52 protein-coding genes, 3 rRNA genes and 1 riboswitch (1 of these 56 running past the window's edge) are annotated in these 57671 nt (G+C 50.4%); of the genes, 51 read left to right on the forward strand and 4 right to left on the reverse strand.

Annotated features, from left to right (window positions below):
* The 6 genes from dnaA to gyrB all read left to right on the forward strand — a co-directional run bounded on the left by dnaA (position 1) and on the right by gyrB (position 6327).
* Entirely contained in the window at positions 1-1347 is a 1347-nt protein-coding gene (dnaA, locus tag QU597_RS00005) for a chromosomal replication initiator protein DnaA (RefSeq protein ID WP_054942653.1), read from the forward strand.
* Positions 1348-1544: 197 nt separating this feature from the next.
* Positions 1545-2687 carry a DNA polymerase III subunit beta gene (dnaN, locus tag QU597_RS00010; RefSeq protein ID WP_054942654.1) on the forward strand — a complete coding sequence of 381 codons (1143 nt, stop codon included), beginning with the start codon at positions 1545-1547 and terminating at the stop codon, positions 2685-2687.
* A gap of 48 nt (positions 2688-2735) precedes the next feature.
* A complete protein-coding gene (gene yaaA, locus QU597_RS00015; protein ID WP_310830860.1) occupies positions 2736-2963 on the forward strand; it encodes a S4 domain-containing protein YaaA in 228 nt (75 codons plus the stop codon).
* Between the two features lie 23 nt (positions 2964-2986).
* Positions 2987-4105, forward strand: a complete 1119-nt coding sequence (gene recF / locus QU597_RS00020; protein ID WP_310830861.1) for a DNA replication/repair protein RecF — start codon at positions 2987-2989, stop codon at positions 4103-4105.
* 16 nt (positions 4106-4121) lie between these two features.
* A complete protein-coding gene (gene remB / locus QU597_RS00025) occupies positions 4122-4370 on the forward strand; it encodes an extracellular matrix regulator RemB (protein WP_206102617.1) in 249 nt (82 codons plus the stop codon).
* Between the two features lie 46 nt (positions 4371-4416).
* The gene (gyrB, locus tag QU597_RS00030) at positions 4417-6327 is read left to right on the forward strand and encodes a DNA topoisomerase (ATP-hydrolyzing) subunit B (RefSeq protein WP_310830862.1); all 1911 of its coding nucleotides are present in this window, start codon (positions 4417-4419) and stop codon (positions 6325-6327) included.
* 74 nt (positions 6328-6401) lie between these two features.
* Here the strand turns inward: gyrB and QU597_RS00035 are convergent, their stop codons facing one another.
* On the reverse strand, positions 6402-7277 hold the full coding sequence (locus tag QU597_RS00035; RefSeq protein WP_310830863.1) for a YheC/YheD family protein: 876 nt from the start codon (positions 7275-7277) through the stop codon (positions 6402-6404).
* A gap of 309 nt (positions 7278-7586) precedes the next feature.
* Between QU597_RS00035 and gyrA the strand changes: the two genes are divergently transcribed.
* The 6 genes from gyrA to QU597_RS00065 all read left to right on the forward strand — a co-directional run bounded on the left by gyrA (position 7587) and on the right by QU597_RS00065 (position 17450).
* The gene (gene gyrA, locus QU597_RS00040) at positions 7587-10133 is read left to right on the forward strand and encodes a DNA gyrase subunit A (RefSeq protein WP_310830864.1); all 2547 of its coding nucleotides are present in this window, start codon (positions 7587-7589) and stop codon (positions 10131-10133) included.
* Positions 10134-10368: 235 nt separating this feature from the next.
* Complete coding sequence (locus tag QU597_RS00045) at positions 10369-11469, forward strand: HD-GYP domain-containing protein (protein ID WP_310830865.1); 1101 nt, start codon at positions 10369-10371, stop codon at positions 11467-11469.
* 383 nt (positions 11470-11852) lie between these two features.
* Positions 11853-13400 (forward strand): 16S ribosomal RNA (locus QU597_RS00050).
* A 244-nt stretch (positions 13401-13644) separates the two neighbouring features.
* Positions 13645-16572, forward strand: a 23S ribosomal RNA gene (locus tag QU597_RS00055).
* A gap of 81 nt (positions 16573-16653) precedes the next feature.
* A 5S ribosomal RNA gene (gene rrf / locus QU597_RS00060) occupies positions 16654-16770 on the forward strand.
* The 16S, 23S and 5S rRNA genes sit together here, the layout of an rRNA operon.
* 263 nt (positions 16771-17033) lie before the next feature.
* Positions 17034-17450 (forward strand): hypothetical protein, encoded by a 417-nt coding sequence (locus tag QU597_RS00065; RefSeq protein WP_206102622.1) that lies wholly within the window; start codon positions 17034-17036, stop codon positions 17448-17450.
* Positions 17451-17558: 108 nt separating this feature from the next.
* Here QU597_RS00065 and QU597_RS00070 read toward each other — a convergent pair whose 3' ends face one another.
* The gene (locus tag QU597_RS00070) at positions 17559-18083 is read right to left on the reverse strand and encodes a hypothetical protein (RefSeq protein ID WP_310830866.1); all 525 of its coding nucleotides are present in this window, start codon (positions 18081-18083) and stop codon (positions 17559-17561) included.
* Positions 18084-18291: 208 nt separating this feature from the next.
* On the opposite strand from QU597_RS00070, the gene QU597_RS00075 reads away from it, so the two are divergent.
* The 10 genes from QU597_RS00075 to rsmI all read left to right on the forward strand — a co-directional run bounded on the left by QU597_RS00075 (position 18292) and on the right by rsmI (position 25928).
* Entirely contained in the window at positions 18292-18477 is a 186-nt protein-coding gene (locus QU597_RS00075) for a sigma factor G inhibitor Gin (protein WP_054944052.1), read from the forward strand.
* Positions 18478-18689: 212 nt separating this feature from the next.
* Positions 18690-20315 (forward strand): aminotransferase class I/II-fold pyridoxal phosphate-dependent enzyme, encoded by a 1626-nt coding sequence (locus QU597_RS00080; protein ID WP_310830867.1) that lies wholly within the window; start codon positions 18690-18692, stop codon positions 20313-20315.
* Positions 20316-20957: a dTMP kinase gene (gene tmk, locus QU597_RS00085; protein ID WP_310830868.1), complete on the forward strand. Its 642-nt coding sequence runs from the start codon at positions 20316-20318 to the stop codon at positions 20955-20957.
* Positions 20958-21035: 78 nt separating this feature from the next.
* On the forward strand, positions 21036-21365 hold the full coding sequence (gene darA, locus QU597_RS00090; RefSeq protein WP_054944049.1) for a cyclic di-AMP receptor DarA: 330 nt from the start codon (positions 21036-21038) through the stop codon (positions 21363-21365).
* Between the two features lie 36 nt (positions 21366-21401).
* Complete coding sequence (locus tag QU597_RS00095; RefSeq protein ID WP_054944048.1) at positions 21402-21845, forward strand: YaaR family protein; 444 nt, start codon at positions 21402-21404, stop codon at positions 21843-21845.
* Positions 21846-21863: 18 nt separating this feature from the next.
* Positions 21864-22838, forward strand: a complete 975-nt coding sequence (gene holB, locus QU597_RS00100; protein WP_310830869.1) for a DNA polymerase III subunit delta' — start codon at positions 21864-21866, stop codon at positions 22836-22838.
* Between the two features lie 142 nt (positions 22839-22980).
* Complete coding sequence (locus QU597_RS00105) at positions 22981-23781, forward strand: PSP1 domain-containing protein (protein WP_054944046.1); 801 nt, start codon at positions 22981-22983, stop codon at positions 23779-23781.
* Between the two features lie 30 nt (positions 23782-23811).
* Positions 23812-24177, forward strand: a complete 366-nt coding sequence (gene yabA / locus QU597_RS00110) for a DNA replication initiation control protein YabA (protein WP_054944045.1) — start codon at positions 23812-23814, stop codon at positions 24175-24177.
* Positions 24178-24248: 71 nt separating this feature from the next.
* Complete coding sequence (locus QU597_RS00115) at positions 24249-25016, forward strand: tRNA1(Val) (adenine(37)-N6)-methyltransferase (protein WP_310830870.1); 768 nt, start codon at positions 24249-24251, stop codon at positions 25014-25016.
* 6 nt (positions 25017-25022) lie between these two features.
* Complete coding sequence (gene rsmI / locus QU597_RS00120; RefSeq protein WP_310830871.1) at positions 25023-25928, forward strand: 16S rRNA (cytidine(1402)-2'-O)-methyltransferase; 906 nt, start codon at positions 25023-25025, stop codon at positions 25926-25928.
* 589 nt (positions 25929-26517) lie between these two features.
* On the opposite strand, the gene QU597_RS00125 is transcribed toward rsmI, so the two are convergent.
* Entirely contained in the window at positions 26518-26772 is a 255-nt protein-coding gene (locus tag QU597_RS00125; protein ID WP_019914502.1) for an AbrB/MazE/SpoVT family DNA-binding domain-containing protein, read from the reverse strand.
* Between the two features lie 306 nt (positions 26773-27078).
* On the opposite strand from QU597_RS00125, the gene QU597_RS00130 reads away from it, so the two are divergent.
* The 13 genes from QU597_RS00130 to QU597_RS00190 all read left to right on the forward strand — a co-directional run bounded on the left by QU597_RS00130 (position 27079) and on the right by QU597_RS00190 (position 39652).
* The gene (locus QU597_RS00130) at positions 27079-28362 is read left to right on the forward strand and encodes an HD domain-containing protein (RefSeq protein WP_310830872.1); all 1284 of its coding nucleotides are present in this window, start codon (positions 27079-27081) and stop codon (positions 28360-28362) included.
* A gap of 54 nt (positions 28363-28416) precedes the next feature.
* Positions 28417-29187, forward strand: coding sequence for a TatD family hydrolase (locus tag QU597_RS00135; protein WP_310830873.1), 771 nt, complete (start codon positions 28417-28419; stop codon positions 29185-29187).
* A gap of 198 nt (positions 29188-29385) precedes the next feature.
* A riboswitch (cyclic di-AMP (ydaO/yuaA leader) is annotated at positions 29386-29613 on the forward strand.
* A 292-nt stretch (positions 29614-29905) separates the two neighbouring features.
* Entirely contained in the window at positions 29906-31060 is a 1155-nt protein-coding gene (locus QU597_RS00140; protein WP_310830874.1) for a resuscitation-promoting factor, read from the forward strand.
* A 149-nt stretch (positions 31061-31209) separates the two neighbouring features.
* Entirely contained in the window at positions 31210-31761 is a 552-nt protein-coding gene (gene rnmV, locus QU597_RS00145; RefSeq protein WP_310830875.1) for a ribonuclease M5, read from the forward strand.
* Positions 31758-32642: a 16S rRNA (adenine(1518)-N(6)/adenine(1519)-N(6))-dimethyltransferase RsmA gene (gene rsmA, locus QU597_RS00150; RefSeq protein ID WP_310830876.1), complete on the forward strand. Its 885-nt coding sequence runs from the start codon at positions 31758-31760 to the stop codon at positions 32640-32642. Before rnmV ends, rsmA begins: the two co-directional genes overlap by 4 nt.
* Positions 32643-32740: 98 nt before the next feature.
* Positions 32741-33640, forward strand: coding sequence for a sporulation peptidase YabG (yabG, locus tag QU597_RS00155; RefSeq protein WP_054944037.1), 900 nt, complete (start codon positions 32741-32743; stop codon positions 33638-33640).
* Between the two features lie 268 nt (positions 33641-33908).
* A complete protein-coding gene (veg, locus tag QU597_RS00160; protein ID WP_019914493.1) occupies positions 33909-34184 on the forward strand; it encodes a biofilm formation stimulator Veg in 276 nt (91 codons plus the stop codon).
* A gap of 152 nt (positions 34185-34336) precedes the next feature.
* Entirely contained in the window at positions 34337-34519 is a 183-nt protein-coding gene (locus QU597_RS00165; protein WP_236337522.1) for a small, acid-soluble spore protein, alpha/beta type, read from the forward strand.
* Between the two features lie 197 nt (positions 34520-34716).
* Positions 34717-35571, forward strand: a complete 855-nt coding sequence (ispE, locus tag QU597_RS00170) for a 4-(cytidine 5'-diphospho)-2-C-methyl-D-erythritol kinase (RefSeq protein ID WP_236337521.1) — start codon at positions 34717-34719, stop codon at positions 35569-35571.
* Positions 35572-35711: 140 nt separating this feature from the next.
* Positions 35712-36539 carry a pur operon repressor gene (purR, locus tag QU597_RS00175; RefSeq protein ID WP_054944033.1) on the forward strand — a complete coding sequence of 276 codons (828 nt, stop codon included), beginning with the start codon at positions 35712-35714 and terminating at the stop codon, positions 36537-36539.
* A gap of 210 nt (positions 36540-36749) precedes the next feature.
* A complete protein-coding gene (gene spoVG / locus QU597_RS00180) occupies positions 36750-37037 on the forward strand; it encodes a septation regulator SpoVG (protein ID WP_020425826.1) in 288 nt (95 codons plus the stop codon).
* Between the two features lie 170 nt (positions 37038-37207).
* Entirely contained in the window at positions 37208-38599 is a 1392-nt protein-coding gene (gene glmU, locus QU597_RS00185) for a bifunctional UDP-N-acetylglucosamine diphosphorylase/glucosamine-1-phosphate N-acetyltransferase GlmU (RefSeq protein WP_310830877.1), read from the forward strand.
* Positions 38600-38698: 99 nt separating this feature from the next.
* On the forward strand, positions 38699-39652 hold the full coding sequence (locus QU597_RS00190) for a ribose-phosphate diphosphokinase (RefSeq protein WP_206102638.1): 954 nt from the start codon (positions 38699-38701) through the stop codon (positions 39650-39652).
* 113 nt (positions 39653-39765) lie between these two features.
* Here QU597_RS00190 and QU597_RS00195 read toward each other — a convergent pair whose 3' ends face one another.
* Complete coding sequence (locus QU597_RS00195) at positions 39766-39966, reverse strand: hypothetical protein (RefSeq protein ID WP_054944030.1); 201 nt, start codon at positions 39964-39966, stop codon at positions 39766-39768.
* 92 nt (positions 39967-40058) lie between these two features.
* Here QU597_RS00195 and pth point away from each other — a divergent pair, with 92 nt between their 5' ends.
* From pth to QU597_RS00275, 16 genes are all read left to right on the forward strand, one after another.
* Entirely contained in the window at positions 40059-40619 is a 561-nt protein-coding gene (pth, locus tag QU597_RS00200; protein ID WP_236337520.1) for an aminoacyl-tRNA hydrolase, read from the forward strand.
* A 91-nt stretch (positions 40620-40710) separates the two neighbouring features.
* Entirely contained in the window at positions 40711-40941 is a 231-nt protein-coding gene (gene fin, locus QU597_RS00205) for an anti-sigma-F factor Fin (RefSeq protein WP_054944028.1), read from the forward strand.
* A gap of 134 nt (positions 40942-41075) precedes the next feature.
* Positions 41076-44600 carry a transcription-repair coupling factor gene (mfd, locus tag QU597_RS00210; RefSeq protein WP_206102641.1) on the forward strand — a complete coding sequence of 1175 codons (3525 nt, stop codon included), beginning with the start codon at positions 41076-41078 and terminating at the stop codon, positions 44598-44600.
* On the forward strand, positions 44587-45651 hold the full coding sequence (locus tag QU597_RS00215; protein ID WP_310830878.1) for a peptidylprolyl isomerase: 1065 nt from the start codon (positions 44587-44589) through the stop codon (positions 45649-45651). The genes mfd and QU597_RS00215 overlap by 14 nt, the downstream gene beginning before the upstream one ends.
* A 284-nt stretch (positions 45652-45935) precedes the next feature.
* Positions 45936-46478, forward strand: coding sequence for a stage V sporulation protein T (spoVT, locus tag QU597_RS00220; RefSeq protein WP_054944026.1), 543 nt, complete (start codon positions 45936-45938; stop codon positions 46476-46478).
* Between the two features lie 137 nt (positions 46479-46615).
* Positions 46616-48307, forward strand: a complete 1692-nt coding sequence (locus QU597_RS00225; protein WP_310830879.1) for a putative polysaccharide biosynthesis protein — start codon at positions 46616-46618, stop codon at positions 48305-48307.
* A 62-nt stretch (positions 48308-48369) separates the two neighbouring features.
* On the forward strand, positions 48370-49866 hold the full coding sequence (gene yabN / locus QU597_RS00230) for a bifunctional methyltransferase/pyrophosphohydrolase YabN (RefSeq protein WP_310830880.1): 1497 nt from the start codon (positions 48370-48372) through the stop codon (positions 49864-49866).
* Between the two features lie 334 nt (positions 49867-50200).
* Positions 50201-50473: an HU family DNA-binding protein gene (locus tag QU597_RS00235; RefSeq protein ID WP_054944024.1), complete on the forward strand. Its 273-nt coding sequence runs from the start codon at positions 50201-50203 to the stop codon at positions 50471-50473.
* Entirely contained in the window at positions 50473-50751 is a 279-nt protein-coding gene (locus QU597_RS00240) for an RNA-binding S4 domain-containing protein (RefSeq protein ID WP_038584395.1), read from the forward strand. The genes QU597_RS00235 and QU597_RS00240 overlap by 1 nt, the downstream gene beginning before the upstream one ends.
* A 188-nt stretch (positions 50752-50939) precedes the next feature.
* On the forward strand, positions 50940-51224 hold the full coding sequence (yabP, locus tag QU597_RS00245) for a sporulation protein YabP (protein WP_054944023.1): 285 nt from the start codon (positions 50940-50942) through the stop codon (positions 51222-51224).
* Positions 51221-51784: a spore cortex biosynthesis protein YabQ gene (gene yabQ / locus QU597_RS00250; RefSeq protein WP_310830881.1), complete on the forward strand. Its 564-nt coding sequence runs from the start codon at positions 51221-51223 to the stop codon at positions 51782-51784. The genes yabP and yabQ overlap by 4 nt, the downstream gene beginning before the upstream one ends.
* 21 nt (positions 51785-51805) lie before the next feature.
* Positions 51806-52141 carry an FtsB family cell division protein gene (locus QU597_RS00255; protein ID WP_054944021.1) on the forward strand — a complete coding sequence of 112 codons (336 nt, stop codon included), beginning with the start codon at positions 51806-51808 and terminating at the stop codon, positions 52139-52141.
* A gap of 124 nt (positions 52142-52265) precedes the next feature.
* The gene (locus QU597_RS00260; protein ID WP_236337506.1) at positions 52266-52769 is read left to right on the forward strand and encodes a S1 domain-containing RNA-binding protein; all 504 of its coding nucleotides are present in this window, start codon (positions 52266-52268) and stop codon (positions 52767-52769) included.
* A 345-nt stretch (positions 52770-53114) separates the two neighbouring features.
* Entirely contained in the window at positions 53115-55625 is a 2511-nt protein-coding gene (gene spoIIE / locus QU597_RS00265; protein WP_369698835.1) for a stage II sporulation protein E, read from the forward strand.
* Positions 55626-56342: 717 nt separating this feature from the next.
* Complete coding sequence (locus tag QU597_RS00270) at positions 56343-57089, forward strand: vWA domain-containing protein (RefSeq protein ID WP_310830882.1); 747 nt, start codon at positions 56343-56345, stop codon at positions 57087-57089.
* Positions 57079-57671, forward strand: partial view of a protein kinase domain-containing protein gene (locus tag QU597_RS00275; RefSeq protein ID WP_370656224.1) — the 5' portion only. It continues 346 nt past the right edge of the window; the window shows 593 of its 939 coding nt (coding positions 1-593); the start codon lies at positions 57079-57081; the stop codon falls past the right edge of the window. The genes QU597_RS00270 and QU597_RS00275 overlap by 11 nt, the downstream gene beginning before the upstream one ends.

The following is a 57671-nucleotide window of genomic DNA, read 5'->3' on the forward strand; positions in this document are numbered from 1 at the left end:
GTGGACAGCCATACTTCCGAATTATGGCAGCAAATTTTATCGATTATTCAAACTAAACTAAGCAAACCGAGTTTTGATACGTGGTTTAAAGCGACGAAAGCATTATCGTTTAGCTCTCAGGCCCTTATCATCTCGGCACCTACAACTTTTGCCGTAGAATGGCTGGAAAGTCGATACACAAAGCTGGTAGGAGCTACAGTTTATGAGGTTACCGGACAACAGGTGGACGTCAAATTTGTGATTGAGGAGAACAAACCCTCAGAGCCTGTAATTCAACAGATGGCGCCTTCGCCAGCAGTATCGCGTGAAGAAGCGCAGACCCATCTGCTTAATCCGAAATATACGTTCGATACGTTCGTAATCGGTTCCGGCAACCGTTTTGCGCATGCAGCCTCGCTGGCTGTGGCCGAAGCGCCGGCCAAAGCTTATAACCCCCTCTTCTTGTACGGCGGCGTGGGACTGGGAAAAACCCACTTAATGCATGCCATCGGGCACTATGTGCTGGAACATAACCCTAACAACAAGGTTATCTACATCTCGTCCGAGAAATTTACGAATGAGTTCATCAATTCCATCCGTGACAACCGCGGCGAAAGCTTCCGCAACAAATACCGCAATGTTGACATTCTGCTAATTGACGATATTCAATTCCTGGCCGGCAAAGAGTCTACGCAGGAGGAATTTTTCCATACGTTTAATGCTCTGCACGAAGAACGCAAGCAAATCATCATCTCCAGTGACCGTCCGCCAAAGGAAATTCCAACACTGGAAGAACGGCTGCGCTCCCGGTTTGAATGGGGACTTATTACCGATATTCAGCCGCCGGATCTGGAGACACGCATAGCCATTCTGCGCAAAAAGGCCAAAGCGGAGAACCTTGACATCCCCAATGAGGCAATGATGTATATCGCTAACCAGATTGATACGAATATCCGTGAGCTGGAAGGCGCGCTAATCCGGGTTGTGGCTTACTCCTCGCTAACCAACCAGGACGTAACCACACATCTGGCAGCCGAGGCACTGAAGGATATTATCCCGTCCAGCCGGCCAAAAATGATCACCATCGGTGATATTCAGCAAAAGGTCGGAGAATACTACAATTTGCGCATGGAAGATTTCAAAGCGCGCAAACGCACCAAAGCCGTCGCTTTTCCGCGGCAAATTGCGATGTATCTCTCGCGTGAACTAACGGATTATTCGCTGCCTAAGATTGGTGAAGCCTTCGGAGGACGCGATCATACAACTGTAATTCATGCCCATGAGAAGATTACACAGTCATTAAAGGTCGATCAGGAGTTGTACAAAGTGGTCAATAATCTTGCGGAGAAAATTAAAAATCCTTCCTAAGAGGAACAAAGAGCCTATACACAATCTATACACATGTGGGTAGGCTTAATTTTATGCTGTTTACGGGAGTTATCCACATAAACGGAGCCCCTACTACTAATACTATTAAAGATCTATAATAATTCATCTTCTAAGAGCAGGTTTCAAAGAGGATAAACGTAAGCCCATTTCCCAACTTTTCAGCTAGGAGTGAAATCATGAAAATAAGCATTCTTAAAAATGAACTCAACGAATCCATCGGGCATGTATCCAAAGCTATCTCCAGCAGAACGACTATTCCGATTCTGACCGGCATTAAGTTTGAAGTCAGCCATCAGGGAGTTACACTAACTGCAAGCGACACGGATATTTCGATTCAATCCTTCATTCCGGCTGAAAATGACAGCCATACGATCGTAAAAGTCGAACAACCCGGTAGCGTAGTGCTTCCTGCCAAATTCTTCGTTGAGATTATCAAGAAGCTTCCCTCCAAAGAAATTCACATGGAAGTCAAGGAAGGCTTCCAAACCTATATCTCCTCCGGATCCACCGAGATTCAAATCGTCGGTCTTGATCCTGAAGAATTTCCTGTTCTGCCGAGCATTGAAGAGAATGAAACGATCTCTCTGCCAGGCGACCTGCTGAAGAATATGATTAAACAGACCGCTTTCTCCATCTCTACCCAAGAAACAACACCGATCCTCACCGGGATCCTGTGGAATTTAAGCGATAATGAATTTAAATTCACGGCGACTGACCGTCACCGCCTGGCTACAAGAGCAGCGCACCTGGAAGGCACAGAAAGTGTACAATTTGCGAATGTCGTAATCGCGGGCAAAACGCTGAATGAACTGAGCAAAATTATTCCGGACCAGAATATGCTGGTAGATATTGTCGTAGCCGATAATCAGGTTCTGTTCAAAATCGATAAAGTGCTGTTCTATTCGCGCATCCTGGACGGCATTTATCCGGATACTTCTAGAATTATTCCGACCAACTACAAAACAGAACTAACGCTCGACACAAAAAAATTAAGCGAATCCATCGACCGTGCTTATTTGCTGTCCCGTGAGGAAAAAACGAATATTGTGCGCATGCAGACTTTGGATAACGGTGATGTTGAGATTTCCTCCAGCTCATCAGAGCTGGGTAAAGTCCGTGAAGAACTGGAAGTCATTGATTTCAAAGGTGAACCGCTAAAAATCTCCTTCAACTCGAAATATATGCTGGATGTGCTGAAGGTTGTCGAAAGCGAACAGCTGGTTATTGCTTTTACGGGCATGATGAGTCCGATCATCTTACGGCCGCTAGATGAGAGCCGCAGCCTGTATGTGATTCTGCCTTACCGCACAACTAACTAACGCCGCTGTTCACGGACCTGTGGATAAGTGGTAGAAAGGATAAAAAACATGAAAAAAATACTTATCCACAGTGGATATATTAAGCTCGACCAATTTCTGAAGCTCTCCGATTGTGTATCCACAGGAGGAATGGCTAAGGCTTTGCTGCAGGAAGGCCATGTGCTCGTTAACGGAGAAAAAGAAGAACGGCGTGGAAGAAAGCTTTACCCGGGTGATAGAATAGAGGTACAGGACAACGGCGTTTTTGAGGTTGAAGGCGGCGGAATAAAAGAGTAGTACTTCGGGGAGGCTTAAGCTTCGTGTTTGTCAAAAATATCGGTCTGCAGCATTATCGCAACTACGGGCTGCTGCGTCTGGAAAACCTGGGCGATGTAAACCTGATTCTTGGCCAGAACGCCCAGGGCAAAACCAACCTTATGGAGGCTCTGTTTGTTCTGGCGATGACGAAAAGCCACCGCACATCCAAGGACAAGGAGCTCATTTCGTTTGATGCTCCAGGAGGATCTGCTCAGATTGTTGCCGAAGTAGAGCGCAAGTACGGGGATTTGAAGCTGGAGCTGACGTTGTCCGCCCAGGGCAAAAAAGCCAGGATCAACGGACTGGAGCAGCGCCGGCTGAGCGAATTTGTCGGCTCACTTAATGTGGTCATGTTTGCTCCGGAAGATTTAGAAATTGTCAAAGGTACGCCGGGTATCCGCCGCCGTTTTCTCGATATGGAGATCGGGCAGGTGCAGCCCAGCTACCTTTTTCACTTACAGCAGTATCAGAAAGTCCTCCTCCAGAGAGGCAATTTGCTGAAGCAGCTATGGGGCAAGGAAGCTGCCGGCAAAGAGCTTTTAGAAATATGGGATGCCCAACTTGTAGAGCATGGTGTTAAAATCGTCAAAAAAAGGAAACAATTCATAAAGAAGCTGCAAATATGGGCAGAAAGCATTCACCGGGGCATTACGAACGGCGGAGAAGAGCTTAAACTGCTGTATGTTCCTTCCTTCGGAGAGCGTGAAGAGGAAGATGAAGCTGTCTTATTGGACAAATTTATGTTAAAGTTATCACAAACGAGAGAACAGGAAATCAGGCGCGGCATGACGCTGACGGGTCCCCATAGGGATGACCTGTCCTTTTTTATCAACGGAAGAGAAGCTCAGGTCTACGGTTCCCAGGGACAGCAGCGTACGACAGCTTTATCGCTCAAGCTGGCGGAAATTGAACTGATCCATGAGGAAATCGGGGAGTATCCTGTGCTGCTTCTTGATGACGTTTTGTCCGAACTTGATCCCTATCGTCAGACCCAGCTTATCGAAACTTTCCAGAGCAAGGTGCAGACCTTCATCACCGCCACTGGTGTGGAGAGTTTAAATGCAGATAAGCTTAAGGACGCAACCCTGTTTCATGTTCATGATGGAAAAGTGGAGAATTAAAGAGCGGAGGCAGAGCATGTATATTCATTTGGGCGGGGAGAAGATTATCAGGTCTTCAGAATTGATTGCTATATTTGATATATCGATTGAGAAATCCTCCAAGGTGTCGAAGCAGTTCATCGTTCATTCGGGCCAGGACAAAAGATTGGAACGAATCGGTGAAGAGGAAGCGAAATCTATCGTCGTCACCAAAAATACGGTATACTACTCCCCCATATCCTCCTCCACTCTCAAAAAAAGAGCCAAAATCTTGTTAGAGATATAGTTTAATCTGGGTTACAAGAGATAATCTGAAAGAAGTAGGTGAAGGCATGTCAATGAATCAACCGACATATGATGAGAGCCAGATTCAGGTGCTTGAGGGGCTGGAAGCTGTTCGGAAACGTCCCGGCATGTACATCGGCTCTACTAGTGCCAAAGGTCTGCATCATTTGGTCTGGGAGGTTGTCGATAATAGTATCGATGAGGCGCTGGCAGGTTTTTGCGACCGGATTCAAGTGATTATACATGAAGATAACAGTGTTACCGTTATTGATAACGGGCGGGGGATTCCTGTCGGCGAGAATGTGAAGCTGAAGAAATCGACGCTTGAAGTTGTAATGACTGTCTTGCATGCAGGCGGTAAGTTCGGCGGCGGAGGATACAAGGTATCAGGCGGTCTGCATGGCGTAGGTATTTCAGTCGTGAATGCCTTGTCCGAGAAGGTAGTTGTAACCGTTAAGCGTGACGGCCATGTCTACCAGCAGGAATACAGACGCGGTGCACCGCAGTATGATATCAAAATCATCGGCGATTCCGAGGAAACCGGCACAACTACAACTTTTCTTCCCGACCCGGAGATTTTTACCGAAACGACTGTTTTTGAATATTCGACATTGCTTACGCGTATTCGTGAGCTGGCTTTTCTTAACAAGGGGATTGAGCTTTCACTGCTGGATGAACGGACGGGAGCTTCTAACTCGTTTAAATATGATGGCGGTATCGTTGAGTATGTGAAATATTTGAACGAGAAAAAAGAAGCACTGCACGAGGAACCGATCTACGTGGAAGGCTCACGGGATATGATTGCAGTTGAAGTGGCTCTGCAGTACAACGATTCTTATACAGAGAACATTTACTCTTTTGCTAATAATATTAATACGCATGAAGGCGGAACGCATGAATCCGGCTTTAAGAGCGCCTTGACAAGAATAATCAATGACTATGCCCGCAAGACCGGGGTTATTAAGGATAGCAGCGGCAACCTGACCGGGGATGATGTGCGCGAAGGGTTAACGGCGATTATTTCCGTTAAAATTCCTGAGCCGCAGTTCGAAGGCCAAACGAAGACTAAGCTTGGCAACAGTGAAGTACGCGGAATTGTAGAGTCGCTGTTCGGGGAGAAACTCCAGGAGTTTCTGGAAGAGAACCCTGCGGTTTCCCGGCGTGTGCTGGAGAAATCCCTGCAAGCTTCCCGTGCCCGTGAAGCGGCCCGTAAAGCCCGTGAGCTGACCCGGCGTAAGAGTGCGCTTGAAGTCAGCGCTCTTCCCGGCAAGCTGGCTGACTGTTCGTCTAAGGATGCCTCGATCAGTGAGCTGTACATCGTCGAAGGGGACTCTGCCGGCGGATCCGCCAAACAGGGGCGTGACCGTCATTTCCAGGCGATTCTGCCGCTGCGCGGGAAAATCCTGAACGTCGAGAAGGCACGGCTTGACCGTATTTTGTCCAATGCCGAAATCCGTGCGATTATTACCGCTCTCGGAACAGGCATCAGCGATGATTTCGATCTGTCCAAAGCCCGTTACCACAAAATTGTTATCATGACCGATGCAGACGTCGACGGTGCTCATATCCGTACCTTGCTGCTGACCTTCTTCTACCGCTACATGCGGAAGATTATCGAAGCGGGATATATCTATATCGCACAGCCGCCGCTGTTCAAGATTGAGCGCAACAAGGTAATTCGCTACGCTCAAACCGAGAGAGAACGCGATGAAATTATCGCTACCTTTGGTGAGAATGTTAAGGTCAATGTTCAGCGCTATAAAGGTCTCGGAGAGATGAATGCCACTCAGCTGTGGGATACTACCATGGATCCTGAGAGCCGTATGATGCTGCAGGTAACGATTGAGGATGCTATTTTGGCTGACGGTATTTTCGATACACTGATGGGTGACAATGTTGAACCGCGCCGTGAGTTTATTCAGGAGCATGCGCAATCGGTTCGTAACCTTGATATCTGATAATACCCTCTGATAGATAACAGACACAGACCCCCGGCTTCTATTCGTAATTGGATAGCAGGCCGGGGGTTTTATTATAGTTTGGAGGGAAATCTGCGGCGGGGACGAGTTGCCGGCCGGGTTCTTTTTAAACGTCCATAGGCTACAGCATAGCGGTGAATTCTGCGGTAAATGGATTTATCGGGAAACATTTTGAATACCATAATGGCTGGGAGCGTGTTAACCTCCAGCAGCCACAGGTCATGATGCTGATCAATTGCCACATCCAGTCCGATTTCTTTAAGTCCGGGGTAGGTCGTTTCAAGTTGTGCGCCAATTTTGACTCCCAGCGATTTAAGCTGCTGAATCGTTTTTGCCATTTCCCCTGGATTCATGTGTTCTTTAAACAATGCCTCCACGGAGATTATGCTGCCCCCATTATGATAGTTCGTGACCACCTTTTGCGGTGCGGCTACTCTCCCGAGCATACCTGTGGTCTCCCAGGCGCCAGCCGGATTTTTTTGAGTGAGCACGCGCAGATCAAACGGCCTTCCCTGGTGGCACAGCAGATCGATTCCCTGCTGCACCAGATATGGACGTCCTTTGATTTTGGAAATTAATGCAGCATGGAGTTCTTCTACCGAGTTATATACCTCTGCATCCTTGGCATATCGTAAAATGTACATGACCTGCTCCCGTGTCCCGGGTACACCACCGTCTGCTGCCGTGTCCTCAAGATCCGGTTGCTGTACGCTGGGGCTTAAGTGTACTGTGCGCCGTTCGGCCCGCATAACTCCGGTACCATAGGTACCGCGGTCAGGCTTAATATATACCGTGCCATAGACTTCAAGCAGCTCAGACAAATGCTCCATTTTATATTTTCGCGTTTCCGGAATGAAGATCGCCAGCAGACGGTTTTGCAGGATGACTGCTGTTTTAGCCCATTTACTGGACACCCGTTGAATCCTCATTATCTTCCTCCTAGCCTATTCTTAATAGAATTTTGCATGCTTAATTGTCAGGACAAGCTAGCTAAATAATGTTATAATATAAGGATATGAGGTTATGCCTCTATGAGCGAAAATAGGGCGATAAAGCCACTCCTCTTGTCTGTATAGTCTATGTACTGAAGGCATTGGCGGAAAGGGCATATACCCCTACATGTGCTAAAAGAAATGAATAATAGCAGATATAAGGCTACCCGTGTTTAATTGTGCTGTTTTTGTGAAAGTAATATAATAAAGGGTAGCGGTTTTTAACTGAAGGAGGTCCAGCAACTCATGGCTGAACAAAATAACCCGCAAATCAAAGACCGGGACATTGGTGAGGAAATGCGCGAATCCTTTATGGATTACGCGATGAGCATCATTGTAAGCCGGGCTTTGCCGGATGTGCGGGACGGACTTAAGCCTGTTCACCGGCGCATTTTGTTTGCGATGTCGGAACTCGGAATGTCTCCGGATAAACCTCACAAGAAGTCAGCGAGAATCGTCGGCGAGGTTATCGGTAAGTACCACCCTCACGGAGACTCTGCCGTATATGAGACGATGGTACGTATGGCCCAGGATTTCTCGATGCGGTATATGCTCGTAGACGGTCACGGAAACTTCGGTTCGATCGATGGAGACATGGCTGCAGCGATGCGTTACACAGAAGCACGCCTCTCCAAAATCGCAGGCGAAATGCTTCGTGATCTCAACAAGGAAACTGTTGATTTCGCACCTAACTATGACGGCGAAGAGAATGAGCCTGTAGTTCTGCCTGCCCGTTATCCCAACCTGCTTGTAAACGGGGTATCAGGGATAGCTGTAGGTATGGCTACCAATATTCCTCCGCATAATTTGGGTGAGGTCATTGATGGCGTACAGGCAATGATCAAGAATCCGGACATTACACCTATGGAACTCATGGAATATATTCAAGGACCGGATTTCCCGACGGCTGGATACATTTTAGGCCGCGAGGGTATTCGCCAGGCCTATCGCACAGGCCGCGGGTCGGTTACGATGCGTGCCAAAGCGACCATTGAGGAGAACAATGGTAAAGCCCGGATCATCGTGCATGAACTGCCTTATCAGGTCAACAAAGCGAGACTGGTTGAGAAGATTGCAGAGCTTGTACGCGAGAAGCGGATTGAGGGCATAACAGATCTGCGGGATGAATCCGACCGTACCGGTATGCGTGTAGTTGTCGAGATGAGACGCGACGTTAATCCGAGTGTTGTACTGAATAACCTGTACAAGCATACGGCAATGCAATCTACATTCGGCATTAATATGCTGGCGATCGTGAACAATCAGCCGGAAATTCTCAATCTTCGTGATGTGCTGTATCACTATTTGCAGCACCAAATTGAAGTTATCCGCCGCCGGACAGTCTTTGATCTGAAGAAGGCAGAGGCACGGGCACATATTCTGGAAGGTCTGCGCATTGCGCTGGATCATCTGGATGAGGTAATCGCCCTGATCAGAGCATCACGGACAACAGATATCGCCCGTGAAGGCCTGATGGAGACCTTCAGCCTTAGTATCGAGCAGGCACAAGCGATCCTTGATATGCGGATGCAGCGTCTGACCGGTCTGGAACGTGAGAAGATCGAGAATGAATATAACGAGCTGCTGGCCAAGATTGCTGAGTACCGCGAGATTTTGGCTAATGAGCATCTTGTACTGGAGATTATCAGTAATGAGCTTCAGGAAATTCGCGATAAATTTTCCGATGACCGCCGTACTGAAATCACCGTTGGGGAAGAGAGCATTCTCGATGAGGATCTGATTCCGCGTGAAGAAGTGGTCATTACCATTACGCATACCGGTTACATTAAGCGCCTGCCGGTTAGCACCTACCGCAGCCAGAAGCGCGGCGGACGCGGCGTCATTGGCATGGACACGAAGGATGAGGATTTCGTGGAGCATCTCTTCGTGAGCAATTCTCATAATTATCTGATGTTCTTTACCGATAAGGGTAAAGTATACCGGATTAAAGCCTATGAGATTCCAGAGCTTGGACGTACTGCACGGGGAACACCAATTATCAACCTGATTCAGATCGAGCAGGGTGAGAAGATCAGTGCAGTAATTCAGGTTGAGGAAGCTGACAGCGACAAGTATCTGTTCTTTGCAACCCGTGAGGGGATCGTGAAGAAGACGCCTCTGGAAGATTACAATAACATCCGCAAAGGCGGACTGATTGCGATCAATCTCCGTGAAGAGGATTCCTTGATCGAAGTGAAGCTGACTGATGGCCAACAGAACCTGATTATTGGTACTGCGCGCGGTATGTCGATTACCTTCTCCGAGAACGATGTACGTTCCATGGGCCGCAGTGCAACCGGCGTTAAGGGAATCACCCTTGATGACAATGACCATGTCATCGGTATGGATTGTGTGGACAAGGAGCTTGAAGTGCTGATCGTAACGACTAAAGGTTATGGTAAACGGACACCTGCCGGTGATTACCGTTCCCAGACCCGTGGCGGTAAAGGGATTAAGACGATCAATCTTACGGATAAGAATGGTCCGGTAGTCGGTCTGAAGGTTGTTAAGAATGATGAAGACCTGATGATTATTACGACAAGCGGAACATTAATCCGTACAAGCATGGATGGTATTTCTACTATGGGCCGTTATGCGCAGGGCGTTAAGCTGATCAACATCCGTGAGGATGACGCTGTAGCTACCCTTTGCAGAGCGGACAAAGAAGAAGAAGATCTGTCTGAGCACGAGGATGGCGAAGAAATCCAAGGTACAATAGTAGAGCAAGTAGAACCGGTAACTGATTCAGAGCCTGAAGCGGATGTTGAAGGTGAAGAGGATAGTCTCGAGTAGAATGAACTAATGAAGCATGAGTTTCTGACCCCAGGAACTCATGCTTTTTTATGTACAACAATAAATTTTAGGAATTTACTGCACACTATCTAGTCGCTTGCCGATATCCATAATATAATTAGAGAGTTAAGCGGTTAGTTGCCGCAAGGTACCATTGGTGGCCGGTAATGTTCAGTCTCTCCAGCAGAGCAGCATTCCTGAGCGTAAGTTTCACAGAAACAGAGGGGCTGAGTTTATGCCAAACATATCCGTTGCAGAAGTAAAACCGGGTTCGAAAATTATTAAAGACGTCGTTACTCCCTTGGGGAGCGTGCTGTTTTCTAAGGGGAAGGTCATATTACCCCGCGATATTGAGATTTTGCAGGCTTTCCTGGTTCAACAGGTGGAGATAGAGGGAGCCCAGGGTGAGAACAAGCCTTCTGAGCCGGCTAAAGCCGGTACGAAGCCTGTTTCAGTTAAAACAGGATCTACCATCAATGAGTCGTTGCTTGCCAAGAGCAATTCTCCCCTTCATGATGAGTATGAAAAAATGCTGGCCCTGGTTAAGCAGAGCTACCGTTCTGTTGCCGCAGCTCCGCTGCCTATTTATGAATTGCGGAGTCAATTAGAGGCACTGATCAACGAGCTCAAGGATTATCATGTCTTAAAATTTACTCCGCGTGTCATTAATGATCAGGACTACAATTATCATAACGCTGTACTTTCGGCTCTAACCTCTTATAAATTAGCCCAATGGTGCGGATATCCGCAGAAGGATTGGATGCAGGCTGCTTTTGCCGGCTTGCTGCATGATATAGGAAATGTGAAGGTTGATGTCTCACTGCTGCAGAAGCCGACACCGCTGAGCGGTGCTGAGTTAGAAGAGGTCCGCAGACATACAACCTATGGTTACCAACTGCTCCGTAATGTTACGGCAATTAATGAGGGAGTCAGACTCGCTGCACTTCAGCATCATGAGAAAATAGACGGTTCGGGTTATCCGTTGCATCTGGAGGGTACCCAGATTCATTTTTACGCTAAGATTGTTGCAGTGGCCGATATCTTCCACGCAATGACGCTGGAGAAAGCCTACAGGAAGGCACAGTCGCCTTACAAGGTGCTGGAGCAGATTCTGACAGAGAGCTTCGGCAAGCTTGATCCGGTGATTGTTCAGACCTTTATTCAAAAAACAACCGACTTATACAATGGAACCAGAATCAAACTGAGCGATGGACGTCATGGTGAAATCATTTTCACTGACCGCAGCAATCCTACCCGTCCGATGGTTAAAGTTGAGGGGAAAATTGTGAATCTGATGCTTGAGCGTGAATTATACATTCAAGAGATCATCGCCTAGTCTGGTTCCATGCATTGTATAAAGCTGTGTTACCTTCTGGTTCTGTTGTTTTGGGGCTGCGAGGAGACACAGCTTTTAATTTGAAATCAAATTTTAAATAATGCTTGCAATCTAATACTATACATGATATATTCTATTTCTGGCCGCGAAACATCAACGCCGAGCTCGAAAAAGAAGTTGAAAAAAAGAGCTTGCATTGAACGGCTGGATGTGATATATTATAAGAGTTGCTGGTGACGAGATGATCGGCACTGACAACGAGCTTGATCTTTGAAAACTGAACAACGAGTGAGTATCGGAAATCACTTCGGTGAGATCCAAAATTAGAGAATGCAAATTCTCGTCAGATGTTTCAAAATGAGCAATCGCTCTTTCTAAATACCAATTTGGAGAGTTTGATCCTGGCTCAGGACGAACGCTGGCGGCGTGCCTAATACATGCAAGTCGAGCGGAGCTTATCCTTCGGGGTAAGCTTAGCGGCGGACGGGTGAGTAACACGTAGGCAACCTACCCCTCAGACTGGGATAACTACCGGAAACGGTAGCTAATACCGGATAATTCCTTTTCTCTCATGAGGAAAGGATGAAAGGCGGAGCAATCTGCTACTAAGGGATGGGCCTGCGGCGCATTAGCTAGTTGGTGAGGTAACGGCTCACCAAGGCGACGATGCGTAGCCGACCTGAGAGGGTGAACGGCCACACTGGGACTGAGACACGGCCCAGACTCCTACGGGAGGCAGCAGTAGGGAATCTTCCGCAATGGGCGAAAGCCTGACGGAGCAACGCCGCGTGAGTGATGAAGGTTTTCGGATCGTAAAGCTCTGTTGCCAGGGAAGAACGTCCGGTAGAGTAACTGCTACCGGAGTGACGGTACCTGAGAAGAAAGCCCCGGCTAACTACGTGCCAGCAGCCGCGGTAATACGTAGGGGGCAAGCGTTGTCCGGAATTATTGGGCGTAAAGCGCGCGCAGGCGGCTATTTAAGTCTGGTGTTTAAACCTTGGGCTCAACCTGGGGTCGCACTGGAAACTGGATGGCTTGAGTACAGAAGAGGAAAGTGGAATTCCACGTGTAGCGGTGAAATGCGTAGATATGTGGAGGAACACCAGTGGCGAAGGCGACTTTCTGGGCTGTAACTGACGCTGAGGCGCGAAAGCGTGGGGAGCAAACAGGATTAGATACCCTGGTAGTCCACGCCGTAAACGATGAGTGCTAGGTGTTAGGGGTTTCGATACCCTTGGTGCCGAAGTTAACACAGTAAGCACTCCGCCTGGGGAGTACGGTCGCAAGACTGAAACTCAAAGGAATTGACGGGGACCCGCACAAGCAGTGGAGTATGTGGTTTAATTCGAAGCAACGCGAAGAACCTTACCAGGTCTTGACATCCCTCTGAATCCTCTAGAGATAGAGGCGGCCTTCGGGACAGAGGAGACAGGTGGTGCATGGTTGTCGTCAGCTCGTGTCGTGAGATGTTGGGTTAAGTCCCGCAACGAGCGCAACCCTTGACTTTAGTTGCCAGCAGGTAGTGCTGGGCACTCTAGAGTGACTGCCGGTGACAAACCGGAGGAAGGTGGGGATGACGTCAAATCATCATGCCCCTTATGACCTGGGCTACACACGTACTACAATGGCCGGTACAACGGGAAGCGAAGCCGCGAGGTGGAGCCAATCCCAGCAAAGCCGGTCTCAGTTCGGATTGCAGGCTGCAACTCGCCTGCATGAAGTCGGAATTGCTAGTAATCGCGGATCAGCATGCCGCGGTGAATACGTTCCCGGGTCTTGTACACACCGCCCGTCACACCACGAGAGTTTACAACACCCGAAGTCGGTGGGGTAACCCGCAAGGGAGCCAGCCGCCGAAGGTGGGGTAGATGATTGGGGTGAAGTCGTAACAAGGTAGCCGTATCGGAAGGTGCGGCTGGATCACCTCCTTTCTATGGAGAATCGTCACCTGCAACGGTGACATTCAAATCGGAAGTATAACTTCCAAAACTCAGGTTTAGGCCTGTTACTCACTCGTTGGTCAGTTTTGAGAGTTTAAGCTCTCAGCAGTACCTTGATCCTTGAAAACTGGATACCGAAACGAATTTGCGTTTTAGAATATTCCTTTAAGCTGAACTTGTGTAAACAAGTTTCAATTATAGCGATGCTGGCGATTTTCCTTCGGGAGAACGCATTGGTTAAGCTAATAAGAGCACACGGAGGATGCCTAGGCGCCAGGAGCCGACGAAGGACGTGGCGAACAACGAAACTGCCTCGGGGAGCTGTAAGCAAGCTTTGATCCGGGGGTGTCCGAATGGGGAAACCCAGCTGTGGTAATTCGCAGTTACTCACATCTGAATACATAGGGTGTGTAGAGGCAGACCAGGGGAACTGAAACATCTAAGTACCCTGAGGAAGAGAAAACAATAGTGATTCCGTCAGTAGCGGCGAGCGAACGCGGAACAGCCTAAACCAAGGGGCTTGCCCCTTGGGGTTGTGGGACGTCTCACATGGAGTTACAAAGGAATATGGTAGGTGAAGAGGTCTGGAAAGGCCCGCGATAGAGGTAAAAGCCCTGTAACCTAAACTGTATTCTCTCCGAGACGGATCCCGAGTAGTGCGGGGCACGTGAAACCCCGTATGAATCCAGCAGGACCATCTGCTAAGGCTAAATACTACCTGGCGACCGATAGTGAAACAGTACCGTGAGGGAAAGGTGAAAAGCACCCCGGAAGGGGAGTGAAATAGAACCTGAAACCGTGTGCTTACAAAAAGTCAGAGCCCGTTTTAGGGGTGATGGCGTGCCTTTTGTAGAATGAACCGGCGAGTTACGTTTAACATGCAAGGTTAAGGTGAGAAGCCGGAGCCGCAGCGAAAGCGAGTCTGAATAGGGCGATTTAGTATGTGGACGTAGACCCGAAACCGTGTGATCTACCCCTGTCCAGGGTGAAGGTGCGGTAACACGCACTGGAGGCCCGAACCCACGTATGTTGAAAAATACGGGGATGAGGTGGGGGTAGCGGAGAAATTCCAATCGAACTCGGAGATAGCTGGTTCTCCCCGAAATAGCTTTAGGGCTAGCCTCGGTGAATGGAGTGGTGGAGGTAGAGCACTGATTGGGTGCGGGGCCCGCAAGGGTTACCAAGCTCAGTCAAACTCCGAATGCCATTAACTTCTTGCCGGGAGTCAGACAGTGAGTGCTAAGATCCATTGTCAAAAGGGAAACAGCCCAGACCATCAGCTAAGGTCCCCAAGTGTGTGTTAAGTGGGAAAGGATGTGGAGTTGCACAGACAACCAGGATGTTGGCTTAGAAGCAGCCACCATTGAAAGAGTGCGTAATAGCTCACTGGTCGAGTGACTCTGCGCCGAAAATGTAACGGGGCTAAACACACCACCGAAGCTATGGCTAGATACGTATGTATCTGGGGTAGGGGAGCGTTGTATGTGGGTTGAAGGTGTACCGTAAGGAGCGCTGGACAGCATACAAGTGAGAATGCCGGTATGAGTAACGAAAAGATCAGTGAGAATCTGATCCGCCGAAAGCCCAAGGTTTCCTGAGGAAGGCTCGTCCGCTCAGGGTAAGTCGGGACCTAAGGCGAGGCCGAAAGGCGTAGTCGAAGGACAACAGTTTGAAATTACTGTACCACCGTAATCCGCTATGAGCGATGGGGTGACGCAGGAGGGTAGTGACGCGGACTGATGGATGTCCGTCTAAGCAGTGAGGCTGGTGTGTAGGCAAATCCGCACATCGTTAAGGCTGGGCTGTGATGGGGAGCGAAAATTATAGTAGCGAAGGTCATGATCTCACACTGCCAAGAAAAGCCTCTAGCCAGGAGAAGGTGCCCGTACCGCAAACCGACACAGGTAGGCGAGAAGAGAATTCTAAGGCGCGCGGAAGAACTCTCGTTAAGGAACTCGGCAAAATGACCCCGTAACTTCGGGAGAAGGGGTGCCTCGGTAGGGTGAATAGCCCGAGGGGGCCGCAGTGAAAAGGCCCAAGCGACTGTTTAGCAAAAACACAGGTCTGTGCGAAGCCGCAAGGCGAAGTATACGGGCTGACGCCTGCCCGGTGCTGGAAGGTTAAGGGGAGTGGTTAGGGGCAACCCGAAGCTATGAACCGAAGCCCCAGTAAACGGCGGCCGTAACTATAACGGTCCTAAGGTAGCGAAATTCCTTGTCAGGTAAATTCTGACCCGCACGAATGGCGTAACGACTTGGGCGCTGTCTCAACGAGAGATCCGGTGAAATTTTAATACCTGTGAAGATGCAGGTTACCCGCGACAAGACGGAAAGACCCCATGGAGCTTTACTGCAGCTTGATATTGAATTTGGGTACGATCTGTACAGGATAGGTGGGAGCCGTAGAGGCAGGAGCGCAAGCTTCTGCGGAGGCGCCGTTGGGATACCACCCTGATCGTATCTAGGTTCTAACCTGGTACCCTAAGCGGGTACGGGGACCGTGTCAGGCGGGCAGTTTGACTGGGGCGGTCGCCTCCTAAAGAGTAACGGAGGCGTTCAAAGGTTCCCTCAGAATGGTTGGAAATCATTCGAAGAGTGCAAAGGCATAAGGGAGCTTGACTGCGAGACCTACAAGTCGAGCAGGGACGAAAGTCGGACTTAGTGATCCGGTGGTACCGCATGGAAGGGCCATCGCTCAACGGATAAAAGCTACCCTGGGGATAACAGGCTTATCTCCCCCAAGAGTCCACATCGACGGGGAGGTTTGGCACCTCGATGTCGGCTCATCGCATCCTGGGGCTGAAGTAGGTCCCAAGGGTTGGGCTGTTCGCCCATTAAAGCGGTACGCGAGCTGGGTTCAGAACGTCGTGAGACAGTTCGGTCCCTATCTGTCGTGGGCGCAGGAAATTTGAGAGGAGCTGTCCTTAGTACGAGAGGACCGGGATGGACGTACCGCTGGTGCACCAGTTGTTTCGCCAGAAGCATGGCTGGGTAGCTACGTACGGACGGGATAAGCGCTGAAAGCATCTAAGCGTGAAGCCCCCCTCAAGATGAGATTTCCCAATTAGTAAGACCCCTTGAAGACGACGAGGTAGATAGGTTGGAGGTGGAAGTGCAGTAATGCATGGAGCTGACCAATACTAATCGGTCGAGGGCTTATCCAAAAATTTCGAAGAACGCAGATTTGTTTCGGATTCAGTTTTCAGGAATCAAGATTCCTGAAGCATTTACGCTGTAAATGCCCGTTTGGTGGCGATAGCGGAAGGGTTCCACGCGTACCCATCCCGAACACGACCGTTAAGCCTTCCAGCGCCGATGGTACTTGGACCGAAGGGTCCTGGGAGAGTAGGACGCCGCCAAGCACATGAAGCCATTGTTGAGTCATCGACAATGGCTTTTTTTGTTGTTTGCACCTGGATGGGAAGACTGCTTTTAGAGATTAATTGATTATAAAAGCGTTTTCAATTGAGTGACATTTTTGTTACCGACGGCATGGTATATCCAAGTATAATAGAAAAGTGCAAATATTAAGCAGCACCTTAATACGAATGAACTACTGATAAATTCTAAATTTGAATTTTCTTGTGTCTTTTGATGCATGGTAGAGGTAAGGAGGATTTAAGGTATGAAGCTAACCCGACCCTTATGGATATTATTTATTGTTTGTATAGTGAGTGTAATGTTTACTGGTTGCGGAGCAAAAGAGCCCAACTGGGATACTTTTGAGGGGGCACTTAATGAAAAAAGCTTTCCTGTTCCCAAGGAAGCCAGTTCTCCTGACCGGGCTACTACAAATGTTGCTATGGACTATGTCCGTTACTCCTTGTCCGGAATTAAGGAAAAAGAGGGTGTACCCGAGCCTTACCTGAAAGCGATCAAAGCTTGGGGGTGGGAGGAACAAAAGGGGGATGAGGATGCGGGAAGCTCCCGTGTTTTTCAAAAAGACGGACTAATTGTACATTTAACCGTACATGACGGCTATTTCACAGTAATGATTCCGAAGGAAAAGAAAGCCTCCATAAAAGGGCTGAAGAGTAAATAAATAAACGCCGTCCAAGTTGGACGGCGTTTATTATTGTATCATGTATCAATCCTGCACATGGGACTGCTGTTGTCTGTAGGTGATGACCGTATGTATGCGGTTCTGCAATTATTGAGCGTAATAGGAAACGTCTGCAGGGTTGAATTTTAGCATCCCGCTTTCATCATCTCGGCGCAGTCTCAGCAAGGTATACAGCCGGGGCAAGAGCAGCCAGAGATGGCAGATTGCCAAGGAGGTTGTGAACGCCGGAGGAGCCCATACAATAAAAAGTGCAGCAATGCATAGGCCGATCCAGAAATTATGCAGCTGCACCTTACGAAAGATGCCGTAGCTGATATATTGATCCGGCATATAGCCGAGCCAAGGCAGGCGCAGAGACACCTTCCACCGTTTAGCGATGGGATGCCCGGTGATAAGGAGTACGGATCGTGAGATGACATACTGGACCCATAATACAACGGGAGCTGCAACAACCATATACAACAGGCTCCACCAGGAGAGGAATATGGTCTCCAGTACTACGAATAATAAAGGAAGCGCAATGTAGATTCGCAGCTTGGCAGTAGTCAGATTTATTTTTTTGATAAGCTTGTATTGATAGAATGTAGCTGCACCTTTGGTGTTGGGTTCCATAAAGAAAGTTCTGACCTCCTCGTGTGTTCTCATGTTAATAATATCGGCTGTCTGCGGCGTTTTATTAAACTTCAGCGGGAGAATCACCAGCCTGGGGATCACAGAATATATATATTTTAAGTAACCCGGATAGGAAAAAACTATGAAAAGGTTTAAAATGATAGAAGGTGTAACATACTGTTCTTAAAAGAGTCAAGGTGGGATGGATATGGAACAGCAAACCGGACAGTCCTGCATTATTTGCGGGCAGATGAAAGAAGAAGGTATTGTTATTGTCTCGCATTTCATTTGTGAAGATTGCGAGAGCGAAATGGTGCGTACGGATGCTGAGGACATTAAGTACCGTTTTTTCATTGGCCGGATGAAGAAAATCGGACTCCAAAAGAACGCCTGATCCGAATGAAGGCATTAGTAACAACAGTGTAAAGAGAGCGGGCGGTGGATCTGTGTCGCAATGGCTGCAGCATAAGCAATTAATTTAACGGCTTCCCCGTGTTGTGGCGGGAGGGGCCGTTTTGTTGTGCAGATGATGCTTTTAAGCGGAATAATAGGCGTTTAGGCATATTTGCGTTAAAATAGAGGTAACCCCCAGGGAAGGATAAGAACATGAACATTTTAGAGCCTGGCAGGGCACCGATATATGAGATGCTGGAACAATATAGACTTAAGGGTAATATATCTTATCACGTGCCCGGCCACAAGAACGGTGAGGCCTATAGCGGAGCTGAAGGGGCAGGATATCTGGATGAGATCATGAGGTACGACGTGACGGAAATTACCGGAACGGATGATCTCCACCACCCGGAAGGGGTCATTAGGGAAGCGCAGGAGCTTGCTGCGGATTGCTTTGGGGCGGAGGAAAGCTTTTTGCTGGTTGGCGGAAGTACCGCCGGCAATCTGGCACTTATCTTGACCGTCTGTCCCGAGCCCGGGATGACGCTGATTCTGCAGCGTAATGTCCATAAGTCGGTGATTCACGGCTTAATGCTGGCTGGCGTGCGCGCAGTCTTCCTTGAGCCGCAGCTGGATGCGGACAGCTGCCTCGCTGTCGCTCCGGCGGCTGAAGCGGTGCAGGCTGCACTTGCAGCCTACCCGGAAGCCGCCGCCGTGCTGGTCACCATGCCGAATTACTACGGCATGGGCATAGATCTGGCGCCCCTCGCGCGCATCTGTCACGACAGCGGCGTTCCGCTTCTGGTCGACGAGGCGCACGGGGCGCATTACGGGCTGCACCCGGCGCTGCCAGCCGGGGCGCTTGCCTGCGGCGCGGACGGCGTGGTGCAGTCCACGCACAAGATGCTGCCGGCGCTGACAATGGGCGCCATGCTGCATGTGCAGGGGACGCGCCTTGACCGCGCCTTGCTGCGGCAGCGGCTGGCCATGGTGCAGAGCTCCAGCCCATCCTACCCGGTGATGGCTTCGCTCGACCTGGCCCGGCGGCTGGTGCACCTGGGCGGCGCCGGCGCCTTCACGGCGGGGCTCGCCGCCGTGGACGTGCTGAAGCGCGGCTTAGCTTCGCTGCCGCGCTTCGGGCTGCTGCAGCCGGCTCAGCCGCTGCAGCCTCACGGCGGCGCTGGCACAGCCGCCGGAATGGACACGCCGCCGGCAGAAGCGGCGTCGTACACCACCCAGGACCCCTTCAAGGCGGTCATTTATGACGCCGCCGGGGTCCTGGGGGGCTTCGAGCTGCAGCGCAGGCTCGAAGAGAAGGGCATTGTGCCGGAGATGAGCGACGACCGGCACGTAGTGCTTGCCTTCAGCCTCGGCTCGAAGGCTGAGGATACATTCACGCTGCTGGCCGCGCTGCGAGAAATAGACGCCGAAATGGCGGCGGTTGGCCTTTCTAATCTGAGCGCGGCGATTGCACCGTTCTCCAGTGCCTCCTCCTTCAATGAGGCCGAGGACAATCGATCTCCATCCGCAGAAGTTTCCACGTGGAACAATTCTGTTCAATCGCTTATTTCACAGCCGGTGACATTTTCCCTGAAGCCGGTGACAGCAAGCGAAACCGAAAGCATACCCCTCGAATACAGTGTAGGGAGAGTAGCGGCAGAGATGGTAATCCCTTATCCGCCTGGCATTCCGCTCTTGTATCCGGGAGAAGTCATAAGTGAAGCAGCATGCAGAAGGCTGGCAGCACTCCGTCAGGGAGGGGCTAAGTTTCAGGCCTGCGCAGACCCCGCCTTACGGCGTATAGTGGTTTACAACAATATGAAGGGCGGAGAAGTATAAGTGGGACGTGAAGGTTTTTTCATTACTTTGGAGGGAGGCGATGGCTCAGGGAAAACAACTGTGCTGGGCAGGGTAGCCGCTTATCTGCAGAATCACTCCATGCCTTATATCATTACCCGCGAACCGGGGGGCATTGAAATCGCCGAGAAGATCCGCTCCATTATTCTGGACCCTGCCCATACCGCGATGGATGCGCGGACCGAAGCGCTGCTGTATGCGGCTGCAAGAAGCCAGCATCTGGCGGAGGTCGTTGAGCCGGCACTAAAAGAAGGCCTTACAGTGCTTTGCGACCGTTTTGTCGACAGCAGCCTTGTCTATCAGGGTTTTGCACGAGGCCTTGGAATCGAAAAAGTGCGGAGCATTAATGACTTTGCAACCGGCGGCCGCACACCGGATCTTACGTTTTATCTGGATGTAGAGCCGGAGGTAGGCTTGTCTAGAATTGCTGCCAATCAGGACCGCGAGGTTAACCGCCTTGATCTGGAGAGTCTCGCCTTCCATCAAAAGGTTCGTGAAGGCTATCAGTTGGTTACTCAGTCTGATCCTGGCCGTATTGTCATTCTGGATGCCAATCGCCCGATCCATATGGTCGAGCAGGACATCGTGCATACGCTGAAAGAGCGGATATTAAAGGGTTTTTAAGGCATATTGTCTAATATATCTTAAGTGGGCAGCGTTATAGGTGAATTATCTAACCAAACTTTTAGGAGGAATGCGAAGATGAAGCTAATCATTGCTATTATCCAGGACAAAGATAGTAACCGGTTGTCTAGTGAACTCGTCAAAGCCAATTTCCGTGCCACCAAACTGGCCAGTACAGGCGGATTCCTGCGGGCAGGCAATACAACATTTCTGATTGGTGTAGATGATAGCCAGGTTGAACCCGTGCTGAGTGTTATCCGTAATAGCTGCAAGGTGCGTGAGCAGCTGGTTACCCCGGTTACTCCGATGAGCGGAACGACGGATTCCTATTTGCCGCTTCCTGTAGAGGTACAGGTGGGCGGAGCTACAGTATTTGTACTGCCTGTCGATCGTTTTGAGCATTATTGAGCATACTAGAGTAAACGATAAGGGCGGTAGATACCATTGAAGATTAACCCGGGCTACAGGCCCTTAAAAAGTGAACTCCCGAACGCTGATGCTGAACGCAGGCCTATCCAGCAGAAGACGTTTAGCGATGTTTTTCAGCAGCAGGGACAGCAGAAAACCATTGATGAATTGAACCGCCAGATTAAAGATATTCAGCAGCAGGGCGACCGGCTGGCCAAATCCATGACCGTCCGTGAGCTTGCGATATATAGAAATCTTATCAAACGTTTTCTGGAAGAAACAGCGCGGCGCGGCGTTATTCTCAAGGAGACAAAGGGCTGGGACCGCCGCGGCCGTGGCAAACGCTACAAGCTGCTGGAGGAGATTGACGCCGCACTCTTGAATTTGGCTGATGAGCTGCTGGAGAGCGAGCAGGGCCGGATTGATCTGCTGGGGCGGGTTGGAGAAATCCGCGGGATGCTGATTAACCTTTCTTTCTAAAAGAAGTTGGAGGAATTTATGCCTTTTCATGATATATTAGGCCAGGAGGATGCCAAACGCCTGCTGCAGAATGCACTGCGCAAGGATGCAGTCAGTCATGCGTATTTGTTCACCGGCCCAGCCGGAAGCGGACAGATGTCAACTGCACTCATGTTTGCCCAGGCGATATTTTGCACAAAGCTTAAGGATGATGCCTGCGGGGAGTGCCTGGAATGCCGCAAAGTAGAGCATGGCAACCATCCGGATCTGACATTACTGAAGCCTGACGGGGCAAGCATTAAGATCGATCAGATCCGTGAGCTGCAGCGTGTTTTTTCCTACCGGTCCGAAGGAGTTAACCCTAAGGTTTACATTATAGAGGGAGCGGACAAAATGACGGTGCAAGCCGCCAACAGTCTGCTTAAATTTTTGGAGGAGCCGCCTGCTCCGGCAGTCGGTATTCTGATCTCCGACAACAGCAGTTCCCTGCTTCCAACCATCCAGTCGAGAACCCAGCGCATCCCTTTCAGCCCGCTGCATCCTGATATTATGCTTCAGGCTTTGTCGGGGGAGGGGGTTCCGGTGCCGCTGGCACGGTGTGCGGTATCACTGACTTCAGGGCTCGATGGCTGCAGGGAACTTTTGGCACAGAATTGGTTTGCAGAAATGAGAAATCTAGTGTTACAATTAGCAAAGGAGTCTATGGGCAAAGGCAGCTCTGCAGTGGCAACTGTTGGGCAGAAGCTGTTCAAGACCGGGCTCGGTGAACATTTGGATACTCTTTTCAGCATGTTCCATCTTTGGTTTAAAGATATGCTCTACTTCCTGTACCGAAGACACGAAAGCATCGTTTTCATAGATCAGTTAGACTTTATTTCCAGACATGCCCGTCAGCGGAGTACGGAGCAATGGGTGGCTTATATGGAATTCGCAGCGGAGAGTAGTCGCAGGCTCCGTTCTAATGCTAACGCCCAATTGTGTCTGGAGCAGTTTTTAATCCGATTGGAAAGTTAAAGACTTAGTTGTGATATCATCCTCCGGATCAACGCTTCAGCCTGGAAGTATGGGTTTAACGGATAAGGAAGGACAAGCATCGATCACCAGGGAGCGGATTTGCTTAAGGGTTCCTTTTACCGGCAAACAAGGGGGTTAATTTTTGTACAGCGTAGTAGGCGTCCGCTTTAAAAAAGCGGGTAAAATATATTATTTCGATCCACTTGATTTCCCGATTGAACGTGATCAATGCGTTATTGTGGAGACGGCAAGAGGGGTAGAATACGGTAGAGTTGTCGTTGGCAAAAAAGAGGTGCAGGAAGCCGATGTTGTATTACCTCTCAAGAAAGTCATGCGGATCGCCGGGGAAACCGACGCACGTGTGGTGGAGGAGAACAAAGGTGCAGCAAAGGACGCTTTCACCACCTGTTTAAATAAAATCCGCGATCATGGCCTCAAAATGAAGCTGGTGGATGTAGAATTCACGTTTGATCGCAATAAGATCATATTTTATTTCACCGCCGAGGGCCGCGTCGATTTCCGCGAATTGGTCAAGGACCTGGCGAGTATATTCCGTACCCGTATCGAGCTGCGTCAGATCGGTGTACGCGATGAAGCCAAGATGCTGGGTGGACTTGGACCTTGCGGGCGGGTGCTGTGCTGCTCCTCCTGGCTTGGGGACTTCGAGCCGGTATCGATTAAAATGGCTAAAGATCAGAATCTTTCGCTCAATCCGACCAAAATCTCCGGTTTGTGCGGACGGCTCATGTGCTGCCTGAAGTTTGAGCATGATAATTACGAAAGTACAAAAGAAGAAATGCCGGCGGTAGGCAAGATCGTCGTAACCTCACTGGGCGACGGTAAGGTTGTAGGAATTAATGCCGGAAACCGCACGGTCCATGTGCAGTTGTTCGAAGTGGGCAAAGTTAAGGAACTTCCAATGGATGATGTTGTCGTCAAGTAAACCATATAAGGTTACTTTCGGGGTGGAAACTTGGAGAAGATAAATATATTTGCACACATGCAGGAGATGGAAGCGCAGATGGAAACGATGCGCGCAAGTCTCGGAGATTGGAAACAGACCGTTAAGGAATTAATGGAGGCCAATCAAAGGCTCAGTCTGGAAAATGAACAACTCCGTAAAATATTGAAAAGGGACACACCTTTGGATCCTGCCGTGGATACGGCTGAGGCGGAAGCACTTTTGGCTGCCAGTGAAGGAACAGAGGAGGTTGTCGGGGAAGGTTATGATAACCTGGCCCGGCTGTATCACGAAGGCTTTCACATCTGTAATGTCTATTTCGGGCATTTGCGTACAGAGGGTGATTGTCTGTTCTGTCTTTCTTTTCTTAATAAATAAGGATATCCAGCCGTAGGAGATTTACGCCTACGGTTTTTTTTGAATTTCTAACAAACGTTTAGGAGATTACAATGACGAATTCTTATAATGAAATGCCTGTGCCGCTGCTTCCCTCGGAGCGGGTTGATGACTTATTGACTCATGATTTGCGGATAATTCAGAGTGATGAGGTATTTAGCTTCTCAATGGATGCCGTATTGCTTGCCCGCTTCGCCAGTATCCCGCCACGGGGCAGAGTGCTGGATTTGTGTACCGGGAATGGGGTAATCCCGATACTGCTCACTACACGCACTAAAGCTTCTATAGAAGGGATTGAACTCCAGCCCCGTCTGGCTGATATGGCCCGGCGCAGTGTTGCTATGAACGGACTGGAGGAGCGGGTAACTATTCATGAGGGGGATTTGCGCGAGCTGCATACGGTCGCAGGGTACGGCGTATATGATGCAATCACGGTTAATCCGCCTTATATGCCGCTTAACGGAAGTGATCTTAAGCTGAACACACATCAGGCTATGGCCCGCCACGAAATTGGCTGTACCCTGGAAGAGGTGATTCAGGCCTGTGTCCGGCTGGTGCGTACCGGAGGCAAGGTAAGTATGGTTCATAAACCCCAGCGTTTAGTGGATATTATAAGTCTGATGAGACAATATCGGCTGGAGCCGAAGCTGATCCGTTTTGTCCACCCGCGGGCACATCTGGAGGCGAATATGGTATTGATTGAAGCTGCACGTGACGGGAAACCGGAGGTGCGTTTACAACCTCCGCTCATCGTATATAATGATGACAATCAATACTGTTCAGAAATAATGGATATTTACTATGGAAACAAAGAAGGGTAAACACCAATGACGATAACATGCCAAAGCAGCTTTCAAAGAAACCATGAAGCAGATAAACCGGAAGGAAGCGGGTGTCTGTACCTGGTTGCTACACCGATCGGCAATCTGGAAGACATGACTTATCGCGCGGTGCGGACTTTACAGGAATGCGAGATTATTGCAGCTGAGGATACGAGACAGACACGAAAACTGCTGAGCCATTTTGAAATAACACCTTCGATGCTGTTCAGTTATCATGAGCATAATAAGGCGGCCAGCGGCCCTGAGCTAATACGTTATATAATAGAAGGAAAAAATCTGGCCCTAGTCAGCGATGCAGGTCTTCCGGCCATTTCGGACCCTGGTGCAGACCTGGTTGCCCTCGCCGTCAGCCATGGAATTCCGGTCATTCCGATCCCGGGGGCTAACGCAGCACTGTCAGCTTTGATAGCGTCCGGACTGCCGACTGCCAGCTTCACCTTTATTGGTTTCCTGCCGAGAGAACGTAAGGATATCCGCGCGGTATTAGCCGGTCTTCGTGCTGTACAAGGAACTCTGTTGTTCTATGAATCCCCGCACAGGGTAGCTAAGACATTAGGTCACCTGCAGGAGGCATTCGGTAACCGTAGGGTGGTCCTGGCCCGTGAGCTGACTAAAAGATATGAGGAGTTTCTGCGCGGAACCATTGAGGAATGTATAGCCTGGCTGTCGGAGCATCCGCCGCTTGGTGAATATGTTGTAGTGGTTGAGGGGGAGAGCAAGGAAGAGGCAGAAATTGCTGAATCCTCCTGGTGGCGTGAGCTAAGTATAGAGCAGCATGTGCAGCACTATGAAAATTCGGGGCTCGCTCGTAAGGAAGCTATGAAAAAAGCGGCTTCCGACCGCGGACTGGCCAAACGGGATATTTATAACGCATTGCTGGAGCGGGAATAAGAGGTTAGACAATCCATAGCAATACAGCTCACGTCATGACTTGCAGTCATTAATGAGCTCTTAATAATCAGCATGAATTTAGAAAATAACTGTATTTCATACATTTATTCGGAGTAAATTTTTCCATATATTAGATATAGATGTGTTTTATACATTTATATTTATGGAAAAAGGATAGTAACGAGGAATAAACTGGTTATAATTGTATGAAATACAACTAAAATATTATTTCTAACGATTTGGTATGAAATAACTGCAGAGAATACATTTAATTAATTTCCTCAAGTGTGAAAGGCTAAAAGGTACAGCACCAAACTCAATTAGTCGAGCGGGCAGGAAGCGATTCTCTGAGGAGAGCGGGCATGTTCTATCGTCGCTGGGGAGCACCCCTCGCATGGCAAGGCCCTGAGGGCGTGCCCGAGAAAGGGCCGGTCTTCCGCCAACCGTAAATCTCTTCCTCACAGCTGCGAAGTTAGACAAGGGAAGCCCCTGAAACCAAAAAAAATACCTCCCGCATAACGGGAGGCCAAGGAGATATAAAAAGGTTAGAATTAACAATTTGATTAGTTCTTATTATACCCTATTTATTTTAATTTGTCACAGGGGTAGGGATAGCAGAAATGCATTCATGACAAACAATTTTTCCTTTGAAATAGGTTACGTTCTCGGCGTTGCCGCAGAAGATGCAGGCAGGCTCGTATTTCTTAAGCATGATCCGCTCACCGTCCACGTAAATTTCGAGCGCATCTTTTTCTCCAATGCCAAGCGTACGGCGCAATTCAATCGGAATAACAACCCGTCCAAGCTCGTCTACTTTTCTTACAATTCCAGTTGATTTCATCATTACAATCGTTGCTCCTCTCAAAGTTCCAAAACGTCATTATTCGACATTGTTCACCGTTTTATGATACTTATAATACCAACCATTCCCAAAACAGTCAACCTTTTTTCAGGCTAATTTTAAGGAGTTTTTTTAAAAAACTTTTGTGCCGCCTGCGATTAGGCCGATTTGATAGATAAGTACCCAAAAAAGATTTGTCGATTTGTAAATTGTTTAATTGTCATTATTCGACAAAGTACGACACAATTCATTATTATACGCTATGTTCCAGCCCGTTTCGAACAAAATGAATTCAAAGGAGTTGATCTCATGAAGCAACTGCTATCAGAAGAGAAGGTTTTCAAAGATCCGGTTCACAATTATGTCCACGTGCAGGAAACCATTATTTGGCGGCTGATTAATACCCGGGAATTTCAGCGTCTGCGGCGTATCCGCCAGCTTGGTACCTCTTATCTTACTTTTCATGGTGCGGAGCACAGCCGGTTCTCGCATTCGCTTGGAGTCTATGAAATTACACGGCGGATTATTTCCCAGTTTGAACGAAGCGGGTATAAGGATTGGATGCCGGAGGAAAGCCTGCTCACCCTGTGTGCCGCGTTGCTGCATGATTTGGGGCATGGACCGTTCTCCCATTCTATAGAAGAAGCTTTCGAGATGAACCATGAGGACTGGACCTGCCGGATCATTCTGGAGGATACGGAAATTACAGCGATCCTGAAGGATGTATCAGAGAATTTTCCGGAAAAAGTGGCATCTGTAATCTCCAAAACCTATGAGCATGAGATTGTCGTCAATCTGGTCTCAGGACCGCTCGATGCGGACCGGATGGATTACCTGCTGCGTGATGCATACTACACCGGAGTGAATTACGGGACAATTGATATTGACCGGATTCTTAGAATGCTGCGGCCTTATGACGGCAGGGTGGTAGTTAAAGAATCGGGCATGCATGCGATTGAGGATTATTTGATGTCCCGTTACCAAATGTACTGGCAGGTGTATTTTCACCCGGTTACCCGCAGCTCGGAGATTATTTTGCGGCAGATTTTACGCAGGGCGAAGGAGCTGTTTAAGAACGGCTATTCTTTTGGATTCATGATTGAGCCTTTAAGTGATTTATTCAGGGGCGAAGTGACCGTAGAGCAATATCTGCTGCTGGATGAAGCGATGATTCAGACAGCTTTTATGCAGTGGACATTGGAAGCGGATGAACTGCTGAGCGACTTGTGCAGCCGTTTTATTCATCGTAAACTGTATAAATATGTAGAGATGGAGAATCTGGATTCCGAGACAATTGACGAAATCCGCCGCAGTTTTGCCGGAGCCGGACTGAATGCCGAGTATGACCTGGAAATCGATTTTCCAACGGATCTTCCTTATGATGTATTCCGTCCCGGGGACGCTTTTGACAGCAAGCAGATCCTGCTGCTCGACCGTCATGACAAGCTAAGGGAAATCTCGGAGGTATCGGATATTGTACGCTCCATCAGCGGGATTCACCGCGGCAGATATCACCTGTATTTTCCGCAGGATAAGCTGCAGAAAGCACTTTCACAGCTGCCGTCTTCCGTAGCAGGGATTTTTGCAAAGTAATACAAAAAAAGTTGGAATTCATCATAGAAATGATGACAGGAAGGAAGCTGCGTTATGCAATTATTTGACACCCATACCCATTTGGATGCTCCGCAATTCGACGAGGACCGCGAACAGGTAATCGCACGGGCGCTGGAGGCCGGAGTGACCAAAATGATCAATATCGGATTTAACCGGGAAACGATCCCGACGACCATTAAATTGGCTGAAACCTATGATTATATTTATGCAGCCGTCGGATGGCATCCGGTGGACGCCATTGACATGAAGGACGGGGACCTGGAATGGATCGCTTCGTTATGCAGCCATCCCAAAGTAGTCGCTATCGGCGAAATCGGACTGGATTATTACTGGGATACCTCCCCCAAAGAGGTACAGCAGGAAGTACTCCGCAAGCAAATCGGGCTGGCCCGGGAACTGGGAATGCCGATCTGTATTCATAACCGGGATGCCCATGAGGATGTGGTACGGATTCTGCGCGAAGAGAAAGCAAACGAGGTCGGCGGAGTAATGCACTCTTTCTCCGGCAGCTGGGAGACCGCCAAAATGTGTCTGGATCTTGGCTTCCATTTGTCCTTCGGCGGGCCCATTACGTTCAAGAATGCAAGGGTTCCCAAAGAGGTGCTTGAGAAGACCCCGCTGGACCGTCTGCTGATTGAAACGGACTCGCCTTATTTGACCCCGCACCCCTTCAGAGGGAAGCGGAATGAGAGCGGATATGTCAGGCTGGTAGCAGAAGCAGCTGCGGAAATAAAAGGGATTGATTTACAGGAATTGGCGGAAATTACGTATGCGAACGCACTGGTACGATTTGGGATTGTCTGAAATCGGGAGGAAAACCGGTGAAAAAAGAAGTATAGCCGATATATTAAACTTTTTTAATCTCAAAATGGCTGATTATTACAATATTTTAACCATATTTCTGCGTAAACGTGGTTGAATCGTCCTTTACAACATGCATCAAAACAGGATATCATCTTTTCAGTGCAGTGAGCTGTTGTTACTGTGACAGTCACTGATTCATGGATCGTCTCGCTGAGTCTCCGTATGGAGAACGGGGGAACCAATATTGCACTGCCGCATGAACGTACATAGAGTACAACACAGAAATGCCGCAGACATTATTTGATTTCTTTATGTGGTCTCGGGGTGAATTTGAGGGCAACCGCCGTGAGCGGGTGACCTGAGATAGGGCGTCTCTCTTATGCCCGAACCCGACAGCTAACCTCGTAAGCGCCAGTAAGAGAGGAAACCTCGTGCATAAACATTCTCGCGTATTCTGACATCCGGAGAAGCCACGAAAGAGTCCTCTATGAACTCTTTTTAGGCTTCTTTTGTTTTGAATAATGTGAATGTCCCCAGCATACTGTTATATAACAGGTGATCTGGAGCTGCTATGCCGAGCAGGCGATCCATGAGCAGGAAACGCTGAAGCAATGCGGGCGTATCCTGTTGCAATCTCAAACTTAGTTTCGTCTGAAATCATTCAGTCTTCTTAGATAAACTACTTGGACGACGGGGCTATGTAAGGAGGATGGAGAGAGTGGGCGTATTCCAACCAGAGGTATCCCATGATTCGCAATCATCCAGCAGGTCTTTCGCATTACGGTGGAAGCAAGTGAATCCTCGCGTACTTTCGCTTGCAGGTGTGGTATCAATCGTTATCGCGCTGCTTATTCTGCTGTACGTACACGGTCAAGGCAACAAAGTTATAAATTTAGTAATAGACGGTGAAGTACTGACGCTGGAGACGCGTGAAGCGCTGCTTAGCGACGTGCTGGCAAAAGAACAAATTTCGCTGCTGCCGCATGATGAAGTATCCATTGGCCTTAGTGATGAAATACAAGACGGCGACCGTGTCGTAATTACCCGAGCGCAGAAGCTCACGCTTACTGCAGATGGTACAACCAAAACGCTCTACACCACTGAGGATAAACTCGGTGAGGCTATCCAAAAACTAGGCTATAGCCTGGAGAGCAATGACAAGATTTACCCTTCGCTTGAAACCGCAGTTTCACCCGGCATGGAAGTCAAGATTGTACGTGTCACCAAACAAATGGTGGAACGGACCGTAAGCTTGCCTTTCCGGGTCATCAAAACCGCAGACCCTTCCCTGTACAAGGGAGACGTAAGAGTGGCACAGGCAGGCAAACCAGGCGCTATCATTCAGCATATCGAGAAGATTTATCAGGACGGTAAGCTGGTATCCATGAGCATGGTCGGCAAGGAAGTTCAGACGGTCACCAAAGACAAAGTTATTGCCGTTGGAACTAAGGCACTTCCCAAAGCTACTGTAGCTGCAGCAACTTCCACCAAAAAAACTACCTCCAGTTCAGCCAAAACTACTGCAGCAAGCAACGTCGTGCACAAGGCAGGCGTAGATTTTGAGTATAAGAGAATGATCAAAAATGTCTCCATGACCGCTTATTCTTCTGAAGAGCCGGGAATTGGAACAAAAACAGCTTCCGGAACACGCGTAACGGAAGGCCGTACTATTGCTGTTGATCCGGATGTAATACCTATCGGCTGGTGGGTGTACATTGAGGGATTAGGGTTTCGCCGTGCAGAGGATACAGGCGGTGCCATCAAAGGCAACAAGATCGATGTATACTACGATTCACTGAGTAACGCCCGTAATTTCGGCCGGAAATCCCGCACGATCTATGTGATCGGGCCTGTGAAGCCGGAGCTGAATTAAGGCGGCTGTATTTTGCAAATTAGTGATTAATACGATATAGTGAGGGTAGCACTTTACGAACGGGCTAGCTCATCACTTATACATTCTTTAGCCAAAAAGAAGAGGAGCGAATCCTCTTCTTTTTGTGTTGCATGGGAAGGAGCGGAACGATGATCAAGGAATTAATTGTGGTGGAAGGCAAAAGTGATACGGTAGCCGTTAAACGGGCGGTGGAGGCCGATACGATAGAGACGGGCGGATCTGCAGTAGACCGCAAGGTCATTGCCAAAATAGCGCTGGCGATGGAGCGCAGAGGGGTTATAATCCTCACGGATCCTGACCATGCTGGAGAACGCATACGCAAGATTGTTTCGTCCAAGGTACCGGGCTGCAAACATGCCTTTATACCGGAGAAGGACGCTACCCGAAAAGGCGATATCGGAGTAGAGAATGCTTCGCCAGAAGCGATCCGCCATGCACTTGAGCATGTGCATACCTCCTTTGAGGGGGCACCGGCTCTCATCGGGCTTGATGATCTGATGGCCGCCGGAATGCTGGTGCATCCGAGGGCGGCAGAACGGAGAATGGCACTCGGCAATGCGCTGGGCATTGGCTACTGTAACGGCAAGCAGCTTTTCAAGCGGCTGGCGATGTTTGGTATTACGCGGGAGGAATTCGCAGCGGCCCTCGCGCAAATTGATCAGGGAGGCATTACTACATGAGCGGACATGAGAATATTTCATCCCCAACACGGACCAAGGAAATTATTCAGCGCTACGGATTTTCGTTCAAAAAAAGCTTGGGTCAGAACTTTCTGATCGACCAGAATATTCTGGATAAAATTGTTGAAGCTGCGGGGCTTAGCGCTTCGTCAGGCGCTTTGGAGATCGGCCCGGGTATTGGCGCGTTAACAGAGCGGCTCGCCATGGAAGCAGGAGCAGTTACTGCGGTAGAAATTGACCGCCGTCTGATCCCGATCCTGCGGGATGTGCTGGCTGCTTATCCGCATGTCAAGGTGCGTAATGATGATGTGCTGAAAGTGAATCTGCAGGAGCTGTTCGCTGAAGATTTCGCTGCCGTGGAGAAAGTTAGTGTTGTGGCCAATTTGCCGTATTATGTGACGACGCCTATCCTCATGAAACTGCTGGAGGAGAAGCTTCCGCTTGATAATATTGTCGTCATGATCCAGAAGGAGGTTGCCGAGCGTATGGCGGCTTCTCCGGGCGGCAAGGAATATGGCAGCCTAAGCATTGCCGTGCAATATTACAGCGAGCCTGAGCTGGTCTGCATTGTGCCGCGCACAGTGTTTATTCCCCAGCCGAATGTGGAGTCTGCAGTAATCCGCTTGAAGGTGCGGGAGCGTCCGCCGGTTGAGGTGGCCGATGAGAAGCATTTCTTCGAAGTGGTACAGGCCTCATTCACACAGCGTCGTAAGACGATTGCCAACAACCTAAAAGCCCGCTTCTTCCCGGGCGAAGGCCGGGAGCGCCTGGAGGCGCTATTGGCAGAGGCCGAAATAGAGCCAACCCGCCGTGGGGAGACGCTTAGCATTGCCGAATATGCACGGCTAAGCGCTGTGCTGCTGGCTGCAGGAATTGCATAGGCTGAACTGCCGCAAAGCCTGCTGTATTTTGAAAATGCGCCTGTTTATGAACCAACCGTGACCTTTGCCCATACGATGGGGGTAGAGGTGGTGTTGTAATGAACTTAGGAGACTTGGTCGTTCGAAAATCATATGGTGGAGATGTGACTTTCCGGGTAGAAAACATAGTGCAGAACGCAGCCGTAATTAAGGGCACAGAATTTCGCCTGCTCGCGGATTCACCCCTGGACGACTTGATTCAGGTGCCTCCAAGCCGTATTACGGAGCGGGGACAACAGGCACAGATCAAAGCCAAAGAATCGTTAACAAGGCTGCGTAAGGACCGGCAGGAGCAGAGCCAGCGCAGCGGGGAGAGTGCATTAGGCGGCTGGCCACAGGCTCCCAAGGAAGCGCCCTATTTCGAGGTACCAGGCAAGGTCCTGCACCTGGACGGCGACGCGCTTTATCTGAGCAAAAGTCTGAGCTTATATGAACAGCTCCGGATTCCGGCAGAAGGTCATCATGTCCATGAATCAAAAATGGCGGAAACGTTGTACCGGCTCCTGCCCCGTGTCCGTCCAGATATTGTAGTGATTACGGGCCATGACGGTGTGCTGAAGCAGTCAAATACTTATGATTTATACAGCCTGAACAGCTACAAAAATTCGCAGAATTTTGTGGCGGCGATCCGGGTGGCCCGGGAGTATGAGAGGAATTTTGATGCCCTGACGATTGTAGCGGGGGCCTGCCAGTCGCATTTCGAGGCACTTCTGGGGACGGGGGCTAACTTTGCCAGTTCTCCGGGAAGAATTCTGATCCATGCACTGGATCCGGTGTATATCGCCGCCAAGGCATCCTTCACCTCCATCCGCGATACCGTGAATCTGGGGGATGTGCTAAACCATACCATCAGCGGCAATCAGGGAATGGGCGGGATTGAGACCAGAGGCAGCTTCCGGATCGGCATGCCGCGTCTGCAGAATCTGTCCACGTTAAAGGTTACGCCTTCGGCTGTGTAGTAATAATTTATGGAATGACAGGAAGACAAGAGGGGAAGGATAAGCTTAATGCTGTCCTTCTCTTTTTGTTATACCCGGAACGGACATGCAGTCTGCCGTTACCTGCCGGCGCATTTGTTGCCGATAACAAGGGTGATTCACCGGAACTCTACTCTTCTAAAAAAATTCCGTTGACAACTATTTTAGCATCATCTATAATTATTTATTTGCTTTGACAAAGTTTGTGGAAAGTTGTATAATGGACAAGGAAAGAGGTGGTCGTCAGGCAATGGCTAATAACGCGCTGTTGGAAATTAAACGCAGTCTTGAAGCTCACGTCGGTCATAAGATCACGTTACGGGCTAACGGTGGTCGTCGTAAAACCGTGGAACGTACCGGTGTCCTGGAAGAAACGTACCCTTCTGTATTTATTGTCAAACTGGATCAGGAGCAGCAAACCTTCAAGCGTGTCTCCTATAGCTATGCCGATATACTTACCGAATCTGTGGAAATCACAGTTTGTGAAGATGATGGGCAGATGCGGATTATGTATATTAAAGCTTAAGCATCACAGGGCAGCCTTCCGGATGGAGGCTGTTTTTTTATTTGAATTTCTTTGCGGGGTTTGAGTTGCCCCGAATGGCCAGCGGCCTGCAGCAGCATACTATAGGGGCAATAAGCTCATTATCTATTACCGCAAGGGAGGAATTTCAGCACATGAGCCGCAGAAGACGAGGCATGATGTCGGAAGAACTGAAAACGGAGCTGGCCAAGGAGCTTGGCTTCTACGAAACGGTGGAACGGGACGGCTGGGGTGGAATCCGGGCACAGGATGCCGGGAATATGGTGAAACGGGCCATTCAGCTTGCCGAGCAGGCTGCAAGGAAGTCGCAGCTGTAAAGTGCAGGCCAAAAGAGGGTGGCAGAGGGGGACCGTCCTTGTGGCGGGTCTCCCTTTTTGCTTGTAAACTAAGAATTTATAAGCCCTAAGGTATCCTTCTTTATCTCACAGAACTTTTGATCATGGACTTCGTTACAAGTTTCTCATATAATATGTTAAGTTGTTTTTACGGGAAAAGCTGAAGGTGGGTGAACGCCTTGAAAATGTATGAAAAAGCGCCGGCCAAGATCAATTTGATGCTGGATGTGCTTCACAAGCGCGCTGACGGTTTTCATGAGGTGGAAATGATTATGACCATGGTCGATCTCGCAGACCGTCTGGAGTTATCGGAGCTGAAGCGGGATTCGATTATAATATCAAGCCAGGCGGGATATATTCCGCTGGATGAGAAGAACTTGGCCTTTCAGGCAGCCAGGCTTATTAAAGACCGCTATAATGTGAAGAGCGGAGTACATATCCACCTGGATAAAAGAATTCCGGTCGCTGCCGGTCTGGCCGGCGGCAGCAGTGATGCCGCGGCTACGCTGCGCGGCCTGAACCGGCTCTGGCGCCTGAATATCCCGGCGCAGGAGCTGCAGGAACTGGGCGCCGAGCTTGGCTCGGACGTTCCGTTCTGTGTCACAGGCGGAACTGCCCTGGCTACGGGCAGGGGGGAGCGGCTGACGCCGATCCAGAATCCGCCGCAGTGCTGGGTCGTCCTGGCGAAGCCGCCGATCAATGTCTCGACAGCTGAAGTGTACGGACGTGTACGGGCCAATCAGATTGCCGTGCATCCGTCGGCGCTCCGCATGCAGGAAGCTATCGAAGCAGGCGATTTCGGGGCGGTGTGTGCGAACCTTGGCAACGTGCTGGAGGATGTGACCCTGAAGCTGCATCCGGAGGTCCAGCAGCTCAAGGAAGCCATGGTGAAGCTGGGCGCGGACGGGGTGCTGATGTCCGGCAGCGGACCTACTGTATTCGGGCTGGTCTCCAAGCAGTCCAAGGTCGCGAGAATTTACAACGGGCTGCGCGGATTCTGCAAGGAAGTGTATGCCGTGCGCTCCTTGAGCTAAACGCTATTAATAATTCAATTATTCCCTGAAGAAACGGAATTACTGTCCCGGAAAGGACGGCAAAGCCGTTTCTTCTTGTATAATTCCGTACAAAAGTGATATTATTTTTAATAATATTCGGTTTTGGCGAGGAGCATTCCGTGAAAAAACTTAAAAGAAGCCAACGTTTGGTTGATATGACCCAATTTTTACTTGAGAAACCGCATGATTTGCTGCCCCTGTCTACATTTGCTGACCGGTACGGAGCAGCGAAATCATCCGTCAGTGAAGATTTGGCTATTATAAAAGAGGTATTTGAGGGCGAAGGCATGGGTGAGCTGCAGACGCTGGCCGGTGCAGCAGGCGGAGTACGTTATATTCCGCGGATGCCCACCGATATGGCACTAGCATTCGTGAATCATTTGTGCGGAGAACTTGAAAAGAGCGACCGGATTCTGCCCGGCGGCTATCTGTATATGTCAGACCTGCTTGGACTTCCCTCGGTAATGGAGCAGGCCGGTAAAATCATTGCAACGGCATTCTACGGCGTGGAGATCGATGTAGTGATGACAGTGGAGACCAAAGGGATTCCGCTTGCGTATGCAACAGCCGCGCAGCTGGGGCTGCCCGTTGTGCTGGTGCGCCGTGATCACCAGGTAACGGAGGGCTCGGCTGTAAGCATTAACTATGTGTCCGGCTCCCACAAGAGCATTCACACCATGTCATTGTCGAGACGGGCTTTGCGGGAGAAGTCACGGGTTCTGATTGTGGACGACTTCATGAAGGCCGGCGGCACCGTGCGCGGCATGGTGGATCTGCTCGGGGAGTTCAATGCGGAAGTGGCGGGAGTTGGCGTACTTGTGGAGTCAGGCGCTGTGGAGACGGAAGAACGCCTGCTGCATGACTATGTGTCGCTGGTAAAACTAACCGAGGTGGACTCCAAAGTACGGAGAATTTCAGCGCATCCCGGCAACTATTTTTCCTCTTAGGCAAGACTGTTTACTCAGTTCCAGACTGGGGAGGAAAGTGTCGAAAACATGAGGAACCATTAGAAAACAGCACGAAGTGTGTCGAAATCAATGGTTCTGCAAAAATAATCTTCTTCAACAGTCATTTTTTGGAATCAAAAAGAAGGAATTCGCTTTGCTGTGTGGAATTATACACCAAGTCTCTGATGGAAAAAGGTGGTGAACACACACATGCAAATTACGGATGTCAGACTCCGCCGCGTCAACTCTGAGGGGAGAATGAAAGCAATCGCATCCATTACAATCGATAACGAGTTTGTTGTTCATGACATTCGCGTCATCGATGGTAATAACGGGATGTTCGTTGCAATGCCCAGCAAGCGTACACCGGACGGTGAATTCCGCGACATCGCACACCCGATTTCTTCGGGAACACGCGAGAAGATTCAATCTGCGGTTCTGGCCGAGTACGATCGCGCCGCTACGGAAGAAGAAGAGGTCATCGAAGAGGGAGCATAAGTTAAAGCGCTGTCTCTGATGAACGCCTGCCCTTTGCGGGCGGCGTAAGGTCAAGCCGTTTTCAATTGGGGTTCGAAGAAAAGGGAACCATGGCTGCATGGTTCTCTTTTCTTTTTGCCCGGAATGAGATATATTCAGTAGTGAGCTCAAGAAGTAGGAGGTTGGCATTCTTGAAAAGAATGGCTGTTGTACTTGCTGCAGGTCAAGGCAAGCGCATGAAATCTAAATTATATAAAGTACTGCACCCCGTCTGCGGTAAACCGATGGTAGGGCATGTACTTGATACCGTAAAAGCGACCGGGTGCGAGCGTAAGATTGTAGTAGTCGGACACGGCGCAGAGACAGTTAAAGCTTATATAGGCCAGGATGCTGAATATGTGCTGCAGGAAACGCAGCTGGGAACCGGTCATGCTGTGAAGCAGGCCAAGGATCTTCTCGGCGCTGAAGAGGGCACAACGATTGTTATTTGCGGAGATACACCGCTTATTACAGCCGAAACGCTTGAAGGACTGATGGCGCTGCATGAAGGACAGCAGGCGGCAGCAACGATATTGACTGCTGTGATGGACCAGCCTGCAGGCTATGGACGGATTATCCGCGGTGAAGACGGCGGTGTGCTGAAGATTGTTGAACAGAAGGACTGCAATGCGGAAGAAGCTGCAGTAAACGAGATCAATACAGGTACCTATTGTTTTGATAACGCCAAGCTGTTTGCCGCACTTGAGCAGGTTAAGAACAATAACAACCAGCAGGAATACTATTTAACCGATTGTATCGGCATACTCCGGGCACAGGGTGATATCGTACTAGGATATCAGGCTCATGACGCTGCGGAGTCTATTGGCGTTAACGACCGGCTGGCCCTGTCCGAGGTAGAGGGGCACATGCGCCAGCGGATCAACAAGACTCATATGCTTAACGGGGTAACGATCATTGATCCTGCCTCCACCTATATTGAGGCTGATGTTGTCATTGGAGCAGATACGATTCTTTATCCGGCAACGCTGCTTAAAGGCAAGACTGTCATCGGGGAGAATTGCGTCATCGGGCCTTCCAGTGAAATCGAGGACTGCACGATTATGGACGGAGCTGCAGTGAAGCATTCTGTGCTGAGCCAGGCAACCGTCGGCGCACGGACATCCGTTGGGCCATTCGCCTATTTGCGTCCAGGCACGGTGCTTGGGGAAGAAGTCAAAATCGGCGATTTCGTTGAGGTCAAGAATGCCACGATTGGTGACGGCTCGAAGGTATCGCATTTAAGCTATATCGGCGATGCTTCAGTCGGTAAGAACGTTAATGTCGGCTGCGGTGCCATTACCGCCAATTACGACGGATTCAATAAAGCTAAGACAACGATAGAAGATGACGCCTTTATCGGCAGCAATGTCAATCTGATTGCCCCGGTAACGGTCGGCAAGGGTGCTTTTGTTGTAGCGGGGTCAACCATCACACGCTCTGTTTCGGAGAATGATTTGGCTGTAGCCAGAGTAAGACAGGAGAACAAGCCGGGATATGCGGAGAAGATCCGTGCCCGCGCTAAAGCAAAGAAAGACCAGCTTTAGTCCATCGTAAAGGCCAATGCCAAAGCGCCGGATGAAGCTGAAGTTTTAAGCGCCGGCGCTGCTTGGAAGTTAAATTCCGTCACGGAGGGTTTATATTTTATGACTTATTGCGATTCCAAATTAAAGATTTTTACCTGCAACTCTAATCCTAAGCTGGCCAGTCAAATTGCCGATTATATCGGCATTCCGATGGGTGAGTCCCACACCACGAGCTTTAGTGACGGAGAAATTCAGGTCAAGCTTTCGGAAAGTGTCCGGGGCTGTCATGTCTACATTGTTCAATCCACCTGTGGCCCGGTCAATGATAACCTGATGGAGCTTCTGGTTATGGTAGATGCGCTCAAACGTGCCTCAGCCAAGAGCATCAACGTGGTTATTCCTTACTACGGATATGCCCGTCAGGACCGTAAGGCACGCTCCCGTGATCCGATTACGGCCAAGCTGGTAGCGAACCTGATTGAGAAGGCAGGCGCGCACCGTGTCATTACTATGGACCTTCATGCGATGCAGATTCAGGGCTTCTTTGATATTCCGGTGGATCATCTGCTGGGTGTTCCGATTCTGGCCCAGTACTTCCGCTCCAAACAGATCCAGAACCCGGTTGTAGTATCGCCGGACCATGGCGGTGTAGTGCGGGCAAGAAAGCTTGCCGACTTCCTTAACGCCCCGCTGGCGATTATCGACAAGCGCCGCCCGGAGCCGAATGTCAGCGAAGTAATGAATATCATCGGTAACATCGAAGGCAAGACGGCAATTCTGATCGATGACATTATCGACACAGCCGGTACAATTGTACTGGGGGCAAATGCCCTGATGGAAGGCGGCGTAAAGGAAGTGTACGCTTGCTGTACCCACCCTGTATTGTCCGGCCCTGCGCATGAACGTCTGGAGAACTCTCCAATCAAAGAAATTATCGTGACGGATACGATTCCGATCCGCAGCGCCAATCCAACCTCCAAACTAAAGGTGTTGTCCGTGGCTCCACTGATGGGCGAGGCGATCATTCGCGTTCACGAGGAATTGTCAATCAGTAAACTGTTCGAGATCGAATAGGACAGGCAAGCACGCTTTGAATACGGGTGCTTCGCAGAGGCACTTTTCATATCAAAAAAAGGGTTACACCTCCGATCATGGAAGATGTAACCCTTGTCGGCGTATGCCGGCCCCTAGTACCCCGGACGGGAGATAAAGGTGAACAGGCCGCGGTTGTAAAGAGTGCCTTGCAATTCTACAAAACCCTCGTCCACGGCTGTCACTACACCGATAGCCACGAACACGTCGTCCTTGTAGATTTCGACAGGCACAGCATACTGAATGTGATACTGGAAATGGCGCTGAAGCGTTAAGATATCGCCCTGATGTGGCATCGTTCATCACCTGTCTCTGGAGTATATAAAACTTATTGTACCAAAAACGTAACTCTTCTGCTAAGAGAGCGGATGGAAAGGATCGGCCGATCATGAAATGGATTGTTGGACTCGGGAATCCGGGAACGCAATATGCCAAAACAAGGCATAACGTCGGATTTATGGCGCTCGACGAGCTCGCAGCCCGGAATGGGATTACCTTTAACCAGAACAAATGCAAATCCGTAATTGGTGAAGGGGTCATCGGCGGGGTCAAAACCGTTTTGATTAAGCCCATGACTTTTATGAACCTGTCCGGAGAAGCAGTACGCGCCTATATGGAATATTATAAAGTAACGCTGGAGGACCTGATTGTGGTGTATGATGATCTGGATACCGAAATTGGCAAGATCCGGCTGCGGTATCAAGGCAGCGCCGGCGGCCACAACGGAATCAAATCAATCATCCAGCATACAGGCACCCAAACCTTCAACCGGGTGCGGATGGGCATTTCCCGTCCTGAGCCGGGTTTTGCTATAGTGGATTATGTGCTGTCTACCTTTCCGAAGAAGGATGGAGATAAGCTGAAGACGATGATTCTGGATACATGCGATGCCCTGGAGTTCAGTCTCCAGCATACATTTGAACAGACGATGGCCAAATTCAACGGCTAATGGATGGAAGGCCCCGGCTCACGATTCCAGGCTAAACGCGCTCGGGCCGGGGCATACTGAAGGGTATATACTACCTTCAGGAGGCATATAGATGGCAATACACTACGTGTGCAGGCACTGCCGGACATTTCTGGGAAGCATCGACAGAAGCAGTACTACAGAAATGCAGCTGGGCCTTCACTCCTTAACCCCTGCGGAACGCAGAGATATCATAGCGTATGATTCAGACGGCGAAATCACGGTAAAGGTAACTTGCGATTATTGCAAGCAAGCCTTGGATAACAATCCCGAGCTCAGCCTGCTGTCCAGTCCGCTTCAGTAAGGTGGAAGCGCCTGTCTCTGTCGTCATCCGCAAGCCTTGGCTTTACGCTGAGGCTTGTTTTCGATTCCAATCATAATAGGTGACGGTGATTTCATAATCACCGTCAGCCTGTTCAGTAAGAGAGGTGTCTTTAGTTGTTACACGGTCTTATAGAAGCATTCTCCAAAGATCCTGATTTTCAATCTGTCACCCGTGGTGTCGCTGCAGGCATGAAGGAGCAGCTCATTTCGGGATTGTCCGGCTCGGCCAGACAAATTATGCTGGCGGCGCTGCATGAAGAGACTGCACGCCCGCTGCTCGTAGTGACCCATAATATGTTCTCAGCCCAGAAGATGGCTGAGGACTTGCAGGAAGCGCTTTCTCCTGATCGCGTGCTGCTATACCCTGCCAATGAGCTGGTAGCCGCTGAAGCAGCGGTATCCAGCCCGGAGACGCTTGCCCAGCGGATCGATGTGCTGACCAAATGCGCGCAAGGCTTCCGTGGTATTGTCGTGGTTCCTTACTCCGGCGTCCGCCGTCTGCTTCCCTCGCCGCATGTGATGGCCGAAGCCCAGCTGACCATTTCGCAGGATGGGACCCTCTCTCTGGAGGATTTCCTGATATCCATGATTGGGATGGGATATGAACGGGTAGAGCGGGTTGAGAACCGCGGCGAGCTTAGCGTACGGGGCGGCATCATCGACTTTTATCCGATGACCTCTGCTTTGGCTTACCGGGTGGAGCTGTTCGATGATGAGGTGGACTCCATCCGGACCTTTGACCCGGCAGATCAGCGTTCCATTGACAAGGTTCGCGGTGTGAAGATTACACCTGCCAAAGAGATTATTGCCGAGCGGTCCCGTCTGGAGTCGGCGGCTTCAGCGGCTGCGGACATGCTGGAACGCCAGCTGGAGAAGATGACCGACCGGCAGGCCAAGCTGCGTCTGCGTGAGGAAATGGGCCGTGAGCTGGAGATGCTGCGGGAAGGCACTTATTTTCCTGAAATCTATAAATATATTAGTCTCTTATATCCTGAACGTACTCATTTATATGATTACATGGCGCAGGATACGCTGCTGGTGCTGGATGAGCCTGCAAGACTGCTGGAGACTGCGAAACAGCTGGAACGCGATGAGTCTGAATGGAACCTGCATCTGCTGCAGAACGGCAAGAATCTGCCGGACCTCCATCTCTCTGTGGACAATGATGTAATTATGTACCGCCGGCCGTTCCAGAGCCTGTTTATGTCGATCTTTTTGCGTCAGGTTCCCCATATCCAGCCCCAGAACATCCTTGGCTTCATCAGCCGCGGCATGCAGGATTTCCATGGACAGATGAATGTACTGAAATCCGAGATGGAGCGCTGGCATAAATCAGGTGTACAGGTAGTGATGCTTGCGAGCAGTGAGGAAAGGATGGAACGGGTCCGCCGGGTGCTTGATGACTACGGTATTGAGGAGCCTACGTTGCTGCAAGGTAACCTGGGGTCCGGCTTCGAGCTGCCTTCCATCCATCTGGCGGTAATTACCGAAGGGGAAATGTTCTCCCAGAAGCAGCGCAAAGCGCGCAAGGTGTCCAAAGGAATCGACAATGCCGAGCGGATTAAGAGCTACACTGAGCTTAAAATCGGTGATTATGTCGTTCATCAGAATCACGGGATCGGCAAATACATGGGGATCGGTACGCTCGAGGTCAGCGGCATTCACCGTGATTATATGCATATTATGTATGCCGGCGGTGACAAGCTGTCTGTGCCGATTGAACAAATTGATCTGATCCAGAAATATGTCGGTTCGGAGGACAAAGAGCCGAAGGTCTATAAGCTGGGCGGTAACGAATGGACGAGAGTTACGAGCAAGGTACGCTCCTCTGTGCAGGATATCGCGGATGATTTGATTAAGCTCTACGCGGAGCGGCAGAGTGCGCTTGGCTACGGATTCGAGAAGGACACCCAGGAACAGCGCGAATTCGAGGAAATGTTCCCTTATGAAGAGACGCGTGACCAGCTCCGGGCGATTGAGGAAATCAAGAAGGACATGGAGCAGAACCGTCCAATGGACCGGCTGCTGTGCGGTGACGTAGGATACGGCAAGACTGAAGTGGCGATACGTGCCGCATTCAAATCTGCGATTGAAGGCAAGCAGGTGGCTGTTCTTGTACCGACCACCATTTTGGCACAGCAGCATTACGAGACGTTCCGGGAACGGTTCGCCAATTATCCGCTGAACATTCAGGTGCTCAGCCGGTTCCGCAGCCGTAAGGAGCAGAATGAGACGATCAAGGGCGTGCGGCAGGGAACCGTGGACGTGGTCATCGGGACACACCGGCTGCTGTCACAGGATATGGTCTTCAAGGATCTCGGCCTGCTGATTGTGGATGAAGAGCAAAGATTCGGTGTAACCCATAAAGAAAAGCTCAAAAAGCTGAAGACGAATGTGGATGTTCTCACCCTCACAGCAACACCGATTCCGCGTACGCTGCATATGTCCATGCTCGGGGTGCGGGATTTGTCAGTCATTGAGACTCCACCAGAGAACCGCTTTCCCGTACAAACGTATGTGGTAGAGCATAGCCAGACGCTTACGCGTGAGGCGGTGGAGCGTGAGCTGGCCCGCGGCGGTCAGGTTTATTATCTGTACAACCGTGTACAGGGCATTCAGGAGATGGCTGCACAGATTTCTATGCTTGTTCCGGAAGCGCGGGTGGGCATCGGCCATGGCCAGATGTCAGAGTCGGAGCTGGAGAAAACGATACTTGATTTCCTTGACGGGGAATATGATGTGCTTGTCAGTACGAGCATTATTGAGACCGGGGTAGATATCCCTAACGTCAATACACTGATTGTGCATGATGCCGATAAAATGGGGCTGTCCCAGCTGTATCAGCTGCGCGGACGGGTGGGCCGTTCCAACCGGATTGCCTATGCCTACTTCACCTACCAGCGGGATAAAGTACTGACAGAAGTAGCGGAAAAACGCCTGCAATCGATCAAGGAATTTACGGAGCTGGGTTCCGGCTTCAAAATAGCTATGCGTGACTTGTCCATCCGCGGTGCCGGAAATCTGCTTGGCGCAGAGCAGCACGGATTCATTGCCTCTGTCGGATTCGATCTGTATTCGCAAATGCTGGCTGAAGAAATCCGTAAGCGGAAGGTTACGGTGCTTGGGGAAGAGGATACTTCGCTCAAGCAGGGCAACACCATCATTGATTTGTCGATTGACGCCTATCTGCCGTCCGAGTATATTTACGACAGCATTCAGAAGATTGAAATTTATAAAAAAGTTGCAGCGGTAGCCACCTTTGAGGATGCCGGCGAGCTGGAGGATGAGCTGCTTGACCGGTTCGGCGAATTACCAGAGGCGGTGATTAATCTGCTGTCGGTAGCACGCCTTAAGGTATACGGTAAACTTTACGGCATGGAATCTATGGTTCGGCGCGGCGACGAGGTTGCACTCAATTTCCATGAAGGCAGCACGGCGGCGTTTGACACGGCAAAACTCGCGAAAGTTGGAAATAGCTTCGAAAGACGTGTACAATTTGATAGAGATGCCAAAGCAGGCATCCGCATTAAAGCTAAGGATCTCAGTGACAAAGAGCTGCTTGATCTGCTGGAACAGTTTCTGGCGGCAGCGAAACAGTCGTTAAAATCGAAGGGAGAACTACACAATGTCGTTAAATAAAACAAAATCCTGGAAAGTGCTGCTGGTGTCATTAGCCGCGGCCGTTTCCTTCTCTATGCTATCTGCCTGCAGCAGCAATAATAACAACAATAGCGCTGCTGAAGATAACAGCAAGGCTGTAGCAACCTATAAAGACGGCACAATCACCGAGAAGGAATTCGATCTGGATACCCGTGTTATGAAGTTCCTGTCTCCGCAGCAGGCACAGTATCTGGAAATTGATGCCTTTAAGGAGTCGATTCTGAAGCAGGAGGTTGCATTCGAGTATCTGGCCGGCAAAGCGACGGATGAAGCAAAGAAGCAGGCGGAGAAAGAAGCAGAAGTGCAGGTGACCTCGCTCAAGACCGCGCTTGGCGATACTTATGAAAGCTCGCTGAAGGAGCAGAATTTGACCGAAGCTGAGATCCGTACGTATATGGTGCGTGTGCTTACCGTATATCAGGACATGCTGCTCAAAATTACCGACGATCAGGTAAAGGCTGAATTTGAAGCGACCAAAGGCGATTTCACGGTGGCGACACTGCGCCACGTGCTGATCGGGCTGACCGATGCCGCCGGTAAAGAGCGGACGGATGAAGATGCACTGAAGCTGGCTAAAGAAGTAAAGGCCAAGCTTGACGGCGGTGCGGATTTTGCCGCAGTTGCCAAAGAGTTCTCCGATGACACTGCTTCGAAGGACAAGGGGGGCGAATATAAGGATGCTACCCTGGGTACTTATGTAGAAGAGTTCAAGAAGGCCGCGCAAACCCTGCCGCTGAACACCATCAGTGATCCGGTGAAGACAAGCTATGGTTATCACATTATGAAAGTGGAATCACGTACAGAGACCACCTTCGACAAGCTGACCGACGAGCAGAAGGAAACCGTCAAGAGCACGCTGGCTTCCAAGAATCTTGAATCCTTCCTGGACAAGGATCTCGAATCGCTTGAAATCAAGATCGATCTGCCTAAGAGCTCTGCCGCTGCAGATGAAACCGGATCAACCAATAGCGGAACTAAGGCTACTGAAGCTCCAAGTGCATCACCGGCTGCCACAGAAGCCGCTGAATAACCAAATAAAGAACAGACAAGCCATCCTGACGCTTCCAAGCGAGGGATGGTTTTTTTGTTATCTCCAGTTGGTATAATTTAGTGGAAACAGGCGCATCCTTGGAACAAATATCCGGTAGCCGCGAGGATTTGGATATTATATTTTATGCAGGCCTTAGCATGTATAAGGAACTGGGAAGAGATGAATACTATGGTCAGATATTACGATAAATCACTGGGATTATCCTTTCCCATAATGGACAGTAGTTGGACCATACTTCTTAAGAAAGCGGGGCAACATGTGAAATGAAAGCTACTGGTATTGTTCGCCGTATTGATGACCTCGGCCGAGTTGTTATCCCTAAAGAGATTAGACGCACTCTGCGTATCCGTGAAGGCGATCCGCTGGAAATCTTCGTCGATCGTGACGGTGAAGTCATACTGAAGAAATATTCCCCGATCGGGGAGCTCGGCGATTTCGCCAAGGAATATGCGGAATCCCTCTTTGAAGGCACCGGACATATCACAATGATTACTGACCGTGACAGCTTCATCGCCCTTGCCGGCGGCTCCAAAAAAGATTACCTGGAAAAACAAGTAGGAGTGCTGCTCGAAAAGGTTATGGAAAGCCGTAAGACGGTGCTTGAAACAAATGCCGGGAATTACGACATCGGAAAAGATCATGCGGAGATGTTGTCCAGCTATGTAGCTGCCCCCATTATTTCCGGCGGCGATCCGATTGGCTGCGTAGTTCTGCTGAATAAAGATGATTCAGTGAAAATGGCGCAGATGGAAGTGAAAATGGCCGAGACCGCTGCCGCCTTCCTGGGCAAGCAGATGGAGCAGTAACCGATTGGCGCCAGGTGCCCCGCTTTCCTTTTGATGTACATCAAAGGGAGAGCGGGGTTTTGTCGTCTGCCTGCATGCGTTATAATATTAGGAATTCATCCCATTATGACAGTTATAGCTGTAGAAGCAGGTAAACCATGAAATTAAACCCGCAAGGCTCCAAGTTGCTGCAAGGAGCATTTATTCTCAGTGCAGCAGCTATTGTCTCCAAGCTTATTGGTACGCTGCAAAAGATCCCGCTGCAAAATTTAGGCGGGGATGCCGTTTTCGGCATTTATAATACGGTTTATCCGCTGTATACGATGCTTGTCACGGTCGCGATGCTGGGTCTGCCGCCCGCCATATCCAAATTTGTAGCCGAGGCTTCCGCCGGAGGAGATGAGGCAGAAGGACGCCGGGTACTCCGGCTGTCGGCAATCCTTACAGCCATCAGCGGCCTGGTTATCGGTGTGCTTACCTATGCCGGTGCTCCGGTCATTGCAAGGTGGGTCGGAAATTCGCATGTTATACCAGCGCTGCATACCAGCGCCTGGGGGCTGGCAGTTGTACCGCTGATGGCAGCCATGCGCGGCTACTTTCAGGGATTGCATAATATGGTGCCGACGGCTGTATCTCAGGTTGTAGAGCAGTCAGTCCGCGTTATTGTGATGATCGCACTGCTGCTGTATCTGACAAGAAATGGTGCGGACGCAGCCAGTATAGCGGCTGGCGCGTTGCTCGGCTCAGCCGGAGGCGGAGCCGCAGGGCTCCTTGTCATGCTGCTGTTCTGGCGGCGCCACCGCCATAAGGTCTCCGCATTACTGCCGGAAGCTGCATCCGAATTATCCGCCGCCGCTGCTGAGACTGCAGCAGGTAGACAGTCCGGCTTCAGCGCGGCGGCCGGGGGCCGGCGGCACAAAGGCATCCAAGCCCGGCAGCTGCTCACCTACGGGCTGCCGGTAATGCTGGGGGCATTAGCCGTGCCGCTGGTCGGACTGGTCGATGTGTTTACAGTCCCCCGGCTGCTGTCGTCATCCTACAGTGAAGCGGCTTCAATGGCGCAGTTCGGCATTTACAACCGCGGTCTGCCGCTTGTGCAGATCGTGACGATGCTGGCGACCTCACTGTCAGTTGTATTCATACCGGCACTGGCCGAGGCCAAATACCGCGGGGACGAGGGGCTTGTAAGAACCCGCTGCAGCCTGTCGTTGCGCTGGTTCTGGCTGCTGGGCCTGGCCGCTTCAGTCGGCCTGGCAGTCCTGGCAGAGCCGATTAACGTGGCTCTGTACGGCGATGCCGCCGGCAGCAGCACGATGATCTGGCTGGCCTTCACCGCCGCCGGCGGCACGGTCAGCATCATCTCGGCCGCGCTGCTGCAGGGCCTTGGCGCCGTGCGTGCGCCGGCGCTGCATCTGTTGGCCGCAGCAATGCTTAAGGCGGCCCTCAACCTGCTGCTCGTGCCGCAGCAGGGCATTACCGGCGCAGCCATCGCCAGCGTGGCTACGCATCTGTTCGCAGCTGCGCTGAACGTGCTGCTGCTGCACCGCCAGGGCTATCTGCGGCTGCGCTTCGCAGATGCCCTGGTGAAGCCCGCGCTGCTGCTCGCGGGCTTAGGGTTGGCCGCCGCCGCTGTGAGCTCCGGCGCCGGCTTTGCTGCGGCTGCCGCCGGCTTCGGCGGCGGGCGGACGGCAAGCCTCGCGCAGAGCCTGCTCGGCGTGCTGGCGGGCTGCGCTGTCTTTGCCGCAGGCGCGGTAGCCCTGCGGCTGCTCAGCGAGAGCGAGCTGCGCCAGCTGCCGGGCTTCGGCCCGAAGCTGGCGGATAAGCTGAAGAAGCTGCGCCTGTTCCCTTAAGAAGCGGGCACATGGCATACGCTCGGAGATTTGATTGATAGCATAAGAAGGAGTGGAACGGCATGAGTGCAACATTAACAGTGGTTGGCCTGGGTTCAGGCAACCCGGACCGGCTGACGCTGGGCATTATTAAGAAACTGAAGGCGGCAACGACCGTTTACGTACGGACCGCTGAGCATCCGGTAATGGCGGCGCTCAAGGAGCTGGAGATCTCTTCCCGATCGTTTGACGGGTTATATGAGTCGCTGGATTCCTTTCCGGAGGTATATGAAGCGATTACTTCCCGATTAATCGAAGAAGCGCTGTCTGCACCGCAGGGTACTGAGATCGTCTATGCTGTTCCAGGCCACCCGATGGTCGCGGAGTCGGCGGTATCCCTCCTGCGCCAGCGCTGCCCGGAAGCGGGCATTGAGCTGCAGATTCTCGGCGGGGAGAGCTTCCTGGATGAGGCATTTGTGCGCCTGGGCTTCGATCCGATTGAAGGCTTTCAGCTGCTGGATGCCTCGGGGATCCGCAGCTCCCAGCTTCAGCCGCAGCTGCATACCCTGATCGGCCAGGTCTATGACAGCTTTACAGCATCAGAAACAAAGCTGTGTCTGATGGAGCTGTACCCGCCGGAGTACGAAGTGATTGTGGGCCATGCGCTTGGAGTGGAACAGGAGGAGCGTATTCTACGGGTGCCGCTGTATGAGCTGGACCGGCTGGACGGGTATGGCAACCTTTCACTGGTGTATGTTCCGGCGAACCGTTCGGAGGATGCGCGTAAACGCACCTTTGCCCGCCTTCATGAAATCGTTGATACCCTGAGAAGCCCGGAGGGCTGTCCTTGGGACCGTGAGCAGACGCATGAATCGCTGCGGAAGAATCTGATCGAGGAAACCTATGAGGTGCTGGAAACGATCGATGAGGATGATCCTGACCATATGAAGGAAGAGCTTGGGGATCTGCTGCTGCAGATCATGCTTCATTCCCAGATGGAAGAGGAGCTGGGCACTTTTAGTGTCTATGATGTGATTGAGGGATTGAATGATAAGCTGATCTTCCGTCATCCGCATGTATTTGGCGGCAAAAACGCTGCAGATGCCGAAGAGGCGCTGAAAAACTGGGAAGGCATGAAAGCTGAAGAGAAGCGGCTAAAAGGGATGATGCCTGAAGCGGAGTCAGCGCTTAGCGGTGTTCCCCGCGATCTGCCGGCACTTATGAAAGCCTACAAGCTGCAGAAGAAGGCATCGAAAGTGGGCTTCGACTGGGACAATACAACCGACGTTCTGGCCAAAATCCGCGAGGAAGTTGATGAGCTGCAGGAAGCGATTGAGACCGGCGCAACGGCTGAAGAGCAGATGCTTGAGCTTGGCGATCTGCTGTTCGCAGCAACTAACATTGCCCGCTTCATCGGAGCCGACCCGGAGGAGGCACTGACCCGCACTAACCGCAAGTTTGTGTCGCGTTTTGCATACATCGAGCAGCAATTGCTGAATCGGGGGACAAGTGTGAAGGAGAGCGGCCTGGAGGTCATGGAGCAATTATGGCAGGAAGCGAAGGCGGAGGAGCGGAAATAGCCCTGCTGAATCGGGTGAAACTATCAAAATCCGCCTGTCATGGCTGCTTCGGAGAATGGTATATTTTCTTGGATATTGCCGTATAGGTGCGGCAAGAAGCGGCAATGCTGTGAATGAGCCTTAATTCCCTGGTTTCAAATGCAGTGAGAGGTTTATAATGTAGTAGTGCTTTGAGCCTGGAAAACTACTATATTTTTAAAAAAAAGGTCGTTGTGGCAGGATTTCAGAGCGGCATCAAGAATATCATAAAGACGAAATGACGATTTGCGCCAGATTCTGGCAGCATGGATCGCATTTCATTTATTTTTTCGTATCCTAGGAGGAACTTCAAATTATGAACAAGACAGATCTGGTAAACAACATTTCCGAAAAAAGCGGATTGGCCAAAAAAGATGTAGAAGCAGTACTGAACGGCGTACTTAGCGAAATTACAGAAGCTTTGTCCAAAGGCGATAAAGTGCAGCTGATTGGCTTCGGTACTTTTGAAACCCGCAAACGTTCCGGCCGCACCGGCCGCAACCCGCAATCGGGCACACCTATTGAAATCCCTGAATCGACTGTACCGGCCTTCAAGGCTGGAAACAAGCTCAAAGAAGCCGTTAACTAATGCGTTTGGACAAGTTTTTGAAAGTGTCCCGGCTGATCAAGCGCCGTACCGTGGCCAAGGATGTGTCCGAACAAGGCCGTGTGCTGATTAACGGGAAAGAATCCAAACCAAGCAGCACAGTAAAGATCGGTGACGAGATTACGGTGCAATTTGGTCAAAAGCTCGTAACGGTCAAAGTGGAGAAGCTGGTCGAAACCACCCGCAAGGATGAAGCAGCCGGTATGTACACACTACTCCGTGAAGAGCCTGTGGCCAAGAGCAGCGGTCTTGACTGGTAAGAGCTGATAGCTGAACAGAATAAAGAGCGCGGGCTTTACGATTAGGTAAAGCTTGCGCTCTTTTTATATTTTCTTGATCCTGTGCAATTTGCGTAATGATTTTGAGGTATGACTCAAATTGTATATCCCTGTGTTCTATAACCCTTCTGATCACCATAGATTAGAATCAAGAAGGAGGGGTACATGCTATGATCGAGCCAGTCAAAGTCAATAAACAGCACGATCTGCACATGCGCAGTCGCAAGCAATTGGAACTTACAGGCGTGCAGAATGTAGAGAGCTTCGATAGCGAGGAGTTTCTGCTTCGGACAGAACTTGGCCATCTCACCATTCGCGGGAATCATTTACATATCAAAAATTTAAGTCTCGAGAACGGTATTCTGTCCCTGGAAGGCAATGTCCATTCCCTGATTTATCTCGATCCCGGATCGCAGGGGAAAAACAAGGGCATACTCGGCAAGCTGTTTAAATGAACCCCGCGGTTCAATGGATGACCCTGCTCTATATGATGCTGGCCGGCACAGCTATGGGATTGACCTATGACAGCTACCGGGTGCTGTCGCTGAAGCTAAGCTTTCCCAAATGGCTGAATGCGCTGCTGGATCTGCTGTATTGGGTATGGGCGGCCCTGCTCGTCTTTCGCATGCTGTATGCCGGAAATCAGGGGCAATTGAGGTTTTATGTCTTTTTGGGCCTCTTCTTAGGCGTATGGATCTATTTTTTGATCTTCAGTGTTACGGTGCGGCGTTTTGTGGTAATGTTAATTCAGTCGGTACAGTACACATGCAGACTACTATGGAGAATATTGGAAACATTAATAGGTGTACCGCTGCTCTGGCTATGGCGCCTTCTAAAAGGGACGCTGCTGCTGCTAGGCCGTATCCTGTTATTTATCCTGAAGCTGCTTTTGCGTCTAACGAAGCCAATTTGGGTACTTCCAGTAAGGTGGATCTCTCCGTATTTGTCCCGGCTCTATCATTCCGCCTGGATTACGAGATCTATTGAATGGATAAACGCATGGCGGAAACGCTGACCTTTAATGGGGGTACGACGTATGAGCAGATTATCTGCGGAAGACAAGGGAAATCTAAGCGAAGCTTTGACCGCAGGCGCAAAGAGAAGAAAATTCATCTGGCTCCTCGTGATGGCCGTGTTTTTTGGTTGGTCCGGCTATATTTTCTTTGACCAGAGCGCTTCAATTGCGGACAAGAAAGAGGTGCTTGCCAAGAAGCAGGCAAGTAATGAGAATGTGACGGCCTCTCTCAATCAGCTGAAATACGAAGTGTCGAGGCTAAATGAAGATGAGTATATCGGCCAATTGGCGCGGAAATGGTACAATATGTATCTCCCGGGGGAACTGCCAATTCGTACGGAGCAATCAGGGCAATAAAGCAGGCCAAATAAGGCTTTCGCTGTGTTGCCTTGCTTTGCTCTTTACTGTATAATCAAATCACCGCAGACAGGATGGACTTTATATTCGTCTGTATATTTTTAAGGGAGGATCATTTTATTCTATGGCAATTGAAGTGGGCACCAAGTTAGAGGGCAAGGTGACAGGCATCACGCATTTCGGAGCATTTGTGGATCTGTCAGGAGGTGTCACAGGTCTCGTTCACATTTCGGAAATCGCCGATAACTACGTCAAGGATGTTAACGATCATTTAAAGATTGGTGATGTAGTAACCGTCAAGGTGATCAATGTTGACAAGGACGGCAAGATCGGGCTTTCCATTAAGCAGGCTGTAGATAAGCCGGCATCGGAAGTACGTCCCCCTAGAGCTCCAAGACCAGAACGTCCAAGCGGCGGAGACCGTTTCGGCGGCGGTGGCGGCAGTGGAGGCGGCGGCGGTGGTGGTTACAATCGTGAACGGGGTGGGCGTCCATTCAAGCCTGCAGCCGGTAAACCTTCATTCGAGGATAAAATGTCACGCTTCCTGAAAGACAGCGAAGAACGGATATCTTCGATCAAGAAGAACACAGAAGGAAAGCGCGGAGGCCGTGGAGCTAAACGCGTATAATTCAATACTTGTACATCATAAATAACCGCGGGGGCAATTGCCCCTTGCGGTTTTTTTGTCGCTGATACACAAATTGCCGACAGCATCCTTGCCAATCTCACATAACTCTAGGGCAATCGCTGACGAATGTCCGCGGTAGCGCTTTCCGATCTTTGGGAGGAGCGCAATCTTAAAGTCTATCAATCCGCTGACCCGTAAGGGATAGCTCTAAATTTCCATAAAATGTCGGCGCAGGCTTTTTTGTCGGAAATTTCTTGAGCGCCGCTCTCTGTTTCTGACAAACTTTAATAGAACCGCCCGCTTATAATGAGAACCATAAATTCTTAAACGGGTGGTGCAAAGGAAATGAATAAAAGCAATGTGGTGAATTTGCCGGAGTGGGCCAAAGCTGGAAGCAAGGACAAGGCGCAGAAGGAAGAAGCCTGGAGTATGCGGTTTAAGAACTGGGGTATCAAGCAGCCGCTTTTCCAGCTTATCACAGTCAAGAAATGGATGCTGCTGCTGAGTCTTATGGGCTTTCTGTTGGGACGGGCCATGATTTTGGACGAGCTGTCACCCTTTGCTGCAGCATACTTTGCAGTCATTGTGTTTATGCGGAGAGACTCTATGCTGCCCGTGGCTGCGGCTATCGTTCTTGGCAGTCTGTTCACTCCGTTTCCCGGTGCTATTGTAGTTGCTTCTGAACTGATTATTTTCTTCCTGATCTATAAGGGGCTTGAGAACTTTCAGCGCGTAGACCTCTCTTATGCACCGCTGATGGTATTCGTATCCTCGTTTATGGTCGGCCTGTTCCGGGTGGTGATTGGGCCGTCCATCGCCTGGTATCCGCTGATGATGTCCGTCATTGATGCACTTCTCGGGTTTGTGCTGACGCTAGTGTTCTTGCAGGCGCTTCCGCTCTTTACGTTTAAGCAGAAAAGCCGGGCGCTGCGCAGTGATGAGATCCTATGCCTGATCATTCTGCTTGCTTCCGTAATGACCGGCCTTGTAGGCTGGACCGTAAACGGATTGTCGCTCGAACATATATTATCCCGGTACCTCATTTTGCTGTTTGCGCTGGCCGGGGGTGCTCCACTCGGCGCTGCTGTTGGGGTAGTGACAGGTCTAATTCTCAGTCTTGCCGATATCGGGGCTATCTACCAAATGAGCCTGCTTGCCTTCTCGGGTATGCTGGCCGGTATGATGCAGTCCGGGCGCAAAGGGGCGGTATCCATGGGAATGCTGCTGGGATCAACCATTCTGTCCGTTTATTTTCTTGGTCCGGGTGATGTAATGGCCTCAACCTGGGAGACTAGTGCAGCTGTGCTGTTGTTTCTTCTCACACCTAAAGGCATTATTTCTGCCATTGCCAAATATGTACCGGGCACTGCCGATCACAGCCGGTCGCAGCATGAATATGCCCGTAGAGTAAGAGATATTACGGCAGACCGGGTTACGCAGTTTTCCCAAGTATTCCAGCAGCTGTCCAGCAGCTTCGGCCAAATTCCCCGGGCCGGGGAAGCGGGGAAGACGGATCGTGAAATGGAGGATTTCATGAGCACCGTAACCGAAGGCGCCTGCGCCGGCTGCATCCGCCGGACTCACTGCTGGGATGCCAAGTTCTATCAGACCTACAGATACATGACAGATATGATGACTACCGTAGAAGAGTGCCCGGATATAACGGCCGCCCAGCTTCCTCCGGAGTGGAACCGGATTTGCGGTAAGACGGCCGAGGTGCTGGAGGTCATGAAAGGCCAATATGATCTTTACCAGCATGATATGCGCTGGAAAAGACAAATATACGACAGCCGCCAATTTGTTGCTGAGCAATTATCCGGCGTCTCCCAGGTTATGGAGGATCTGGCCAAAGAGATTAAACGTGAGGGACAGGCTATGTACCGGCAGGAAAGCCAGATCCGTGAAGCATTGGAGAAGCTGGGACTGTCCATTCACAGCATTGAGATTCTCAGTCTTGACCCCGGACGGGTAGAGATTGAGGTAGTCCATGCTTATACACGGGGATTTGATGAATGCCGCAAAATGATCGCCCCGCTGCTCTCTGACATTCTGGAGGAGAACATTGCCGTCGTCAGTGAAACGGCTGTTCATCCGCGTGAGGGATTGTCCATGGTCACGTTCGGCTCGGCGAAGGCTTATGAAGTGAGCACGGGTGTGGCCGGTGCGGCTAAGGGAGGCGATTTGCTCTCCGGCGACAGCTTCAGCACGGTGGAGCTGGGCAATGGCACCTTTGCGGTATCCATCAGTGACGGGATGGGGAACGGGGAACGTGCCCGGATGGAGAGCAGCGCTGCGCTTTCGATGCTGGAGAAGCTCCTGCAATCGGGAATGGACGAGAAGCTGGCCGTGAAATCCGTCAATTCCATTCTGTTGCTGCGTTCACCGGATGAATTCTATGCGACGGTGGATATGGCGCTGATAGACCAGTATTCGGCGCAGACGACCTTTATGAAGATTGCTTCTGCACCGAGCTTTATCCGCCGGGGCAGCGAGGTCATTCCCATTACTTCAAGCAATCTGCCCATCGGGATTATAAAAGATATTGAGGTCGATCTGATCAGCATGCAGCTGCGCCCGGGCGATATTCTCATAATGATGACCGATGGTATTTATGATGCGCCCGGATATGCCGTTAATAAAGAGATATGGATGAAACGGCTGATTCAGGAGCTTGAGGGCGATGATCCGCAGGATATGGCCGATGAGCTGCTGGATAAGGTAATCCGGTATCAGGGCAATGAGATACATGATGACATGACCATTGTCGTCACCCGTCTTGATCATTTCCATCCGGAGTGGTCCAGCCTGCATATGCCCGGTATTGGCCGGATGGAGCGTCCGCGCACCGTGAGTTAAAGATAATTTGGTAGGTAACCTATCATTTGAAGTCCGCTATACGTCTTGGAGTATTGTTTATGCATTATATATGGAAGGATTGCTGTCTAGCTGCCAGTTTATAAGAGGAGCATGTAGTGGGAATTAATCCACTTACATTCCTCGTGCCGGCTATGGAATTAATTCTAGCGGGAAATTGTCCATTTAATTCTCCGCCTTGTTGACGGAATGGCTGATTTCACGTGATCTTAATGGAGTTTTTCCAACTAAATTATGATTTTTGAAAATATGCATCCAATTAGGTGGAGTTATTCCCATTATAGCGATGGTTGCTAACCAACGAGAAGTCTGTCATCTCAGGTATCTATCGGATTTCCAGGAGTGTCGCCTAATCCGGCGAGTCCATTCAATAGACTAGCCCGTCTCTGCCCCGCCCCGTTTCAAAAGCCGCTGGTTCAGCGGCTTAATCATATGATTCAAAATAAGTGAATTAACGGAACGGAGAGGAATTTTGGAGCTGTAGAAGCGTTAGCGTTGGCCTTTGTCCCCGGATTTACACCTTATGATGTATTCCATAAATCCAGGGACAACAGCGATCGGAAGCCCAAAAGTTCCTCGCAGTGACGCTTTTTCACGAATTTATTAAATCTATGGTCTTCCGCCTAAGAGGCGGCGTTTGAAATCTCTCAACCTTGGATATGCTAGAAACAGAACAAGGCAAAGGGGAGTGAACAGGTCATGAGACAAATCTTGCTCATTACTGACGGTTGTTCAAACGTGGGGGAAAGTCCGGTGATGGCTGCGGCGCATGCCCGGCAGGAGGGAATCACCGTGAATGTCGTTGGCGTAGTGGATTACGGGACGATCGGAGAGCTTGGGAGCCGGGAGATTGCGGATATCGCCAAAGCCGGCGGCGGACTCAGCCGGATCGTCGGCACGCCGCAGCTGGCGCAGACGATGCAGATGATGACCCGGAAAACCGTGGTTCAGACTATTCAGCAGGCGGTTAATAAAGAGGTAAAAAAAATACTCGGTGAAGGCTCGCTGGAAGAGCTTCCTCCGCTTAAACGTTCGCAGGTCGTTACTGTGGTAGATGAGCTTACGGAGACCACACCGCTGCGCATAGCACTGCTCATAGATGCAAGTGCAAGCATGAAGCCTAAGCTGGGTGCAGTTGAGGAGGCAATCCGTGATTTGGCGCTCAGCCTGGAGGCGCGGGAAGGACGCAGCGAGCTTGCCGTGTTCCATTTTCCCGGACGTTCCAGCAGCGAGGATGCCATGCTCGATATGGACTGGAGCAGCGATGTATCCGAAGTCCGCTCCCTGTTCAGCAGGCTGAAGATGAGGGGAGCTACACCGACAGGACCGGCGATTTTCAAGGTGCTTGAGCATTACCGTTATGATAAACTGGATGAACACCGTGACCGCCGCGTCAGCGAGGACCAGGGTGAACGAGAAGGGATGATTGGTGGGTATGTCGTCTAATCCACCCTATCCGGTAGGCACCGTAATTTCAGGCAAATGGCGGGGGAACCGCTATGTTGTCGAACGGCTGCTGGGAAAAGGGGCGAACGGAACCGTATATCTCGTGCAAAGAGAAGGCAGACGGGAGAAGTATGCGCTCAAGGTCGGAAACGACACGCTTGAACTGCAGTCTGAAATCAATGTGCTGACTTCCCTTCAATCCTGCCGTAAGCGCAGTGAGTACCGGGCACGCCGTGAATCTCCGCTCTCCTCTTATCTGCTGGAATCGGATGACTTTAAAGGCGGGGACAATGAGCCGTTTTACGTCATGCGTTATGTGGAGGGGCGGCCGCTGCATCTTTTTTTGGCCAAAAACGGTGCCTCCTGGCTGGGGCTGGTCGGACTGAAGCTGCTGGAGAAGCTGCAACTGCTGCACGAATGCGGCTTTGTGTTTGGAGACCTGAAGCCGGAGAACGTGATGGTATCGGATTACGGGGAAGCCGAGCTGATTGATTATGGCGGTGCAAGTCCAATGGGACGCAGTGTCAAGCAATTTACCGAATGGCATGACCGCGGGTTCTGGAACGCCGGGAGCCGCACGGG

The organism is Paenibacillus pedocola (assembly GCF_031599675.1).
Classification (GTDB): Bacteria; Bacillota; Bacilli; order Paenibacillales; family Paenibacillaceae; genus Paenibacillus_AQ; species Paenibacillus_AQ pedocola.

Coding starts and splice junctions, on each gene's coding strand:
- QU597_RS00035 (WP_310830863.1), bottom strand. CDS start 7,277: ATGAGGATTCAACGGGTGTCCAGTAAATGGGCTAAAACAGCAGTCATC.
- remB (WP_206102617.1), top strand. CDS start 4,122: ATGTATATTCATTTGGGCGGGGAGAAGATTATCAGGTCTTCAGAATTG.
- QU597_RS00075 (WP_054944052.1), top strand. CDS start 18,292: ATGGAACAGCAAACCGGACAGTCCTGCATTATTTGCGGGCAGATGAAA.
- dnaN (WP_054942654.1), top strand. CDS start 1,545: ATGAAAATAAGCATTCTTAAAAATGAACTCAACGAATCCATCGGGCAT.
- yabQ (WP_310830881.1), top strand. CDS start 51,221: ATGAACCCCGCGGTTCAATGGATGACCCTGCTCTATATGATGCTGGCC.
- QU597_RS00135 (WP_310830873.1), top strand. CDS start 28,417: ATGCAATTATTTGACACCCATACCCATTTGGATGCTCCGCAATTCGAC.
- QU597_RS00195 (WP_054944030.1), bottom strand. CDS start 39,966: ATGCCACATCAGGGCGATATCTTAACGCTTCAGCGCCATTTCCAGTAT.
- QU597_RS00130 (WP_310830872.1), top strand. CDS start 27,079: ATGAAGCAACTGCTATCAGAAGAGAAGGTTTTCAAAGATCCGGTTCAC.
- QU597_RS00255 (WP_054944021.1), top strand. CDS start 51,806: ATGAGCAGATTATCTGCGGAAGACAAGGGAAATCTAAGCGAAGCTTTG.
- QU597_RS00190 (WP_206102638.1), top strand. CDS start 38,699: ATGACTTATTGCGATTCCAAATTAAAGATTTTTACCTGCAACTCTAAT.
- QU597_RS00235 (WP_054944024.1), top strand. CDS start 50,201: ATGAACAAGACAGATCTGGTAAACAACATTTCCGAAAAAAGCGGATTG.
- QU597_RS00045 (WP_310830865.1), top strand. CDS start 10,369: ATGCCAAACATATCCGTTGCAGAAGTAAAACCGGGTTCGAAAATTATT.
- yabN (WP_310830880.1), top strand. CDS start 48,370: ATGAGTGCAACATTAACAGTGGTTGGCCTGGGTTCAGGCAACCCGGAC.
- QU597_RS00070 (WP_310830866.1), bottom strand. CDS start 18,083: ATGGAACCCAACACCAAAGGTGCAGCTACATTCTATCAATACAAGCTT.
- fin (WP_054944028.1), top strand. CDS start 40,711: ATGGCAATACACTACGTGTGCAGGCACTGCCGGACATTTCTGGGAAGC.
- yabG (WP_054944037.1), top strand. CDS start 32,741: ATGAACTTAGGAGACTTGGTCGTTCGAAAATCATATGGTGGAGATGTG.
- QU597_RS00260 (WP_236337506.1), top strand. CDS start 52,266: ATGGCAATTGAAGTGGGCACCAAGTTAGAGGGCAAGGTGACAGGCATC.
- QU597_RS00225 (WP_310830879.1), top strand. CDS start 46,616: ATGAAATTAAACCCGCAAGGCTCCAAGTTGCTGCAAGGAGCATTTATT.
- QU597_RS00240 (WP_038584395.1), top strand. CDS start 50,473: ATGCGTTTGGACAAGTTTTTGAAAGTGTCCCGGCTGATCAAGCGCCGT.
- gyrB (WP_310830862.1), top strand. CDS start 4,417: ATGTCAATGAATCAACCGACATATGATGAGAGCCAGATTCAGGTGCTT.
- pth (WP_236337520.1), top strand. CDS start 40,059: ATGAAATGGATTGTTGGACTCGGGAATCCGGGAACGCAATATGCCAAA.
- QU597_RS00165 (WP_236337522.1), top strand. CDS start 34,337: ATGAGCCGCAGAAGACGAGGCATGATGTCGGAAGAACTGAAAACGGAG.
- spoVT (WP_054944026.1), top strand. CDS start 45,936: ATGAAAGCTACTGGTATTGTTCGCCGTATTGATGACCTCGGCCGAGTT.
- QU597_RS00125 (WP_019914502.1), bottom strand. CDS start 26,772: ATGATGAAATCAACTGGAATTGTAAGAAAAGTAGACGAGCTTGGACGG.
- holB (WP_310830869.1), top strand. CDS start 21,864: ATGCCTTTTCATGATATATTAGGCCAGGAGGATGCCAAACGCCTGCTG.
- rsmI (WP_310830871.1), top strand. CDS start 25,023: ATGACGATAACATGCCAAAGCAGCTTTCAAAGAAACCATGAAGCAGAT.
- QU597_RS00270 (WP_310830882.1), top strand. CDS start 56,343: ATGAGACAAATCTTGCTCATTACTGACGGTTGTTCAAACGTGGGGGAA.
- veg (WP_019914493.1), top strand. CDS start 33,909: ATGGCTAATAACGCGCTGTTGGAAATTAAACGCAGTCTTGAAGCTCAC.
- gyrA (WP_310830864.1), top strand. CDS start 7,587: ATGGCTGAACAAAATAACCCGCAAATCAAAGACCGGGACATTGGTGAG.
- QU597_RS00065 (WP_206102622.1), top strand. CDS start 17,034: ATGAAGCTAACCCGACCCTTATGGATATTATTTATTGTTTGTATAGTG.
- QU597_RS00115 (WP_310830870.1), top strand. CDS start 24,249: ATGACGAATTCTTATAATGAAATGCCTGTGCCGCTGCTTCCCTCGGAG.
- QU597_RS00080 (WP_310830867.1), top strand. CDS start 18,690: ATGAACATTTTAGAGCCTGGCAGGGCACCGATATATGAGATGCTGGAA.
- QU597_RS00215 (WP_310830878.1), top strand. CDS start 44,587: ATGTCGTTAAATAAAACAAAATCCTGGAAAGTGCTGCTGGTGTCATTA.
- rsmA (WP_310830876.1), top strand. CDS start 31,758: ATGAGCGGACATGAGAATATTTCATCCCCAACACGGACCAAGGAAATT.
- yaaA (WP_310830860.1), top strand. CDS start 2,736: ATGAAAAAAATACTTATCCACAGTGGATATATTAAGCTCGACCAATTT.
- spoIIE (WP_369698835.1), top strand. CDS start 53,115: ATGAATAAAAGCAATGTGGTGAATTTGCCGGAGTGGGCCAAAGCTGGA.
- darA (WP_054944049.1), top strand. CDS start 21,036: ATGAAGCTAATCATTGCTATTATCCAGGACAAAGATAGTAACCGGTTG.
- rnmV (WP_310830875.1), top strand. CDS start 31,210: ATGATCAAGGAATTAATTGTGGTGGAAGGCAAAAGTGATACGGTAGCC.
- yabP (WP_054944023.1), top strand. CDS start 50,940: ATGATCGAGCCAGTCAAAGTCAATAAACAGCACGATCTGCACATGCGC.
- spoVG (WP_020425826.1), top strand. CDS start 36,750: ATGCAAATTACGGATGTCAGACTCCGCCGCGTCAACTCTGAGGGGAGA.